General features: G+C 65.8%; 56 protein-coding genes and 1 pseudogene (1 of these 57 only partly in view). 16 read left to right on the forward strand and 41 right to left on the reverse strand.

Features of this window, described 5'->3' with window-relative positions:
- From K2W61_RS00005 to K2W61_RS00075, 15 genes and pseudogenes are all read right to left on the reverse strand, one after another.
- Positions 1-731 (reverse strand): annotated as a pseudogene (locus K2W61_RS00005) (hypothetical protein); the annotation flags it as partial.
- Positions 732-745: 14 nt separating this feature from the next.
- Complete coding sequence (locus K2W61_RS00010) at positions 746-1,411, reverse strand: DUF2612 domain-containing protein (protein ID WP_236754904.1); 666 nt, start codon at positions 1,409-1,411, stop codon at positions 746-748.
- A gap of 1 nt (position 1,412) precedes the next feature.
- The gene (locus K2W61_RS00015) at positions 1,413-2,594 is read right to left on the reverse strand and encodes a baseplate J/gp47 family protein (RefSeq protein ID WP_236754905.1); all 1,182 of its coding nucleotides are present in this window, start codon (positions 2,592-2,594) and stop codon (positions 1,413-1,415) included.
- Complete coding sequence (locus tag K2W61_RS00020; protein ID WP_175132583.1) at positions 2,591-2,944, reverse strand: contractile injection system sheath initiator; 354 nt, start codon at positions 2,942-2,944, stop codon at positions 2,591-2,593. The genes K2W61_RS00015 and K2W61_RS00020 overlap by 4 nt, the downstream gene beginning before the upstream one ends.
- 8 nt (positions 2,945-2,952) lie before the next feature.
- A complete protein-coding gene (locus tag K2W61_RS00025; RefSeq protein ID WP_175132582.1) occupies positions 2,953-3,696 on the reverse strand; it encodes a Gp138 family membrane-puncturing spike protein in 744 nt (247 codons plus the stop codon).
- Positions 3,697-3,730: 34 nt separating this feature from the next.
- Positions 3,731-4,741, reverse strand: a complete 1,011-nt coding sequence (locus tag K2W61_RS00030) for a phage protein (protein ID WP_236754906.1) — start codon at positions 4,739-4,741, stop codon at positions 3,731-3,733.
- A gap of 19 nt (positions 4,742-4,760) precedes the next feature.
- Positions 4,761-5,060, reverse strand: a complete 300-nt coding sequence (locus K2W61_RS00035) for a phage baseplate plug family protein (protein ID WP_175132580.1) — start codon at positions 5,058-5,060, stop codon at positions 4,761-4,763.
- 9 nt (positions 5,061-5,069) lie between these two features.
- A complete protein-coding gene (locus K2W61_RS00040; RefSeq protein WP_175132579.1) occupies positions 5,070-5,669 on the reverse strand; it encodes a phage baseplate protein in 600 nt (199 codons plus the stop codon).
- Complete coding sequence (locus tag K2W61_RS00045) at positions 5,662-7,338, reverse strand: phage tail tape measure protein (protein WP_236754907.1); 1,677 nt, start codon at positions 7,336-7,338, stop codon at positions 5,662-5,664. The genes K2W61_RS00040 and K2W61_RS00045 overlap by 8 nt, the downstream gene beginning before the upstream one ends.
- Positions 7,331-7,489, reverse strand: a complete 159-nt coding sequence (locus K2W61_RS00050; RefSeq protein ID WP_236754908.1) for a DUF6889 family protein — start codon at positions 7,487-7,489, stop codon at positions 7,331-7,333. Before K2W61_RS00050 ends, K2W61_RS00045 begins: the two co-directional genes overlap by 8 nt.
- A 26-nt stretch (positions 7,490-7,515) precedes the next feature.
- Complete coding sequence (locus K2W61_RS00055; protein WP_175132577.1) at positions 7,516-7,965, reverse strand: phage tail assembly chaperone; 450 nt, start codon at positions 7,963-7,965, stop codon at positions 7,516-7,518.
- 3 nt (positions 7,966-7,968) lie between these two features.
- On the reverse strand, positions 7,969-8,409 hold the full coding sequence (locus K2W61_RS00060; RefSeq protein WP_169537352.1) for a tail tube family protein: 441 nt from the start codon (positions 8,407-8,409) through the stop codon (positions 7,969-7,971).
- A gap of 13 nt (positions 8,410-8,422) precedes the next feature.
- The gene (locus K2W61_RS00065; RefSeq protein WP_236754909.1) at positions 8,423-9,898 is read right to left on the reverse strand and encodes a DUF3383 domain-containing protein; all 1,476 of its coding nucleotides are present in this window, start codon (positions 9,896-9,898) and stop codon (positions 8,423-8,425) included.
- A 10-nt stretch (positions 9,899-9,908) separates the two neighbouring features.
- Positions 9,909-10,502 (reverse strand): phage neck terminator protein, encoded by a 594-nt coding sequence (locus K2W61_RS00070; RefSeq protein WP_175132575.1) that lies wholly within the window; start codon positions 10,500-10,502, stop codon positions 9,909-9,911.
- A gap of 817 nt (positions 10,503-11,319) precedes the next feature.
- Positions 11,320-11,658 (reverse strand): hypothetical protein, encoded by a 339-nt coding sequence (locus tag K2W61_RS00075; RefSeq protein WP_236754910.1) that lies wholly within the window; start codon positions 11,656-11,658, stop codon positions 11,320-11,322.
- A 298-nt stretch (positions 11,659-11,956) separates the two neighbouring features.
- On the opposite strand from K2W61_RS00075, the gene K2W61_RS00080 reads away from it, so the two are divergent.
- Positions 11,957-12,718: a S24 family peptidase gene (locus K2W61_RS00080; RefSeq protein ID WP_175132574.1), complete on the forward strand. Its 762-nt coding sequence runs from the start codon at positions 11,957-11,959 to the stop codon at positions 12,716-12,718.
- 83 nt (positions 12,719-12,801) lie between these two features.
- Here the strand turns inward: K2W61_RS00080 and K2W61_RS00085 are convergent, their stop codons facing one another.
- The 4 genes from K2W61_RS00085 to K2W61_RS00100 all read right to left on the reverse strand — a co-directional run bounded on the left by K2W61_RS00085 (position 12,802) and on the right by K2W61_RS00100 (position 15,790).
- Entirely contained in the window at positions 12,802-13,023 is a 222-nt protein-coding gene (locus K2W61_RS00085; protein ID WP_236754911.1) for a hypothetical protein, read from the reverse strand.
- Between the two features lie 167 nt (positions 13,024-13,190).
- Positions 13,191-14,318: an AI-2E family transporter gene (locus K2W61_RS00090; RefSeq protein WP_236754912.1), complete on the reverse strand. Its 1,128-nt coding sequence runs from the start codon at positions 14,316-14,318 to the stop codon at positions 13,191-13,193.
- Positions 14,319-14,419: 101 nt separating this feature from the next.
- Positions 14,420-15,124, reverse strand: a complete 705-nt coding sequence (locus K2W61_RS00095; protein ID WP_236754913.1) for a DUF3053 family protein — start codon at positions 15,122-15,124, stop codon at positions 14,420-14,422.
- A gap of 153 nt (positions 15,125-15,277) precedes the next feature.
- The gene (locus K2W61_RS00100) at positions 15,278-15,790 is read right to left on the reverse strand and encodes a GNAT family N-acetyltransferase (RefSeq protein ID WP_175140854.1); all 513 of its coding nucleotides are present in this window, start codon (positions 15,788-15,790) and stop codon (positions 15,278-15,280) included.
- A gap of 130 nt (positions 15,791-15,920) precedes the next feature.
- Here K2W61_RS00100 and K2W61_RS00105 point away from each other — a divergent pair, with 130 nt between their 5' ends.
- The 3 genes from K2W61_RS00105 to K2W61_RS00115 all read left to right on the forward strand — a co-directional run bounded on the left by K2W61_RS00105 (position 15,921) and on the right by K2W61_RS00115 (position 18,212).
- The gene (locus K2W61_RS00105; protein ID WP_175132570.1) at positions 15,921-16,280 is read left to right on the forward strand and encodes a hypothetical protein; all 360 of its coding nucleotides are present in this window, start codon (positions 15,921-15,923) and stop codon (positions 16,278-16,280) included.
- Between the two features lie 859 nt (positions 16,281-17,139).
- Positions 17,140-17,421 carry a hypothetical protein gene (locus K2W61_RS00110; RefSeq protein ID WP_175132569.1) on the forward strand — a complete coding sequence of 94 codons (282 nt, stop codon included), beginning with the start codon at positions 17,140-17,142 and terminating at the stop codon, positions 17,419-17,421.
- A 98-nt stretch (positions 17,422-17,519) separates the two neighbouring features.
- Positions 17,520-18,212, forward strand: coding sequence for a cytochrome b/b6 domain-containing protein (locus K2W61_RS00115; RefSeq protein WP_236754914.1), 693 nt, complete (start codon positions 17,520-17,522; stop codon positions 18,210-18,212).
- Positions 18,213-18,304: 92 nt separating this feature from the next.
- Here the strand turns inward: K2W61_RS00115 and K2W61_RS00120 are convergent, their stop codons facing one another.
- A complete protein-coding gene (locus tag K2W61_RS00120; RefSeq protein ID WP_175132567.1) occupies positions 18,305-18,763 on the reverse strand; it encodes a c-type cytochrome in 459 nt (152 codons plus the stop codon).
- 56 nt (positions 18,764-18,819) lie between these two features.
- Positions 18,820-20,196 (reverse strand): adenylosuccinate lyase, encoded by a 1,377-nt coding sequence (gene purB / locus K2W61_RS00125; RefSeq protein WP_175132566.1) that lies wholly within the window; start codon positions 20,194-20,196, stop codon positions 18,820-18,822.
- Between the two features lie 161 nt (positions 20,197-20,357).
- Here purB and K2W61_RS00130 point away from each other — a divergent pair, with 161 nt between their 5' ends.
- Positions 20,358-20,969: a glutathione S-transferase gene (locus K2W61_RS00130; protein WP_175132565.1), complete on the forward strand. Its 612-nt coding sequence runs from the start codon at positions 20,358-20,360 to the stop codon at positions 20,967-20,969.
- A 60-nt stretch (positions 20,970-21,029) separates the two neighbouring features.
- Here the strand turns inward: K2W61_RS00130 and K2W61_RS00135 are convergent, their stop codons facing one another.
- The 3 genes from K2W61_RS00135 to gcvA all read right to left on the reverse strand — a co-directional run bounded on the left by K2W61_RS00135 (position 21,030) and on the right by gcvA (position 24,036).
- On the reverse strand, positions 21,030-21,848 hold the full coding sequence (locus K2W61_RS00135) for a sulfite exporter TauE/SafE family protein (protein WP_175132564.1): 819 nt from the start codon (positions 21,846-21,848) through the stop codon (positions 21,030-21,032).
- Positions 21,849-21,984: 136 nt separating this feature from the next.
- Positions 21,985-23,103: a tRNA 2-thiouridine(34) synthase MnmA gene (gene mnmA, locus K2W61_RS00140; RefSeq protein ID WP_236754915.1), complete on the reverse strand. Its 1,119-nt coding sequence runs from the start codon at positions 23,101-23,103 to the stop codon at positions 21,985-21,987.
- Between the two features lie 12 nt (positions 23,104-23,115).
- Entirely contained in the window at positions 23,116-24,036 is a 921-nt protein-coding gene (gene gcvA / locus K2W61_RS00145; RefSeq protein ID WP_175132562.1) for a transcriptional regulator GcvA, read from the reverse strand.
- Between the two features lie 189 nt (positions 24,037-24,225).
- On the opposite strand from gcvA, the gene K2W61_RS00150 reads away from it, so the two are divergent.
- The 5 genes from K2W61_RS00150 (at position 24,226) to K2W61_RS00170 (ending at position 29,220) form a co-directional block, all read left to right on the forward strand.
- A complete protein-coding gene (locus K2W61_RS00150; RefSeq protein ID WP_175132561.1) occupies positions 24,226-25,215 on the forward strand; it encodes a Bug family tripartite tricarboxylate transporter substrate binding protein in 990 nt (329 codons plus the stop codon).
- Positions 25,216-25,285: 70 nt separating this feature from the next.
- The gene (locus tag K2W61_RS00155; RefSeq protein WP_175132560.1) at positions 25,286-26,161 is read left to right on the forward strand and encodes an N-formylglutamate amidohydrolase; all 876 of its coding nucleotides are present in this window, start codon (positions 25,286-25,288) and stop codon (positions 26,159-26,161) included.
- Positions 26,162-26,343: 182 nt separating this feature from the next.
- A complete protein-coding gene (locus K2W61_RS00160) occupies positions 26,344-27,462 on the forward strand; it encodes a Re/Si-specific NAD(P)(+) transhydrogenase subunit alpha (RefSeq protein WP_236754916.1) in 1,119 nt (372 codons plus the stop codon).
- Between the two features lie 4 nt (positions 27,463-27,466).
- A complete protein-coding gene (locus tag K2W61_RS00165; protein ID WP_175132558.1) occupies positions 27,467-27,784 on the forward strand; it encodes a proton-translocating transhydrogenase family protein in 318 nt (105 codons plus the stop codon).
- Complete coding sequence (locus tag K2W61_RS00170) at positions 27,781-29,220, forward strand: NAD(P)(+) transhydrogenase (Re/Si-specific) subunit beta (RefSeq protein WP_236754917.1); 1,440 nt, start codon at positions 27,781-27,783, stop codon at positions 29,218-29,220. The genes K2W61_RS00165 and K2W61_RS00170 overlap by 4 nt, the downstream gene beginning before the upstream one ends.
- Before the next feature lie 83 nt (positions 29,221-29,303).
- Here K2W61_RS00170 and glcF read toward each other — a convergent pair whose 3' ends face one another.
- The 6 genes from glcF to tldD all read right to left on the reverse strand — a co-directional run bounded on the left by glcF (position 29,304) and on the right by tldD (position 37,769).
- Positions 29,304-30,533 carry a glycolate oxidase subunit GlcF gene (gene glcF, locus K2W61_RS00175; protein ID WP_236754918.1) on the reverse strand — a complete coding sequence of 410 codons (1,230 nt, stop codon included), beginning with the start codon at positions 30,531-30,533 and terminating at the stop codon, positions 29,304-29,306.
- 5 nt (positions 30,534-30,538) lie between these two features.
- On the reverse strand, positions 30,539-31,642 hold the full coding sequence (glcE, locus tag K2W61_RS00180) for a glycolate oxidase subunit GlcE (protein ID WP_175140851.1): 1,104 nt from the start codon (positions 31,640-31,642) through the stop codon (positions 30,539-30,541).
- A gap of 12 nt (positions 31,643-31,654) precedes the next feature.
- Positions 31,655-33,154, reverse strand: coding sequence for an FAD-linked oxidase C-terminal domain-containing protein (locus K2W61_RS00185; protein WP_175132554.1), 1,500 nt, complete (start codon positions 33,152-33,154; stop codon positions 31,655-31,657).
- Positions 33,155-33,423: 269 nt separating this feature from the next.
- Positions 33,424-34,833: an FAD-binding oxidoreductase gene (locus K2W61_RS00190; protein ID WP_175132553.1), complete on the reverse strand. Its 1,410-nt coding sequence runs from the start codon at positions 34,831-34,833 to the stop codon at positions 33,424-33,426.
- Positions 34,834-34,931: 98 nt separating this feature from the next.
- Positions 34,932-36,005, reverse strand: a complete 1,074-nt coding sequence (gene aroG / locus K2W61_RS00195; protein WP_175132552.1) for a 3-deoxy-7-phosphoheptulonate synthase AroG — start codon at positions 36,003-36,005, stop codon at positions 34,932-34,934.
- A 303-nt stretch (positions 36,006-36,308) separates the two neighbouring features.
- Positions 36,309-37,769 carry a metalloprotease TldD gene (gene tldD / locus K2W61_RS00200; RefSeq protein WP_175132551.1) on the reverse strand — a complete coding sequence of 487 codons (1,461 nt, stop codon included), beginning with the start codon at positions 37,767-37,769 and terminating at the stop codon, positions 36,309-36,311.
- 792 nt (positions 37,770-38,561) lie between these two features.
- On the opposite strand from tldD, the gene K2W61_RS00205 reads away from it, so the two are divergent.
- Entirely contained in the window at positions 38,562-38,942 is a 381-nt protein-coding gene (locus K2W61_RS00205; RefSeq protein ID WP_175132550.1) for an H-NS histone family protein, read from the forward strand.
- Between the two features lie 86 nt (positions 38,943-39,028).
- Here the strand turns inward: K2W61_RS00205 and K2W61_RS00210 are convergent, their stop codons facing one another.
- Entirely contained in the window at positions 39,029-39,667 is a 639-nt protein-coding gene (locus tag K2W61_RS00210) for a DUF4136 domain-containing protein (protein ID WP_175132549.1), read from the reverse strand.
- A 150-nt stretch (positions 39,668-39,817) separates the two neighbouring features.
- Between K2W61_RS00210 and pepN the strand changes: the two genes are divergently transcribed.
- Complete coding sequence (gene pepN / locus K2W61_RS00215; protein WP_175132548.1) at positions 39,818-42,523, forward strand: aminopeptidase N; 2,706 nt, start codon at positions 39,818-39,820, stop codon at positions 42,521-42,523.
- Positions 42,524-42,533: 10 nt separating this feature from the next.
- Positions 42,534-43,553 carry a class 1 fructose-bisphosphatase gene (locus K2W61_RS00220; RefSeq protein ID WP_236754919.1) on the forward strand — a complete coding sequence of 340 codons (1,020 nt, stop codon included), beginning with the start codon at positions 42,534-42,536 and terminating at the stop codon, positions 43,551-43,553.
- 63 nt (positions 43,554-43,616) lie between these two features.
- On the opposite strand, the gene K2W61_RS00225 is transcribed toward K2W61_RS00220, so the two are convergent.
- The 4 genes from K2W61_RS00225 to alaC form a co-directional block, all read right to left on the reverse strand.
- The gene (locus K2W61_RS00225) at positions 43,617-43,838 is read right to left on the reverse strand and encodes a YgdI/YgdR family lipoprotein (RefSeq protein ID WP_175132546.1); all 222 of its coding nucleotides are present in this window, start codon (positions 43,836-43,838) and stop codon (positions 43,617-43,619) included.
- 154 nt (positions 43,839-43,992) lie between these two features.
- Positions 43,993-45,402 carry a threonine synthase gene (thrC, locus tag K2W61_RS00230; protein WP_236754920.1) on the reverse strand — a complete coding sequence of 470 codons (1,410 nt, stop codon included), beginning with the start codon at positions 45,400-45,402 and terminating at the stop codon, positions 43,993-43,995.
- 105 nt (positions 45,403-45,507) lie between these two features.
- Complete coding sequence (locus K2W61_RS00235) at positions 45,508-46,812, reverse strand: homoserine dehydrogenase (RefSeq protein ID WP_175132592.1); 1,305 nt, start codon at positions 46,810-46,812, stop codon at positions 45,508-45,510.
- A gap of 179 nt (positions 46,813-46,991) precedes the next feature.
- Positions 46,992-48,176: an alanine transaminase gene (gene alaC / locus K2W61_RS00240; RefSeq protein WP_175132544.1), complete on the reverse strand. Its 1,185-nt coding sequence runs from the start codon at positions 48,174-48,176 to the stop codon at positions 46,992-46,994.
- A 234-nt stretch (positions 48,177-48,410) separates the two neighbouring features.
- On the opposite strand from alaC, the gene K2W61_RS00245 reads away from it, so the two are divergent.
- Genes K2W61_RS00245 through K2W61_RS00255 form a run of 3 tightly spaced genes read left to right on the forward strand, consistent with a single transcriptional unit; the run spans position 48,411 to position 51,092 of the window.
- Positions 48,411-48,872 carry an Mth938-like domain-containing protein gene (locus tag K2W61_RS00245; protein WP_175132543.1) on the forward strand — a complete coding sequence of 154 codons (462 nt, stop codon included), beginning with the start codon at positions 48,411-48,413 and terminating at the stop codon, positions 48,870-48,872.
- Complete coding sequence (locus K2W61_RS00250; protein WP_006388430.1) at positions 48,872-49,336, forward strand: peroxiredoxin; 465 nt, start codon at positions 48,872-48,874, stop codon at positions 49,334-49,336. Before K2W61_RS00245 ends, K2W61_RS00250 begins: the two co-directional genes overlap by 1 nt.
- A 58-nt stretch (positions 49,337-49,394) precedes the next feature.
- Positions 49,395-51,092: a PhoH family protein gene (locus tag K2W61_RS00255; RefSeq protein ID WP_236754921.1), complete on the forward strand. Its 1,698-nt coding sequence runs from the start codon at positions 49,395-49,397 to the stop codon at positions 51,090-51,092.
- Between the two features lie 124 nt (positions 51,093-51,216).
- Here the strand turns inward: K2W61_RS00255 and K2W61_RS00260 are convergent, their stop codons facing one another.
- The 6 genes from K2W61_RS00260 to K2W61_RS00285 form a co-directional block, all read right to left on the reverse strand.
- Positions 51,217-51,348 carry an entericidin A/B family lipoprotein gene (locus tag K2W61_RS00260; protein ID WP_006388428.1) on the reverse strand — a complete coding sequence of 44 codons (132 nt, stop codon included), beginning with the start codon at positions 51,346-51,348 and terminating at the stop codon, positions 51,217-51,219.
- Positions 51,349-51,389: 41 nt separating this feature from the next.
- Complete coding sequence (locus K2W61_RS00265) at positions 51,390-52,085, reverse strand: fumarylacetoacetate hydrolase family protein (RefSeq protein ID WP_175132541.1); 696 nt, start codon at positions 52,083-52,085, stop codon at positions 51,390-51,392.
- Positions 52,086-52,167: 82 nt separating this feature from the next.
- Positions 52,168-52,470, reverse strand: coding sequence for a Dabb family protein (locus K2W61_RS00270; protein ID WP_236754922.1), 303 nt, complete (start codon positions 52,468-52,470; stop codon positions 52,168-52,170).
- On the reverse strand, positions 52,470-54,347 hold the full coding sequence (locus K2W61_RS00275) for an ABC transporter permease (RefSeq protein ID WP_236754923.1): 1,878 nt from the start codon (positions 54,345-54,347) through the stop codon (positions 52,470-52,472). Before K2W61_RS00275 ends, K2W61_RS00270 begins: the two co-directional genes overlap by 1 nt.
- A gap of 13 nt (positions 54,348-54,360) precedes the next feature.
- Positions 54,361-55,053, reverse strand: coding sequence for an ABC transporter ATP-binding protein (locus K2W61_RS00280; RefSeq protein ID WP_175132538.1), 693 nt, complete (start codon positions 55,051-55,053; stop codon positions 54,361-54,363).
- On the reverse strand, positions 55,053-55,404 hold the end of the coding sequence (locus tag K2W61_RS00285; protein WP_175132537.1) for an ABC transporter ATP-binding protein. Its footprint extends 410 nt past the window's final position; only the last 352 of its 762 coding nucleotides appear in the window; its start codon lies off the right edge, out of view; it ends in the stop codon at positions 55,053-55,055. Before K2W61_RS00285 ends, K2W61_RS00280 begins: the two co-directional genes overlap by 1 nt.

A 55,404-nucleotide genomic window follows, 5' to 3' on the forward strand; every position in this document is an offset into this window, starting at 1 on the left:
TCAGCGTCAGTTCCGGTAAATCGACGGAACATATCGCGCAGATCCGGCACCCGGAACTGCGTGGCCGAATAGTCCGAGAACCAGTGACTGCCGCGGTTCGCCGACCACAGGGCCTCTGTCTTTACCAGCCCCTGCTCCTGCGCATAGCCCCACAGCGCGGCGTAATCGGCCTTCGACAACAGCCCGCCGGTGGCATCGACTTCACTGGCCAGCGGCAGATTGGTATGGCCATCCAAGGGGCGGCCGCATAACGGCGAACGGTAGCCAGTGAAATACTGTCCGGAAACCCAGTTCCACACTTCCGCGCACTCCGCCACGATGATGGGCCCCACATCCTGCGTCGGCAGCGCGCTGATCGAATAGATGCGGGGAAAGTTGCCCGCCACGAATGCGGTCGTCGCAATGCGGGTGCTTTGGTCGCTGGCTGCCGGCGTCGGCGCCGTCGGAGTACCCGTCAGCGCAGGCGATGCCGCCAGCGCCGCCACGAATTGCTCCTGCAGCGCCGCCAGGTCGCCGTTGTCCAGCACGTCCTGGCCGGCCTTGTCGGCGATGTACTGGCCGATCATGGCGGCCACGAAGGACGCCTGGCGCCAGACGGTGTTGAGTTCCCTGGATTTGGCCGTGCCGGCCGAGAAACCGGCCAGCCGGGCGGCCAGGGCCTGATAGTCGGCGGGAGCGAGCACGTTGGCGCCGGGCACGGTGCCGAAAGGAAGAATTTGATTGATAGCCACGGATTTGTCCTTATTCAACCGGCAAAAAGCGAACCCCAGAGTCCGCAGTCGAACCCCGAGATGTATTGGTTTTGAACGTCAAAACCGAACAGAGGCCCCTCTTGCGAGGGGATGACGTAATAACTGATGCGTACGCCCTGCGGTTTGAGCGGGATGTACCCGCCCGTCAGCAGTGCCAGGAACAACGCAGACGGCGGCGTGCCGGCGACACCGATGTCAACCGACATGTCGCCGTTGTCCTGAATGAACACGTGGGTGCCGCCGCCGAAGATGCGGTCCAGGATGGCGGCCGAGGCCTCCAGCGTGCCGTCCCAGTGGTTGGCGCCGATCTTGGCGCGCAACAACAGCCGGTAGGTATCGTCGTCCAGCTCGGTCAGGCCGCTGTCCGGATCGAAGGGGCCTTGCCACACGCCCTGGTCGAAGCCCAGGCCGTCGATGTCGTGCGAGAAATAGACATTGGCGATCGGTGTACTGACCTTGCGGTCGAGTCCCACCCAATGCCCCACGGCGTCCAACTGCGCGCCAATGGCGCGGTCCAGGTCAAAAGCCGCCGGCATGCCGCCGTACAGTTCGCGCACGCCCGCCGCCGCGCCGCACAGGGCGGCAACGGTGGCGCTGAAACGGGGCTTGGCGCGGTGGTACGCGGATAGCCGCGCGATGTAGTCGTCAGAGTTGGCCATGTCAGGTCACCGTGAGCGTCACGTCGTCCGCCATCGCCGCGGCGGCTTCGTTGAAGGCCAGCGCCACATCCGGCGCGCCGTTGCCGGCCGGACCGCGCAGGGTCAGGCCGGTGATCTTGAACGTGCCATTGCCCGGCACGCCGTTTGCCGCCGAGATGGCGTCGGCCCATTCCACCGAGGCGCTGGCGCCGCCGCCGATGGCCACAGCATTGATGTAGTCGGCGATCGCCTGCCGCACCGCCTGCCCGATAGCCGTGGTGTAGCCCGGCAACGCACGCATCTGCACCGCCACCGAGAGCGGCACAAGGGTGGGCCGGAAAAAGCGGATCTGATGCGCAATGCCGTAGATGTCCGTCACCACCACCGTGGTGGTACCGTGCGTGCCGGTTCCGGGCGTCTTCTTGGCGGCGATCGCCTGTGCGATCCGCGCCGCGTCGCCGCCATCGACTACCAGGGCGATGCTGTGAGGCGGCAGGCCATGAGCATCGGCCACCGGCGTATCGTTCTCGAAGGCAGCGTGGCGCAACACGCCCGGCACCGATGCCACCGCGCCGATGGTGCCTTCCAGCACGCTGCGCGATGGCAGAGCCACCGATATGGCCTGCCGCACCCGCAGGGCAGCATCGCTCTCGACCGGTGCGCCCGGCGTCGCGGCGGCCGGATTCTCGACGGACTGCCAGCCCAGCGTCGGCGTGCCGATCTGGTTGATACTGCCGGCCGCCGCCGTCACCGCGCCCAGCGTCTGGCTCAGCGCCGTGACAGTGATCTCGCCACCCGGCGGGATGGTCACGCTGGGCGGCAATTGCCAGCGTCCGCGGTTGGCATCGGTGGCCACGCCATCGACGATGGTGACGCCGCCCTGCCCCACGATACGCAGGTCCACCGACGAGCGTGTCGCCACGCCGCGAGCCAGGCCGTTGATCTTGACGTTGTTCGACAGCGCCGCATCGGCGGCGGTGGCGGGCGAGAACGCGTTGTACACCTTGATCGCCGCCGTGTTGGCCTCATGGATGGCCAGGGCGAACACGGCCAGCAATTGACCGTCCTGGCTGTCCGCCTCCAGATACGTATCCGCGCCGTAGATGCCACGGTACTGCTGCTTGAAATACTCCAGCACCTCGCCGTAGCTCGGTGCGCGTATGCCCGCGGCGTCGATGACCGGGGCCGTGGAAAGAATCGTCATAATGCCGCCTGCACAAGGGCCGTGCCGTAAAGGGTTGAAATGGAAGCCGTCACGCTCAAGCCACGGGTATCCGGGTCAAGCCGGCTCGAATACTCGGCCAGGCCGGTCACACCGGCCGTGCCCAGAATGCGCTGGCGTATGGCCCAGTCGTAGCCGGCCCTGGGCTGCTTGCCCAGCACCTCGCCGTTCCAGGGCGTGCCTTCGGTCACGTCCAGGAACCATTCGCCGCGCGCCAGCATCAGCCGCGTCTTGACGGCCTGCGCCACGGTCTCGGCCGTGTCGCGGTGGAAGTCGGCCCGTGACGAGCCAAATGCATAGTCGCCAGCGGCGTCCAGTTTTCGGTAACGCATAGGAATCCTCAGTTGGGCGGCGTGGTCACCGCGTTGGCGCCCTGGGCGATATGGGTGTGGGTATCGTCCACCCGCTTGCCGTTGGCCAGGATCTGGCCGATCACATTCAATACCCCGCTGATCTGGGCGGTGTCGCCCTGGCCGCCGCTGCCGACCAGGCCGGCCAGGTAGCGCAACAGGCCGTTGACCAGCACCTGTCCGGAAAACTCGGACACCGGCGCCACCACCTCGAAGCCGCCCGGCGCCACGATCTTCACCTTGCCGGCGGCCGGATCCAGTTCCAGAAAGGTCGAGCCATCGTCGCTGCGCAGTTGGGTCGTGGTCGTGCTGACCGCGGGCAGTACCCGCGGCTGCGATCGCACCCCTACATAGACAAAGCCGTCGGACAGGTCATGCATCCGCACCTCGGCCTGGTCCTGGACCTTCCCCGATTGCCACCAGGCATCGATGCAGCGCGATGCAAACACCACCAGGCATTCGTCGCCCGGCGCCACCGGAAACGTCAGCGTGCAATTGCCGCCCGACGGAAAATACACGGGGCAGTCCACCAGCAGCGGCAACGCCTTGCTGTACTGCTGCCCATCGGGTGCGGTGACGCGCGCCCGGATGGCCGGTTGCGCGGTGCATGTCATTGCCACCGGATCGAACTCACCGATGATGGCCGGCATGGCGGTCCAGGTCTGTGCCAACGCGCCACGCAGCGCGGCGCCGATCGCGGTTCCCGGATCGTTCAAGTTCTCTAGTCGGTTCATGAATCATCCTGCTGAAATGAAGCCGGACGGCCCGCTACTTGACGACACTGGCCGGCTTGGCCGCATCGTCCTGCGTGCCCGCCCGTCCCAGGTCGCCCGGATACAGCGTGGCATCGGTGGCCAGGCAGAGGGCCTCCGTGTACCATTCGTTGTCGCGGGTATGGCCGCGATGCTCGACTTCCATCACGTAGTAGTAGCCGTCGCTGCTGATACGGCGCTGTTCGCTGCGGTCGATCTCGGCCGCGTCCTTGCTCTGGGTCCGATCCTCGAAGCCGTATTCGGCGATGCGGCTGTTGTCCAGATTGATCAGGCCGCCCACGCGGATGCTGGGGTTCAGCAACATGCGGATCTTGATGCCCTTCTCGACCTGCTCGGGCATGCCGACCAGGCCTGTGTCGTGGGACACAACTGGCACCGAACCCGGCACGTAGGCGGTTTCGGGCACGACCACCACCTTGCCGTCCTGGATGCTCCACAGCGTGTTGGCGCTGCCGCAGACATCCTGCAGGTAGTCGCGCACCATGCCGGACATCACCGCCCCGCGGATCGCTTTCTTGCCGCCCAGGTCGGGGGCGTAGCCCTGCCTGACGCCATAGGGATTCATGGCCGAGCACAGCAACCGAACTTTGTCGGCGCGGCTGCTGCCCTTGGGCAGGGTGGCGTTGACCACCGCGAAGTTGTAGGCCTTGTCACCGTCCGCCGCCGTGATTTCCAGCGCCGTCTCGGTATCGCCCGAGCCGCCCCATTTGGCGCGCACCACGTTGCCATGGAAGATCACGCCGTAATTGCCCTCATAGCCGGCCTGCAGCACCACACGGGTGAACTCGCGCTGGACCATGCTGGCGGTTTCGCGGCTGGCATTCGTCACCTTGATGGTGGCGGTATTGGGCGACTTGGCGTCGTTGCGCTTGATGGAAAAGCTGAAGCTCAGCGCCGACAGGTCGATGGCCTCTTCGTCGCCAACGATCAGAGACACCTTCCTGCCCCACTGGCGCACGCCTTCGTCGTCGTCCACCGGATCGCCATACACGGCGATCGGTTCCATTGTCGTGGTCCCGGCCATGTCAGTCCGCCACCCAGTAGAGCTTGGCGCCACGGCCCAGGTCGGTGAACGTCGGCGCATCGTCGGGCGATTCCGCCCCCGTCACCCGCAGCCCCCCGGTGAATCCGAGGTGTCGATACTGTCCCAGCAGGTTCAGGCCCGTCACCAGCGGGATGCCGGATACCAGCGCCTGGCCGAGATCATCGGCCACGTCCAGGATCCAGCCGTCGCGATACTGCAAGGTCAACCGATAGTCGTCGCCGCCCAGCGATATCGCGAACACCTGCGGAATCGGTGACACGGGTATCTCGAAGTAGTTCATGCGTATCTCCTATGTCCAATACAGCGACCCGCCGCCGAAAGGCGTCGCGGGCCGGGGGGTTTTTGCGCCCAGGCTCTGCTTGTCCGCGGTCTTCTCTTTCTCTTTCTGGTCCGCGTACGGCGGCAGCGATGTGCTGCGGGTCTGCACCACGACCACTTCGCGCAACATCACCGTCGCGAACACGGCGCCCAAGGAGTTCCTGCTGGTCTCGACCGAGATCTTCTCGATCAACATGTCGCTGTAGCGCCGGCGGCTGGTGACCACGGTCACCGGCTCGCGCGATTCCTGCAGGCTGAGCAACTGGGAATAGATGGCGGTCGCGTAGTCGTCGGCCGCGGCCTTGCCATTGGCGACATCCTTGGCCTGCGCGCCCGCCAACGCCTCGTACGAGGCGTTGCTCCAGGCGCACTTCAGGGTCAGCGACAGCGGTTGCTTGAACGCATGATCGCTGATCGCCGATTTGCCATACGGGCCCGACTCCACCGGGTGGCTGGTGATCTTGAGCGCGTCGTCATGAGACTCGCTCAGGGTCGCTTCCACCACGATGTCGCCGATTTTCTTGGACAGCAGGCCGATCATGTCGGCGCCCGCGATTTTCAAGTCAGCCATAAGATCCCTGCAGGTTGCGCGTCAGGTCTGCGTTGACCCGGCTTTGTTGATTGGCCACGGCTTCTCCGGTCGCTCTCGGATCGGTCGATCCATTGACGTGGATAGTCGTGGTGGCATTGATGGAAACCGGCGCGGCCGCGGGCGGCACCAATGCGGCGCCCGCGGCCGCGTCGGTGGCGAAGCCGGAGGGGTAATAGCGCCACGGCTCGACCTGGACGCCATCCAAGTGCTCGGGCCGGATACCGGTGTCGGGCGGGTTCAACCGCGGTACGGGTTGTTCGGCCGGAAAGCCCGGCGTGCCCTCCCGCCCTTTCAACGTGCCATCGCCCAACGACCTGGGGTATAAGAGCAGCCCCGCGCCCACGGCCGTCGGCGAACTCGCCACGCTACGGATCACGGACTTGGCGCCATCGGCGATACGGCCGATCCACGAGCCTGCGCTCTCCCACAAGGACTTGCCCCACTGCAGCGCGGTCTGCCCCGCCGCCTTGACCCCGTCAACCACCAGGGCGCCGCCGCGCGCCGCCATGTTGCCCAGCCAGGACCAGGCCGCGCCCGCCATGCCGCCGAGCTGCGTCACGGCCGCGCGGCCAAATGCCGTCATCCTGCCGAATACCCCGCGCACAAAGCCGCTGGTCGCCGACCAGGCGTTTCGCACGTGGCCGCCGATGGTGCTGGCCATGGAACCCAGGCTGGGGCCCAGCCTACGCACGAGCGACCGCAGGCCATCGAACTTCGACACCAGCCCCACCAGGGCGCTCACCACGCCGCCGCCGCCCAGCATCAGGAATCCGCCCACCAGCAACATGACCTGGGAACTCAACCCGCCGGTGACGTCATCCAGCCAGGTCATCACGCTGACCACCGGTCCCAGCAGCGACATCAGCGACAGGACGAAATTGCCGACCTCGCCCAGCCGCGTGCCCGCCGTCTCGCCGTTCTCCTTGAACCAGGCCGCGATGCCATCGAGCGTCTGCTGCAGCTTCGGCCCCATGGTCAATAGCGCCTGCGCGAACATCGCGTCGACGGAGCCACTCAACTGACGCACGGTCGTCATCAACTGGTGGGCGCGCTCGCCAGCGGCCTCGATCCTGCTGTTTTCCTCGGCATCGCGCTGCACGGAAAGGCGTTGACCGAATTCGGGATTGCGCAGCGCCTCCATGACGTCGGCTTCCAGCCCCAGACCCTTGCCCGTCTCGCGGGCCTGGTTCGGGTCCATGCCCGTGAGCACGTCGCTCAACGCCAGCATCAGGTCGGCGCTGTTACGCTGGCCGCCGGCGCCATCGTTCGACGTGATGTGCAGCTTTTCCAGCAGGGCTGCCGTGGCGGGATCGTCGCGCGCGTTGCGGTGCAGCGCCTGGACGCCGTCGCGCATCGCCCCGACGGAAAGGCCGAAGTCCTGCGCCACCGCTTCCAGCGCCCGCATGTCGCGGCCCGTGGTGCCGCCCAGCTTGGCGGCGAAATAGCCCTGCTCGAACTGAGCGATCTTGTTCTCGGCAAAGTCGACCACACTCTTCGCCCGTCCGGCGAACACCGCCAGCGCATCGGACAGGCTCTGTTTGCGCGAGTCGCCGATGGTCTTCTTGAGGTCATTCAGATCGTCTTTGTCGATCTTGAATGGGCCCATCAACCCCGACAGGTCGATGGGCATGATTGTTGTATTAGCCATTTTTTTCTGCCATGTGGCGGCGGTACGCTTCCGCCTTGTTGTCTGCCCGGACCGACAGCGCGTCGTTCAGGAGCGCGATGTCGGCCAGGTCCAGGGAGCCGTCCTTGAGGGACTCGTACTTGCAGAGCCCCTCGAGGACGGGCGCCAGCAACCAATCCTCGCCACCGGGCAGGCTCTTCAGCCAGCCTGTGTCGCCTCTGGGCTGCCGCTCTGGCTGGTAAGCAGCCCTTGTATAAAAGGCCCGAGACTTCCGACGATGACGCGCAGAGCCAGTGGCAACATGACCGACAGGTCGATGTCCTGGAACATCGGCACGTGCTGGCTGGCCGACCAGATGGCCGTCCAGCCATGCTCCTGCCGGCGTTGCACCGCCTGCATGCAGGTGTCCAGCACGTAGTCGGCGTCCTCGTCCTTCATCGCCGCCAGGCCATCGGCCAGCGGCTGCAGGACATCGGCCATGCCGCCCGGATCCTCGGTGATCCCGCGCCCGCCCGCCGCGAGGCGGACGAACACGGGGATCAGCGTAGGAACGATCGGAGCGATGCGGCGCGACACGTGGAACTGTTGCTTGGCGCTCAGTTTCCCGATGGAGTACCGGTGGCCGTTCAGATCAAGTTCCTGTGCCATGGCTTAGTAGATTCCCAGGATCGTGTCGATCTTCGCGGCGTCGAACGTCCACTTCACCACGTCGCCGTCCTTCTTGTAGGTCAGATCGGGCTTTTTGCTGAACGCGCACGAACGGCAGGCCGTCACGTCGCCGGTAGCCGGGTTGGTGATGGTGATGAGGTTCTTGCCCCAGAGACGGCTGTCCAGCGACTGGGCGTCGTACAGGGCCTGCAGCTGGGCGTTGACCGGCGAAGTCTTCAGGTAGCTCAGCGTCACGGTGCCGCTCTTGTCGGCCCGCAGCGTGTGCATGACTTCACCATCGGCGCCGACCGTCATGGCGCTTTTTTCACCCTTGGCGGCGATGGCGATGCCTTCATCGGCCACGCCCGAGCCGGAGCCCAGGGAAATCGCCCCGCCCGGGCCCACGAGACTGGCGCTGATATCAGCGAACGAATAGGTAGACATCTGCTACTCCTGTTTAGCGATTGACCGTGACCAGAACGTCGACGGTATGGATGGCGCCGGCTTCCTTGGCGGCGACCTGGAACGGCACGGCCTTGCGCGCCTCGCGGTCGGCCTGCGACTGCGTGGCGATGGCCGGCGCGTAGACGTAGTAGCCCTTGGCCAGCGTGTCGCCCTGCTTGAGGGCGCCGAAGCCGGCCGAATTCCACACGCCCGGGGCCAGGTAGCCGTTGTTGACGGCGGCCTCGCACGCGGCCTCGATCACCGAAGCGATCAACTGGTTGCCGGCGTCGGTCTGCGGCACCTTGGTGGGGCTGGTGTACAGCAGGTTGTAGACGTCGGTCTGGACCCGGTTGCGGAACCAGATCGCGTTGTAGACCGAGTCGATGAAGATGCCGCTGGGCGTCACGCCGTACTGGATGATGGCCGTGTCGTTGTCGTAGTTGACGAACACATTGCAGTTCTTGGCCGCCAGCGTGTCGGCCTGGCTGCTGGTCAGGGTCTCGGCGACGATGCCGGGCTCCTGCTTGTACATCAGCGTGATGGTGGTGTTGTTGGCGTTGAAGTTCACCGTCAGCATGCGGCCCAGCAGCGAGGCCACCGCGTACGGATTGGCGCTGGAGAACTGCACGATCGAGTACTTGTACTTCAACGCCTTCAACTGGCTGGCGATGTCGTCCTGGTTGGTCGGGTCCAGCACCTGCGGCGCCTGGGTCGACACGCCATACAGGTGGCGCTGATCGGCTTCGATCAGGCCGGCCACGGCCAGGTGCTGCGCGTCGGTGACGTCGGCATCGGCGAAGGCCAGGCCCAGGAACTTGTTGGCGAAGCGGTCCAGGAACAGCGACACGGCGTCCTCCGGCGTTTCGGCCGCCATGCCGGCGACCGGCGCCGAGGCCTTGTCCGCGGTCAGGCCCAGCATCGACGAAATGTCGGTGCCGGCGCCAGCGGCCGAGGCGTAGCCCAGCGTCGACGTGGCGCCCGAGGTGTTGGAGGTGACCACGAACTGCGCCCCGTTCCACTGCACCGACGCCGAAACCAGGGCCGTCGAGATGATCGTGGCGACGCCGTTCAGGTTGGTGGCGCCGGAGAAGTCCAGGCCGTTGACCGTCTTGGCGGTACCGTCGACCGACAGCGTGAAGGCGCCCGCGGTCACCGCGGTCCAGGCCGCCATCTGCTTCTCGGCGGCCGACAGCACGGCGCCGCGCAGCGTGGCCGAGGTGGCGCCCTTGGCCCAGCGGCCGATGTACAGCTGCGAAGGCTGGGGCGTCTGCTGGAAGTAGAGCAAGGCCGCGCGGTACTCCGGCGCGGCGGTGCCGAAATCGGCGGCGACGGCATCGATGCCGCCATAGGAGCGCATGCGCTCGCCGGTGTCGATGATCGCGGACGATCCCAACAGCAGCGCCGTGTTCAGGCTCGCGCCCTGCGCCGCGAGCGGCGACATATTGATCGTGACGTTGATCAGGCGTGATACCGGCAATCCATTAGCCATGGTAAATCCCTTAATCTGCAAGGTGGTTGGTGTTGTCCGTCGGGGCCAGCGACGCGGCATGCGTCGTGACTTGCGCCGACAGAAGATTCAGGACCGGATAGCTGCGCATGATCCGGCGCTTGAAACGCAGGGTCATGTCGAACTGCCGTATCCACTGCTGATTCACGAGTTCGTGCATGGCCATGATCGGCCCGATGCCGCTGACCGCCATGCCTTGCGCCAGCAAGGCTTCGCGGTTCTGCGGCACGGCGGCGCCATCGCGCAGCTGCGCCGCATGGCGCAGCGCCCGGGGGCCGAACATCGAGCAAAGCACCTCGGTGTCTTCGTGCCGAACGTATGAATCAGATCCTTCTCCGGCCGGGTCATGCGTGATGACCGGACCGGCGTCCGCGGTTTGCGACCGGATGTCCATCAGGCACCAGGTCTCGGTCTGCGCGGGCGGTTCCACGCCGGCGGCAAGCCAGCGCGTACGAACCAGGTCCAGGGGCAGGCCGGACACGCCGGCGATGAACCCTTGGAACAGCGCCTCGAGTTCGGCATCCTCCAGGGGCGGAGAAATAGCGATCGGCGCCAGGTAGCCGCCAGTGGCCGAACTGTTCGCCATGCGTAGCTCCTTTGTCGTGTTGAGATGCCCGAAGGCGGTTTTGGGGGAATCCAGCTGCCTGGAGGCGGATCGCCGACTTTGGTGCGCACAGGGCGCCATGCCGCGTTGCGTGTTGCGTGCGGCCGATATGCGGCGGGTTCCGGCTGTCGCCCACCGGGCTGCCGCCTCAAGCCCTTGCTGGTCACCGCGGACGGGAGACAGGCCCGTTCATGCAGGCAAAGGCGAGGCGGCAGGCCGCTGGGCCCCGCCTCGCGGGCGGCGCCAAATGAAACGCCCCGCGCTCTCGAAGAGAACGCGGGGCGCGCAAACAAAAAAGGCCCGCCTGTGGCGAGCCTGTCCGGGAAACATCAAAGAACACGAAAGATATGTGCATCAGGCGATTCATCCGCCATCCGGCCTGTCCGCCGGGCACACGTACCCTCTCATAAAAAAGGCCCGCTTTCGGCGGGCCTGGTTTGCTTGTTGATGCGTGCGGGTTATTGCGTGCTCGTTGGCGGCGGCTTCCAGTCCGTTCCCCGGTGCCTGGGAAGGTCATCGGAGTGAACCGCGACGGCATGAGTGAATTGTTGCGCAAGATCCACCGCCGAAGCAATCCCGACATGTCGCACCGGGCGCGCCGTGCTGGCGCGTGAGCCGAGTGCACTCATGAAAAGCGCCTTCTCATGAAGCGCACCTTCTAACGAAAAGTACCTCCTCACGAAAAGTACCTCCTCACGAAAAGCACCTTCTCACGAAAAGCACCTTCTAACGAAACGTACCCTCTCATAAAAAAGGCCCGCGCTGGGCGGGCCTTCATGTTCCATGATGTTCTGCTGCTTCAGCGCAGCAGTGCTGCAATGCTTTGGCAATTTGGCGGGTCGGCGGCGGGCGCGACGACATGGATGCATTGTCTCGCGGCATCAGGCGCGCAGGCAATCCCACCGTGTCGCACGTCGCTCCAGACATAGCTGAGCGAATTGCGCGCATGCTCGATGCGCGCCACCTGGCCGCCTTCGTGCAGGGTTTCGAGCACCCGCAGGATCGCCTGTCGCATCGCGTTGCGTTCACGCCGCGTCAGGTCGCGCGCACCGGATGCGCCGCGCACCAACTCGGCCATGCGCCAGGGACGTCCTGGCGCAGCCGCCATCAGATCCAATACCTCGGTTGCATATTTCATCGGGATGCCCCCCGGACAAGATGCTTATCCATGCTTTTTCCTTGTTCCAAGCCTGCGGTTCGTCGTCATCCCGCTTGCCGGCCGTGGCGAATCGCTACTGCGGTAGCGAACTAGGGACTGGTTGCCGGAGGCCCTGGCCACGACCGGCGGGATGAGCCCCCGGTGCCACCCCGACCGGTGAGGGCTGCGGTTGGCACGACTATCTTGGGGACAAGAATCATGGTAGCGAGTCGCTACCAAAAAATCAACAGCGAATCGCTACTGTACTTCCGGGTAGCGGATTGCTACGATCGCTACCATGGACATCCGCTCGATACGACTGAACAACCTCAGGTACGCCGTGTACGACGCCGGCGGCGTGGAACGCCTGGCCGAACGCGCCGGCGTCAGCCGCAAGTACCTCGACCAGATACTCCAGGGTTTCCAAGGCAAGCGGGACAAGAACCCGCGCCGCGTCGGCGACGCGCTGGCCGCCAGGCTTTCCGTGGCCCTGGGCCAGGCCGCCCACTGGATGGACCTGCCCCACCCCGAGTTGTGGCGCGAATGCTCTGCGGACCTCATGGCCGACACCCCGCAGGGGGGACTCGTTTCCGTTCCGCCCGCGCGGCTCGGCGGCGCCACTCACGGCAATGTGCGCATTGCCCAGTTCGATACCGGAGGCGCGATGGGCAACGGGCTGGAACTGCGCGACCAGCCCGGCGTCATCCAGAGCTGGAGCGTCAGTCCCGAATGGCTGCAGAAGAACGTCCGGGGCTTTTCGTCCTCGAAGAACCTGTGCATCGTCACGGGATTCGGCGACTCCATGCGCCCCATGTTCAATCCCGGCGATCCCCTGATCGTGGACCGTGGCGTGCAGGCGGTTGAATACGACGCCATCTATTTCTTTCGCGTCGGCAGCGAAGGCTTCATCAAGCGGCTGCAGCGCATTCCCACCGCATCCGGGCTGGTGGTGCGGGCCAAGTCCGAAAACACCAAATACGATGCCTGGGACATCACCGAAGGCATGGATTTCGAGGTCTTCGGCCGGGTACTGAAGGTCTGGCGCAGCGAGGACTTCTAACCCCCTGGCCCCTTCGTTCCGCCCGCCACGGCGGTGCCGGGTCTGGCAACGGATGAACTGGCCGGGGGGAACCAGCGTTCACGCTATTGGCGTTCCAGGTCCGGCGTGCCGGCGAACTGGCTCTTGAGCAGCGTCAGCGCACCCTTCTCGGCCAGCGCCTCGTTCGGAAACACGTGCTTGGTGTCCTCCAGCACGGGAAAACCGAAAACGCGCACCCGCGCATGGTAGCCCCCTGGCGTTTCCGCGAATTCGATGTCGAAGTTGCGCTCTTCGATCCAGCCCGACTTGTGCAGTTTCCAGTCCATTCCGACGTGCTCCTCATAAGGAAATTGAGCGGCGCGGCCGGCACAGGCCGGCAACGCCGCGGACCCAGGACGCCGGCCCTCGCGAGCCGATGCCCTTCCACCTTACACCCGCCGCGCTGACGCCGCCTTGACCGAGAACAGGCCGCGCCGGTCCCGTGGCCGCCGCCTCAATCGGCCTTGGAGGATGACGCCTCGGACGACGGCTCGACCGGCGTGACGGCCGCCGGGCCCGGCGGCGCCACGGGAATTTCATCGGGCGGCGAAAACAGATCCCAGCAGGCCATGAACAGTGCCGCAATCAACGGGCCGATGACGAAACCGTTCAGGCCGAACAGCGCCATGCCGCCCAGGGTCGAGATCAGCACCACATAGTCGGGCATCTTGGTGTCCTTGCCCACCAGGATCGGCCGCAACACGTTGTCGACCATGCCGATCACCAACACGCCGAACGCGATCAGCACCACGCCCTTGATGGTCGCGCCGGTCAGCAGGAAATAGATCGCCACGGGCGCCCAGATCAAGCCCGCGCCAACCGCGGGCAAGAGCGACAGGAAACCCATGATGACGCCCCACAGCAGCGCGCCCTGGATACCCAGGATGGAAAAAATGATGCCGCCCAGCGCTCCTTGCGACGCCGCCACCGCGATGTTGCCCTTGACCGTGGCGCGCACCACCGTCGTGAACTTACGGAACAGGTGATGCTTGTGCGTGTCGCTCAGCGGCATGGCGCGCTTGATGCGCAGGCCCAGCTGCGGTCCATCGCGCAGCAGGAAGAACAGCAGGTACAGCATGATGCCGAAGCTGATCACGAACTGGAAAGTGTCCTGACCAATGCTCAGCGCCTGCGTTGCCAGAAACTGGCTCGCCTGCATCGCGCCGGCGCTGAGCTTTTCCTGCAAGCTCGGGATATCGGCCAGATCGAACCGTGCCAGCAGATCGTGCACCGACGGCGGCAGCGCCTCCATGGCCTGCTGGAAATAGGCGCCGAAGTTGACCTGCCCGGACTTGATGTTCTGGTACAGATTGGCGCCTTCGCGCACCAGCGAGCCGCTGATGACCACCAGCGGCAGGATCACCAGCAGCAATACCAGCGTCAGCGTGATCAATGCCGCGAGATTGCGCCGGCCGCCGATGCGCCGCACCAGGCGGCGCTGCAGCGGCGCGAACAGGATGGCGAGAATCGCGCCCCAGAACACCGCGCCATAGAAGGGCCATAGCAGCCAGCCGAAAGCCACGGAAGCGGCGATCAGGAGAAGCAGAAAGGTACGGTAGTGCAAGCTGGAAGATTGGCTCATGTTCCGTCCAAGGCGCGGCGTGCGCCGCGAGACCTGCATTGTACAAAGCGGCGCTGCGCCCCGTGGCGCGACCGCCCGGTCGGCGCCGCGCCCAGGCACACTCAGCGCGCGGCCGCCGCCAGGCGCGACACGACCGCGCGCGCCTGTTCCAGCGCCTCCGACTGCGCATTCAACTGCTGCAGCAGCGCATTGAGCCGCTGCTGCAGCGAAGGGGTGGCGACCTTGGCCTGCCCTTGCTCGAGCGTGATGCCGGCCGGGTTGGCGGCCATGAGGTCGGCGACGTCCAGCGCGTCACGCGCGATCGCATCCAGGCGCGCGGCGGCGTCCATCAATTCGGCCGCCGGCGCCGTGACCGCCTCGTCATATACGCCGTCGTAGATCGGGGCAAGATCCGGCGCCAGTTCCAGCGCGCCGCGCGCCTCGTCGGCGCGGGCCTTGGCCTCCTGCAACATGCCGGCACTATGGGCCAGCGTCTTGCGCGCCGCCGCCAGCGCCTCGCGCCGCTGCATGATGTCCTGCGCCGATTGAATGCGCTCGGCCGCCAGGATCGGCAGCAGCGGGGTTGCCGCCTGGGCCAGGGCGGCCTGGAAATCGGCGATCACCGCGTAGGCATCATCGTAACGGCCCACCGCGCCTTTCTCGGCCTCGCTGAGCGCGCCAATCGGCACCAGCCCGCCCGCCGCGATACGGTGTTGCAACAGAGCGATGAACGCGGCCCGCTCCTGGGGTTCGCGATTGCCGCAAGCCGCCAGTGCCAACACCGAAGCCGCCGCCAGGCCGGCCAGGCAGATCCGCAGCAGAGCCATGCCCTTTCCCCTTCGCGTGAAACATTGCGCCAGGCACCCCGACCGATGGCCGGCGCCTTCCCTGAAGATTATCCCGGAGCCGGCGCAAGCCGCCGCCAACCGCCGGATTTTGTTGCCATCGAATCGATATGACACAGGCGCCAGCGCCACGGCTCACGCCGGCAGCGCCAGGCGCATGGCACAGCGCCGCGCGGGGTCGAACCCGGCGGCGGCCTCGGCCTGGAGACGGGCCCGCAAGCCCGGCGCCAGTTGCGGCGCAGGCACCTCGGCAAAGCCCTGCCGCCGATAGAAAGGCGCATTCCACGGCAATTCGCGATCCGTGGTCAACACCACGCCTCGATAAATGCCTGCGCCACGCGCGTGCGCGATCACTGTCCGCAGCAAGTCGCGCCCCAGGCCGCGCCCCTGCATGGCCAGGGTGACCGACATTTCCGCCAGGTACAGATCATCGTCCATTGGCCGCGCCAGGGCGAACCCCGCCGGCCGATCGTCGTCCCCAGCCGCCACCCACAGCTGGCGGGCAGCGGCCGCGCGCGCCAGTTCGGCCTGCGGCACAGGTTCGCCCGCGGCGACCCAGGCCATGGGCGTCCCCAGGAAGCGCGCGGCGGCGGAACGTTCGATATCGGGCAGGAAGGCCAGGTCGGCCGGGCGTGCGAGTCTTATCATGGGGGCCCAGTATGCCCCAAGCGGAACGGCAACAGGCGGCGCCCGCAGCCCCCCCCCGGGCCCATAGCCCCTAAAATGCCGGGATGCCGGCCGGCAGCGGCCCCTGTCAACTTTCCCAGCTTGCCAACGAATGACCCAAGACGCTTCTTCCGACACCTGGGGCTTTGCCCATCCCGATTGCCGCGGCGCGGCCGCCCTGTTGTTTTTCATGGACGACTTGGCGCGCGTGGCCAACCAGTATCTGCGCCCCGGCCATCTGGGCGATGAAGCCCTGGCCGACGCGCAGAAGGCTGTCGACGCGTTGCTGCAACGCTATGTCGACATCCAGGCCGCGCCGGAAGCCTTCGACGGCGAGCGCATCGAACTGGCGCTGGAAACCGACACCCGCCCCGACGGCTCGACCGCCGCGCAAGTGGCCCTGCGCATGTCGCCGCGACTGGAAGCGCTGATCATCGAAGCCCAGCGCCAGGCCCGCCCGGCCACCCATTGAACCTGCCGTCGCAGGCGTCCATCGCGGGGCCCCCCCCCCCCCCGCGCGATGGGGATCCACCGCAAGGCAAGCGTGCCGGCCGTATGCGGATTTAAGATCGGGACAAACAAAACCCTTGCAGGATCGCCATCCTGGCCGTATAATTTTTGGTTAAGCCTGCCATACCAGACTACGCACCCAATAAGAACGCGTGGGAAAACCGGGTAGGCAAACCGCAAAGGCAGCGATACACGACAGCAATACTCCCCTGCCGTGGCCTCAGGCGGTCAAACATCAATCAAATATCAATCAAATGGCAGCCAGCAAATCAACGGCTGCCAGGCGCCAGCCAGATGCGTGATGAAACACGCGGTGGCATGAAAAGCAAAAAAGCAAGCGCCGAGACAACGACATGCTCCCCGCCGGGGTTCAAGGTTCAGACCTTGCCCGGACAGACAGGATTAGCTTCCCACGCTCGCGGTATCGCACAGGCGCGGGATTTCCTTGAATAGCCTTTACGGGCCGGGTTTTCGTACGGTTCTGCGACAGACAACCCCAAGAACGCAGACCCGGCGACGATTCACCGCCCTGAATCCGCGATGGCATTGCCACGCCATCGCCCGCCAGGCCGCCGCCAGACACTGATGGCCGGCGGTCCCGGCAGCGAACCCCAGGTCCAGACCCGGGGGCCGCACCCCGCACCCCGTCCGGCGCGACCGCAAACCATGAGAATGCGCAAAGGACTGGTGGCGGATATGCGTTAGTGTCATGCATGACCCGGCGCGAGGACGCGGCGCGAGGAGCGGCAACGCCCCCGCCCCGAATTCGCGGCAAGCACGACACGGCAATTCCATAACAAGAACTTGAAAGAGAACACATCATGAATACTCGTTTCACCACCTCGGACCTGATCCGACGCCCTGCCCACACCAAGCTGGACGACATGCCGATTCACATCGGCGACATCGTTTACCTGCAACCGGCGCATGGCCCGGCCATCCGCGCGACCGTCATCTTCAATGCGCCGATCGATGGCACGACCACCTACACCACGGAAGTCGTGCCCTGCGGAAACGCCGCGCAGAAGGTCCCCGGCCAGCGTATCCGCTTCCGTCACGAGCACGTGCATCGCATCGAGCCGGTGCGTCGCGCCGCTCGCTGAGCCCCGGCTCCTTGCCACCCCACCGCCACGGCCCGCGCCGTGGCGGCTTCATTTGTGCGTGATAAAGTCGCGGGCAACGCAGTCACGCCGCCCTCACCATGCAAAACAATCGCCTAGCCATCCGCATCTGGGACCTTCCTACCCGCCTGTTTCATTGGGCGCTGGTGGTCTGCATCGTCGGCGCCTTTGTCAGCGTGAAACTCGGCGGCCTGTACATGGACTGGCACGTGCGCTTTGGCTGTGCCGCGCTCGGCCTGATCATTTTCCGCGTGCTGTGGGGCCTCATCGGTCCGCGCTACGCGCGCTTCACCCAATTCGTGCGCGGCCCGCTCGCGGTGGCCCGTTACCTCAAAGGCGCGGCCGCGCCCGCCGGGCATAATCCGCTGGGCGCGCTATCGGTGCTGGCGCTGCTGCTGGCGATCGGTTTCCAAGCCGTCAGCGGCCTGTTCACCACCGACGACATCATGACGCAGGGGCCGTTGTTCGGACATGTGAGTGAATCCACCGCCAGCCTGCTGACCTCATGGCACAAGCTCAATGAATGGGTCATCATCGGCCTGGTAGCCCTGCACCTGCTGGCCGTGGCCTGGTACGCCCTGGTGCGCCGCAAGCGCCTGGTGCGCGCCATCATCACCGGCAACGTCGATCCGAAGGACGTGCCGCCGGGCACCGTGCCAACACAGGACGGACTGGCGGTGTGGCTGCGCGCGCTGCTGCTGGGCGCCTGTGTCACCGGGCTGGTGCTTTGGATCCGCTCGCTCGAGATCGCGGCCGACATGTCATTCTCATAGCCCGGCAGCGACCGCAGCCGCGCGGGCGCCCAATGAAAAAGCCCCTCAGCGATCCTGAAGGGCTTTTTTGCATGTCCCGCGCGTGGGCCGGCTTACTTCTTCTTGCGATAGCTGTCGTGGCAGGCCTTGCAGCTCGCGCCCACGTCGCCGAAAGCGGCGCGCAGCTTGTCGAGGTCGCCGGCATCCGCGGCGGCCGACAGCTTGACGATATTGTCCTGGAACGCCTGCTGCTTCTGCTTGAAGCCGGCCGCATCGCTCCAGATTTCCGGACGCGCGTCACCGCCTTCGGTCCCCGCGCCAAAAGCCGTCCACGGTAGCGCCGACAAGGTCTTGAGCACCTCGACGTTGGCCTTGATCTGGGCCGCGTCGTAGGGCGCCTGGCCCTTGACCACCGGCACCATGCGGCCGAAGTGCGATGCCATCAGCGTCAGTGCCGACTGGCGGTACTTGATGGCATCTTCGGGCTTGGCGAACTGCGCCTGGGCCGAGGTCGCCAGCAGCGACCCGACGGTCATACAGGCCAGCGCGGCGAGCGTGGACAACTTCTTCATTGCAATCTCCCGTAAGTACGACAAGAATGCCGCGCGCAGCGCGCGCGGCAAGGCGACTATACCGCCCGGGCCAGATCCGCCGCCAGGCCGATGTACGAGCGCGGGGTCATCGCCAGCAGGCGCGCCTTGGGCTCATCCGGCAGGGCCAGGCCCTGGATGAACTCGCGCAGGGCTTCCTCGGTGATGCCCTTGCCGCGCGTCAAGGCCTTGAGCTGCTCGTAGGGCTGCGGCAGACCATAGCGGCGCATGACGGTCTGCACCGGCTCGGCCAGCACTTCCCAGCAGGCGTCGATGTCGGCGTCGATCGCGGCGGTGTTGACTTCCAGCTTGCCCAGGCCGCGCATGCAGGCATCCCACGCCACCAGGCAGTAGCCCAGGCCCACGCCCAGGTTGCGCAGCACGGTCGAGTCGGTCAGGTCGCGCTGCCAGCGGGAGATCGGCAGCTTGTCGGACAGGTGGCGCAACACGGCGTTGGCCAGGCCCAGGTTGCCTTCGGAGTTCTCGAAGTCGATCGGATTGACCTTGTGCGGCATGGTCGACGAGCCGACCTCGCCTTCCTTCAGGCGCTGCTTGAAGTAGCCCAGGGCCACGTAGCCCCAGATGTCGCGATCCAGGTCGAGCACGATGATGTTGGCGCGCACGATGGCGTCGAACAGCGCCGACATCCAGTCGTGCGGTTCAATCTGGATGGTGTGGCGGTTCTGCGTCAGGCCCAGGCCGGCCAGCACGCGCTGGCTGAAGGCGGGCCAGTCGATTTCCGGGTAGGCCGACAGGTGGGCGTTGTAGTTGCCGGTGGCGCCATTGAGCTTGGCCAGCGGCTCGACCGCCTCGACCGCGGCGATGGCGCGGTTCAGGCGCGCCGCGACGTTGGCGAATTCCTTGCCCAGCGTGGTCGGGCTGGCCGGCTGGCCGTGCGTGCGCGACAGCATCGGCTGGTCGGCCTGGGCCACGGCCATGTCGTTGAGCTTGGCCGCGATTTCGCGCAGTCGCGGCAATACCACCTCGTTGCGGGCGCGCGACAGCATCAGCGCGTGCGAGGTGTTGTTGATGTCTTCGGAGGTGCAGGCGAAATGGATGAATTCGGCGGCGGTCGCCAGTTCGGCGTGGTCGGCGACCTTTTCCTTGAGCCAATACTCGACCGCCTTGACGTCGTGGTTGGTGACGCGCTCGATGTCCTTGATGCGGGCGGCGTCTGCTTCCGAGAAATCGCGCACCAACTGCTGCAGGCGGGCGCGCGCTTCCTGGGAAAAGGCGGGCAGTTCCGGCAGGCCGGCATCGGACAGGGCCACCAGCCAGGCCACCTCGACTTCGACGCGGTGGGCCATGAAACCGGCCTCGGAGAGCAGCCCGCGCAACGCGTCGCCGCGGGAGGCGTATCGGCCATCCAGTGGCGAAAGGGCATTAAGTTGGCTAAGCTGGTCGGCGATTTGCATGGTCTGGGAAAGAAAAAGCTGCGGAGGGGAAAACCCGGCGATTTTATCATTCAGGGCCACGCAACATTGTGGCAAACTGGGCGAGATTCCGTCCCGCGGACGGTTTGGCCGTCATGCGGCCTGCTATACTTCGGCCGCTTTCCGACTCCGCTTGTGAATCCATGAAACTGATCGGCTCGCTTACCAGTCCATACGTGCGCAAGGTGCGTATCGTCATGGCCGAGAAAAAGCTGGATTATCGGCTTGAACTCGAAAACGTCTGGTCCGCCGACACGCAGATCCAAACGTACAACCCGCTGGGCAAAGTGCCCTGCCTGGTCATGGAAGATGGCGGCGCCCTGTTCGACTCGCGCGTTATCGTCGAATACCTGGACACCTTGTCGCCCGTCGCCCGCCTGATTCCGCAGCCGGGCCGCGACCGCGCGGCCGTCAAGTGCTGGGAAGCCATCGCCGATGGCGTGCTGGACGCCTGCGTCACCATCGTCAAGGAAAAGCAGCGCCCGGAGGCGCAGCGCAGTCCGGAATGGATCGAGCGCCAATACGGCAAGATCCACGCCAGCCTGGATGCCATGAACAAGAGCCTGGGAGAGAACGCCCATTGCATGGGCATCAACTACAGCCTGGCCGACATTGCCGTGGGCTGTGCCCTGGGCTACCTCGACCTGCGCTTCGCCGAACTGGACTGGCGCGCCGACCACGCCAATCTGGCGCGCCTGTACGACAAGCTGTCGCAGCGCCAATCGTTCCTGGACACCGTTCCCAAGACGGCCTGAGGCGTTCCGGCACCCCGGATCCCGCTCCGGCCGCCTCGCGCGGCCGGTTTCGCTTCCGGCTCAGGCCAGCACTGCCTGCGCCGCCTTGAAGAGCATGTAAGCCGACAGCGCGAACAACAGGCAGGCAAACACGCGCTTGAGCGTCTGCACCGGCAGCCGGTGCGCCATGCGCGCGCCCAGCGGCGCGGTCAGGACGCTGACGCACACCAATGCCAGCAGGGCCGGCCAATAGATGTAGCCCAACATGCCGGGCCGCGTGGCGCCTTCGTTCAACCCCGAGACCACGTAGCCGATGCTGTTGGCCAGCGCGATGGGAAAGCCGAGCGCCGCCGAGGTCGACACCGCGTTGTGCAGCGCGACGTTGCACCAGACCATGAACGGCACCGACAGGAAGCCTCCGCCCGCCCCCACCAACCCCGACAGGAACCCAATGCCGGCCCCGGCCGCGCTGGTGCCCAGGACGCCCGGCATCTGGCGGCTGGGCTTGGGCTTTTTGTTGCGCAGCATGTTCCAGCCGGAATAGCCGACGAACAGCGCGAAGAACAGCGACAGCCACAAAGTGCTCAGCGCCGCGAACACCGCGCCCCCGGACAACAGGCCGCCGAGGATGATGCCGGGCGCCATGGCCCAGACAATGCGCCACTTGATCGTGCCCTTCTGCTGGTGCGCGCGCACGCTGGAAATCGAGGTGAACAGGATCGAGGTCATTGACGTGGCGATGGCGGCGTGCACCACCAGGTCGGCCGGCATGCCCTGCCAGGTGAACAGCATCGTCAGGAACGGCACCAGCAGCATGCCACCGCCGATCCCCAGCAAGCCCGCCGCGAAGCCTGCCAGCGCACCCAGCGCCAGCAGGCAAACCACCATCGTTACGTCCACTTCCCTCTCCTCGTTGCCGGCTTTTGTGCCGCTTTTTCATGAATCAGGCCCCGCGGACGCGATGCCCGCGGGGCCTGGCTGGCACGGCTATCGGTAGCGCGGCCCGCCCGAAGGCGTCTTGCCGGGCGAACCGCCCCTAGACGATGATGCCGCCGCCCAGGCAGACGTCGCCATCGTAGAGCACCGCCGACTGCCCGGGCGTGACCGCCCATTGCGCCTCGGTGAAGTCGAGCGCGAAGCCCGCGTCGGTGGCATCGCCGAGCCGGCAGGCCGCGTCGGCCTGACGGTAGCGCGTCTTGGCGCCGTACATCCCGGCGGCCGGCGCCTGCCCCGCGACCCAACTGGCGTCCTGCGCCCGCAGCGAGCCGGACAGCAGCCAGGGATGGTCATGCCCCTGCACCACGTAGAGCACGTTGCGTTCGAGGTCCTTGCGCGCCACGTACCAGGCCTCGGCCGTGCCGTCATCGCGCTGGCGGCCTTTCACACCGCCCACGCCCAGGCCCTTGCGCTGGCCCAGCGTGTAGAAAGACAGGCCCTCGTGGCGCCCGACCTGTTGCCCTTCGGGCGTCAGGATCGGGCCCGGCTCGGTCGGCAGGTAGCGATTGAGGAACTCGCGGAACGGCCGCTCGCCAATGAAGCAGATGCCGGTGGAGTCCTTCTTGGCGGCGTTGTGCAGGCCGATCTCATGCGCGATGCGGCGCACCTCGGTCTTGTGGATCTCCCCTAGCGGGAACAGGGTGCGCGACAGTTGCGCCTGGTTCAGGCGATGCAGGAAATAGCTCTGGTCCTTGGAACCGTCCAGCGCTTTGAGCAATTCGAAGCGCGAAGCGCCCCCTTCGGCCGACACTTCGCGCACCCGGGCATAGTGGCCGGTGGCGATGTGCTCGGCGCCCAGCGCCATGGCGTGATCGAGGAACGCCTTGAACTTGATTTCGGCATTGCACAGCACGTCGGGGTTGGGCGTGCGGCCGGCCGAGTACTCGCGCAGGAACTCGGCGAATACGCGGTCCTTGTATTCGGCGGCGAAATTGACATATTCGAATTCGACGCCGACCAGGTCGGCCACGCTGGCCGCGTCCAGCAGGTCCTGCCGGGTGGAGCAGTATTCGGAATCGTCGTCGTCTTCCCAGTTCTTCATGAACAGGCCGACGACCTCATAGCCTTGCTGCTTGAGCAGCCAGGCGGTGACCGAAGAATCGACCCCGCCGGACATGCCGACGACAACGCGGCCCTTCTTGGTGGATTTTTGACTCATGATCGCGCCATTTTACTGCGGGCTGGCCTCTGCCTCGGGTTGCGGCTCGGCCGCCCGCGAGACCTCCATCAACCAGGTCCGGAATGCCTGCAAGGTGGGCAGGTTGGCCTTCTGGTCGGGATAGCACAGGTAATAGCCCATGCGCGCGCGGATCGGCAGCTGGATCGCCACCATCAGCTTGCCGTCGCGCAGTTCGTCCTCGATCAGGCAGCGCGGGATCAGCGCCACGCCGAAACCAGCCGCGGCCGCCTGCGACAGCAGCGCGTACTGGTCGAAACGCGCGCCTTCCAGGCTGCGCCGGGTATCGCAGCCGGCCTGCTCGAACCAGTCGCGCCAGCCTTCCAGGGCCGAAGTGTGGTGCAGCAGGGGGTAGGCCAGCAGGTCCGCCGGCGTGCTACAGCCCCCCGGAATCAGGCGCGGGCTGCAGACCGGCAGGATCTCGCGGCCGACAATGTAATCGGCGCCGCTGCCCGGCCAGATGCCTTCGCCGAAACGGACCGCGGCGTCCAGTTCGGGCGATGAAAAATCGTAGCCCTGGCGGTGCGGCAGGAATTCCACATGGATGTCCGGGCGCAACCGCATGAAGGCGGTCAGGCGCGGGATCAGCCAGCGCGCGCCAAAGGTCGGCATGCAGGTCAGGTTGAGAGTGCCCCCCTGCCCCTGATGCGCGATCAGCTCGACCGTGGCCGCCTCGATCTGGCCCAACCCGGCCTGAATCTTGGTCAGGTAGCCACGGCCGGCCTCGGTCAGGACCAGGCCTTGCCTGATGCGCAGGAATAGTTCGACGCCGACGAACTCCTCCAGGTGTTTCACTTGCTTACTCACCGCGCCCTGCGTCACGCACAGCTCCTGCGCGGCGCGGGTGAAACTGCTGTGCCTGGCGGCCACTTCGAAGGCCTGCAGGTCGGTGAGTGAAGGACAGAAGCGTCTCATGGAAGCGGGCCTCGATGCCGGGTTCGACGGGCCTGAAGTTACATAATGAAACTTCGCCGCAAAAGAGGCATGAAAAAAAGTTATAGCTTAAGGAGAAACTTTCGTTTGTGCAAACTGGCCTTGCAAGAAAGAATCTGCCTGTTTGCGTCTGCCTTTTGCGCATCCGCGTTTCAATTCATAGGGGAATTCATGCAACGCCGTAATGTAGTCCTGGGTCTTTGCGTCGCCGTCGCGACGCTGACCACGCCGCTGACCTCGGGCATCGCCCATGCCGACGACGCCTATCCGAGCAAGCCGATCCGCCTGATCGTGCCGTTCCCGCCGGGAGGCACCACCGACATCGTCGGCCGCCTGTTCGCCGACAAGCTGGGCAAGGAACTGGGCCAGACCGTCGTGGTGGAAAACCGCGGCGGCGCCGGCGGCTCGATCGGCAGCGCCTTCGTCGCCAGCAGCGCGCCGGACGGCTACACCCTGGGCATCGCCACCGTCAGCACGCACGGCATCAACCCGGCCATCTATCCGAACCTGCCGTTCGATGGCGAGAAGGACTTCACGCCGATCTCGAACCTGGCCGCCGTGCCGAACATCATGACCATCAACCCGAAGGTGCAGGCCAAGGACATGGCCGAGTTCATCAAGCTGGCCAAGAGCCAGCCGGGCAAGCTGACGTACGCCTCGGCCGGCAACGGCTCGGTCTCGCACATGATGGGCGAACTGTTCAAGATGGCGTCGGGCACCGACCTGATGCACGTGCCGTACCGCGGCGTGGGCCCGGCGCTGAACGACGCGCTGGCCGGCCAAGTCGATGTCATGTACGACAACCTGCCCTCGACCCTGCCGCACGTACAGTCCGGCCGCCTGATCGCCATGGCCGTGGCCGCTCCCAAGCGCGTGGCCAGCCTGCCGAACGTGCCCACGTTCGCCGAAGTCGGCCTGCCTGCCGTCAACGACGCCTCGTGGTTCGGCCTGGTCGCCCCGGCCAAGCTGCCGGCGCCGATCCTGGCCAAGCTGAACGCCGCCGTGCAGAAGGTCAGCGCCGAAGCCGACGTCAAGTCGCGCCTGCAAGCGCTGGGCGCCGAACCCGCCGCCAACACGCCGGAAGCGTTCGCCAAGCAGATCTCGGCTGAAATCGCCAAGAACAAGCGCATCGCCAAAGAAGCCAACGTGAAGATCGACTAAGCGATCTTCGACCCCCGCCGCGCCCGCGCGGCGCGCGGGGGGCTCCGATTCACGAACGCAACACCCCCATATGCGAATCACCCAACCCCTGTCCTACCGGCTCGACCTTCCGCTGCAATACCCGAACTCGGCGCCTTCGGCCCCGCTCGTGCTGGACTCCCCGCACAGCGGCACCACCTATCCGCCCGACTTCGCGCCCGCGGTGGATTTCGGCGCACTGCGCACGGCCGAGGACACCTGGGTTGACGATCTGTGGGGCGACGCCATCGACATGGGCGTGCCCATGGTCGCCGCGAGCTTTCCGCGCGCCTACATCGATGCCAATCGCGCCCCCGATGAAATCGACGAGTTGCTGCTGGAGCAGTCGTGGCCCGGCGCGGTCAACGCCTCGCCCAAGGTCAAGCTGGGCAAGGGCCTGATCTGGCGCATGCTGGACGACGGCACGCCGCTGTACGACCGCAAGCTGAGCGTCGAAGAAGTGACGCACCGCATCGAGGCCTGCTGGAAGCCGTACCATGCGGCGCTCGGCCAGGTGCTCGACAGCGCCCACCAGAAGTTCGGCAAGGTCTGGCACATCAACTGCCACTCCATGCCCAGCGTCGCCGGCGCCTACGCCACCGACCGCCCCGGCCTGGTCCACCCGGACTTCGTGCTGGGCGACCGCGACGGCAGCACCAGCGATCCGGCATTCCGGGAATTCGTCGCGGCCTGGCTGCGCGAACGCGGCTACGACGTGACGGTGAACGATCCCTACAAGGGTGTCGAACTGGTGCGCGCCTTCGGCCGCCCCGAACAAGGCCGCCACAGCCTGCAGATCGAGATCAACCGCAAGCTCTACATGGACGAGGTCAGCCTGCGTCCATCGGCCAACTACGGCCGCCTCAAAGCCGACCTGCGCGACCTGACCGCCGCGCTGATCGACTGGACTCGCGCGCAGACGGCCTGACGCCGGACGCCTGCGCGCCAGTGCCGGCCAGCAGCCCGTTGTCAGTCTGGCCGGTGTGACCGGGGCGCAAGCCCCAAGCCCCATGGTTAACCCCATGGGGCTTTCTTTTGGGCGGCGTGGAAACTCCTGTCCCGGGCGTATATCCGTTATAACTACGGCGAACCTTCTGAGGAGAGGCGTCGATGCACATCGGGATACCAAAGGAAACCCGAGACGGGGAAACCCGTGTCGCAGCAACACCGGAAACCGTCAAGAAGTACGTAGGCGGCAAACACACCGTTGTCGTGGAGCGTGGCGCAGGCAGCGCGGCACGCTATCTGGATGAAGCCTACGAGGCCGCGGGCGCGACGCTCGGCGGCGCCCAGGAGGCGCTCGGGGCGGAGCTGGTCATGAAGGTTCGCGCCCCCTCCGCGTCCGAACTGCCGCAGATGAAAGCCGGCGCGGTGGTCATCGGTATGCTCGACCCGTTCGACGCCGACGGCCTGGCGCAGATGGCCGCCGCCGGCCTGACCGGCTTCGCGCTGGAAGCCGCGCCCCGCATCACGCGCGCCCAGAGCCTGGACGTGCTGTCGTCGCAGGCCAACCTGGCCGGCTACAAGGCGGTGCTGCTGGCGGCCCACCACTACGGCCGCCTGATCCCCATGATGATGACCGCCGCCGGCACGCTCAAGGCCGCGCGCGCCGTGGTGCTGGGCACCGGCGTCGCCGGCCTGCAGGCCATCGCCACGGCCAAGCGCCTGGGCGCGGTGGTCGAGGCCTCCGACGTGCGGCCCGCCGCGCGCGAGCAGGTCGAATCGCTCGGCGCCAAGTTCATCGACGTGCCGTTCGAGACCGACGAAGAACGCGAGATCGCCCAAGGCGTGGGCGGCTACGCGCGCCCCATGCCGCCGGCCTGGATGGCGCGGCAGGCGGCGCTGGTGTCGGAACGCTGCAAGCAGGCCGACATCGTCATCACCACCGCCCTCATCCCCGGCCGCCCCGCGCCCACGCTGGTGTCGGCCGAGACCGTCGCGGCTATGAAGCCCGGCTCGGTGCTGGTGGACCTGGCGGTCGAGCGCGGCGGCAACTGCCCGCTGTCCGAGAAAGGCAAGGTGGTCGAGAAGCACGGCGTGACCCTGGTGGGGCTGACCAACCTGCCCGGCCTGGTGGCGACCGACGCGTCGGCGCTCTACGCCCGCAACGTCCTCGACTTCCTGAAACTCATCATCAATGCGGACGGCGCGCTGGCAATCCAGCGCGACGATGAAATCGTGGCGGCCTGCCTGGTATGCGAAGGCGGCATTGTGACGCGCGGGAGCTAAAGGCATGGAAGCGATCAACCCTACCCTGATGAATCTCATCATCTTCGTGCTGGCGATCTACGTCGGCTACCACGTGGTCTGGAACGTCACCCCCGCGCTGCACACCCCGCTGATGGCGGTGACCAACGCGATCTCGGCCATCATCATCGTCGGCGCCATGCTGGCGGCGGCTTTGACCGAAGGCGGATTGGCGCGCGGCATGGGCGTGTTTGCCGTGGCGCTGGCCGCGGTCAACGTGTTCGGCGGCTTTCTGGTCACGCGACGCATGCTGGAGATGTTCAAGAAGAAGGAAAAGAAGGCGGCCAAGGAGGATGCGAAATGATCTCGCTGAACCTTGTCACGCTGCTCTACCTGGTTGCCTCGGTCTGCTTCATCCAGGCGCTCAAGGGCCTCTCGCATCCCACCACCTCGCGCCTGGGCAATGCCTTCGGCATGGCCGGCATGGCGATCGCGGTACTGACCACTGGCGCGCTCATCGTCGGCCTGGCGCGCAGCGGCGCCGCCGGCATCGGGTTGGGCTGGGTAGTGCTCGGCCTGCTGTTCGGCGGCTCGATCGGCACGCTGATGGCCAAGCGCGTCGAAATGACCAAGATGCCCGAGCTGGTGGCGTTCATGCACAGCATGATCGGCCTGGCGGCAGTGGCCATCGCGGTGGCTGTGGTGGCCGAGCCGCATGCGTTCGGCATCGTCGCCGCCGGCACACTGATCCCCACCGGCAACCGCTTCGAGCTGTTCATCGGCACCTTCGTCGGCGCCATTACCTTCTCGGGTTCGGTGATCGCCTTCGGCAAGCTGTCGGGCAAGTACAAGTTCCGCCTGTTCCAGGGGGCGCCGGTGGTGTTCGCCGGCCAGCACATGCTGAACCTGGCGCTGGCGCTGCTGATGCTGGCGATGGGCGTGTGGTTCATGCTGACGCAGGCCTGGACGCCCTTCATCATCATGACGCTGATCGCCTTCGTGCTGGGCGTGCTGATCATCATCCCGATCGGCGGCGCCGACATGCCAGTGGTGGTGTCGATGCTGAACAGCTACTCGGGCTGGGCGGCGGCGGGCATCGGCTTCTCGCTCAACAACCCGATGCTGATCATCGCCGGCTCGCTGGTGGGCTCGTCCGGCGCCATCCTCTCGTACATCATGTGCAAGGCGATGAACCGCTCGTTCTTCAACGTCATCCTGGGCGGCTTCGGTGGTCAGGCGGGCGAAGCCGCGGCGGCGGGCGGCGGCCAGCAGCGCAGCGTCAAGTCGGGCAGCCCCGACGACGCGGCGTTCCTGATGACCAATGCCGAAAGCGTCACCATCGTGCCGGGCTACGGCCTGGCGGTGGCACGCGCCCAGCACGCGCTCAAGGAGCTGGCCGAAAAGCTCACCGAACGCGGTGTCACCGTCAAATACGCCATCCACCCGGTCGCCGGCCGCATGCCGGGCCACATGAACGTGCTGCTGGCCGAGGCCGAAGTGCCTTACGACCAGGTCTTCGAGATGGACGACATCAACAGCGAGTTCGGCCAGACCGACGTGGTGCTGGTGCTGGGCGCCAACGACGTGGTCAACCCGGCCGCCAAGAACGATCCCAAGTCGCCGATTGCCGGCATGCCGATCCTGGAAGCCTACAAGGCCCGCACCGTGATCGTGAACAAGCGCTCGATGGCCTCCGGCTACGCCGGCCTGGACAACGAACTGTTCTACATGGACCGCACCATGATGGTCTTCGGCGACGCCAAGAAGGTGCTCGAAGACATGGTCAAGGCCGTGGAGTGAGGCGCCAGCCCCGCGAGGCCCGGGCCTCGCGGGGCATGCCCGCGATGCGCCGGCACGCCCGCCGGGCCTGACGCCGTTGCCCGCTAGGGGGCAGCCAGCCGCTCGTCCACCACTTCGATCCAGTGCCGCACCGGCGTGCTGGTACCGCTCTGCAAATGACCGATGCAGCCGATATTGGCCGACAGGATCACGTCCGGCGCGCCCGGCGCGATGGCGCTCAGCTTGCGGTCGCGCAGCGCCAGCGCGATCTCGGGGTTCAGCACCGAATACGCGCCCGCCGAGCCGCAGCACAGGTGCGGCTCGGCGAACGGCTGCAGCGCGAAGCCCAGATCGACCAGCAATTGCTCGGACAACGGCCGCAGCCCCTGCCAATGTTGCAGCGTGCAGGGCGGATGAAACGCCGCCCGCGTGCCCTTGTCGGCCAACCGGGCGCGCAGTTGTCCCGCATGCGGCGCGACGATCTCCGCCACGTCCTTGACCCGCGCCACGATGTCCGCGGCGCGCTGGGCATAGGCCGGGTCATGGCGCAGGTGATGCGCATATTCCTTGACCATGGCGCCGCAACCCGATGCATTCATGACGATGGCCTCGACCGCGCCATCCTGCACCAATGGCCACCAGGCATCGATATTGGCGCGCATCTGGTCGAGCGCCGCCGCCTGCGCGTCCAGATGGAAACTGGCCGCGCCGCAGCAACCCGCGCCCGGCGCGATGCGCGCGCCGATGCCGATGGCGTCCAATACCCGGATGGTGGCGGCATCGATCGTCGGCATCATCGACGGCTGCACGCAGCCAGCCAGCATCAGCACCTGCCGCGCATGTCCCGCCACCGGCGGCAAGGCGCCGACGGGACGACGCTGCGGCACCTTGCGCCGGAGCGCTTCCGGCAAGGCGCCGCGTACCGCCTGCCCCACCCGCATGGCGGGCCCGAACAGCGGCGACAGCATGGCCCGGCGCAACATCTTGCGCTTGGCCTTCTCGGCCCAGGGGCGCGGCACCCGTTCTTCGACGACCTGACGGCCGATATCCACCAAGTGGCCATATTGCACGCCTGACGGGCAGGTGGTTTCGCAATTGCGGCAAGTCAGGCATCGGTCCAAATGCTGCTGGGTCGAGCGGGTCGGTGCGGCGCCTTCCAGCACCTGCTTGATCAGGTAAATGCGGCCGCGCGGACTGTCGAGTTCATCGCCCAGCACCTGGTATGTGGGACAGGTCGCCGTGCAGAAGCCGCAATGCACGCAGCGCCGCAGGATCGCATCGGCCTCATTGCCCAGATCGGTATCGCGGGCCCAGGCCGCGAGATTGGTTTGCATGATGCCTATAGCTCCAGGACCAACCGGCCCGGGTTGAACAGCCCGGCCGGATCGAGTTCTTGCTTGAGACGGCGCGTGATCAACGCCACGCCCGGCGACAGCGGATGGAACACGCCATCGGCCGGCGGCCTGATGCCGGCCGGACGGAACAGCGTCGCGTGCCCGCCCAACCGCTGCGCCAGTTCGCGCAGTTCGGCCGCATCCTGCGGGCCCGATAGCCAGCGCTGGCCACCGCCCCACTCCACCAGGGCCTGCCCGCTGCCCAGCGCGGCCGCGGTTGGCGGCAAGGCCAGGCGCCACACAGGCTGGCCCGGCGCAAAAAAAGCGTGGGTCTGTTCGCGTAATCCGGCCCACCAGGACTCGGCCGCCTCGGGCGCCAGCGCATCGCCGCCAATCACCTGCCGCGCGCTGGCAATGGCGGGGGGCGCGCCGGACAGACGTACATGCATCAGGCCTTCCTGGCCGGCGGTGCCCGCCCAACTGGTGGCCGAGATCGGCAGGGGTTTGCCGCGCCACAGGGCAAAGCTGGCCAAGGCCTGCGCCTGCGTCGCCGGCAGCGCCAGCGTCAGTTCCTCCTGCGGCCGGGGAACGACCTTCAGCGACACTTCCAGTATGGCGCCGAAGATGCCGTGCGAGCCCGCCAGCAGGCGCGAGACGTCATAGCCGGCCACGTTCTTCATGACCTCGCCGCCGAACGACAGCACTCGCCCATCCGAATCCAGCAGTTGCGCGCCCAGCACGAAATCGCGCAACGCCCCCGCGCTCATGCGGCGCGGCCCCGACAGGCCCGCGGCCACGCAGCCGCCAACGGTGGCGGCGGGAGAGAAATGCGGCGGCTCGAAAGCCAGCATCTGGCCGCGCTCGGCGAGCGCCGCTTCCAGTTCGGCCAAGGGCGTACCGGCCCGCACCGTCACCACCAGTTCCGACGGGTGATAGCTGACAATGCCGCGATACGGCGTCATATCCAGCAGGCAATGGCCATCCTGCGGCGTCACCGGCCGATAGTTGCCATAGAACGCCTTGCTGCCGCCGCCCATGACGAACAGCGGCTTGTGACCGGCGCGGGCCGTCATGACCTGGTCGCACAATTCCGACAGGACGAAGTCCATAGGGGAGACGTCCTAGAAGCGAGCGAGATCCGGGAAGCGCAGCTCGCCCGCGTGTACGTGCATCTTGCCGTATTCCGCGCAACGGGCCAGCGTAGGTATGACCTTTTCGGGATTGAGCAGGCACGGCGGATCGAATGCCCGCTTGACCGCCAGGAACGCGTCGAGTTCTTCGCGAGAGAATTGCACGCACATTTGATTTATTTTCTCCATTCCCACACCGTGCTCTCCAGTCACGGTTCCTCCTACCTGCACGCACAGTTCGAGGATGGCCGCGCCGAATTTCTCGGCGCGTTCCACTTCGTCCGGTTTATTCGAATCGAACAGGATCAGCGGATGCAGGTTGCCGTCGCCCGCATGGAACACGTTGGCGCAACGCAGGCCAAACTCGTCTTCCATTTGCTCGATGGCGCCCAGCACCCGGGCCAGATGACGGCGCGGAATCGTGCCGTCCATGCAGTAGTAATCGGGCGACACGCGCCCGGCGGCGGGAAACGCATTCTTGCGCCCCGCCCAGAATTTGAGCCGTTCGGCTTCCGACGCCGACACCTGGCAGCGGGTGGCGCCGGCCGCGCGGAAGATAGCTTCCATGCGCGCGATCTCGTGCGCCACTTCCTCGGGCGTGCCATCCGACTCGCACAGCAGGATGGCCTGCGCGTCCATGTCGTAGCCGGCGCGCACAAAGGGTTCGACCATGTGCGTCGCGCGCCGGTCCATCATCTCCAGGCCGGCGGGAATGATGCCGTCCGCGATCACCTGCGTCACCGCATTGCCCGCGGCCTCGACGCTGGCAAAGCTCGCCATCACCACCTGCGCGCAGGCCGGCTTGGGAATCAGCTTGACCGTCACTTCGGTCACCACGCCCAGCATGCCTTCGGAACCGATGAACACCGACAGCAGATCCAGCCCCGGCGCGTCCGGCGCCTCGGAGCCGAGCTCCACCACCTCGCCATCGATCGTGATCATCCGCACGCGCAGCACGTTGTGCACCGTCAAGCCGTACTTCAGGCAATGCACGCCCCCCGAGTTCTCGGCGACGTTGCCGCCGATCGAACAGGCGATCTGGCTCGACGGATCGGGCGCGTAATACAGCCCGTAGGGGGCCGCGGCTTCCGAAATGGCCAGATTGCGCACACCCGGCTCGACCACCGCGGTGGCGCTGGCCAGGTCGATATGCTTGATGCGATTGAATTTGGACAGGCCCAGCAGCACGCCTTGGCTGTGCGGCATGGCGCCGCCCGACAGGCCGGTGCCGGCGCCGCGCGCCACCAGCGGCGCGTTGAAGCGCTTGCAGATCCGCATGACCGCCTGTACCTGCTCCTCGGTCTCGGGCAGCACCACCACGGCGGGCAAGGCACGGTACAGCGACAACCCGTCGCACTCGTACGGACGGGTATCCTCTTCACGAAACAGCACGCAATGCGACGGCAGCGCGGCCGCCAACGCCTCGACGAGTTGCTGCAACGAATAAGGCGCCTGCACTTGTGCCAGGCCGGTTTCGACCAGTGAATTCATGAGCGCAACAATAGCGCGACCGCAGGCTGGACGCAGGCCGGGATTTACCCGCATCCTTGCGTACATCCAACGGCCGCGCGGTGCCGCAGACGTAACCAGCCGTAAAGCATCGGGTGAACGGAGGGCACCGGCACGCGCTGGGCCGGGCGGCCAGCCCATTCCCAGCGCTTGAGAATGATTGTCAACCGCGGCCGCGGGCCGCGCGACGCGCCGACGAAAAAGGCCGGTGGGTTGCCCCACCGGCCTCTTCCGTGCGCCCTGACGGCGACTTACCAGGACACGATCTTGCCCGGGTTGAGGATGTTATTGGGATCGAACGCATGCTTGAGGCTGCGCATCAGGTCGAGGGCGTCATCGCCATGCTCTTCGGCCATGAACTGCATCTTGTGCAGGCCAACGCCATGCTCGCCCGTGCAGGTACCATCGGCGGCGATCGCGCGGCGCACCAGGTTGTGGTTGATGGTCTCGGATTCCTGCCATTCGCGCTCGTTGTCGGCATCCAGCAGCATCAGCACGTGGAAGTTGCCGTCGCCCACATGGCCGACGATGGTGTATGGGAAGCTGGCCCGGTCCAGTTCCTCGACAGTCTCGCGCACGCAGTCAGCCAGGCGCGAGATCGGCACGCAGACGTCGGTGGTGCTGGCGCGGCAGCCCGGGCGCAGTTGCAGGCCGGCAAAATAGGCATTGTGACGCGCGGTCCACAGGCGGCTGCGGTCCTCGGGACGCTCGGCCCATTCGAAGTCCATACCACCGTGCTCGGCGGTGATGGCCTGAACGGTCTCGGCCTGCTCCTGCACGCCCGCCGGGCTGCCGTGGAATTCGAACACCAGCAGCGGCGTCTCGCGCAGCGTCAGCTTGCTATGCAGGTTGACGGCGCGCACGCTGGCCGCGTCCATGAACTCGACGCGGGCGACCGGCACGCCCATCTGGATGATTTCGATCACGCTCTGCACTGCGGCGTCCAGCGTGGGGAAGTTGCAGACCGCCGCCGACACGGCCTCGGGCTGCGGGTACAGGCGCACGGTGACTTCGGTGATGATGCCGAGCGTGCCTTCGCTGCCGACGAAGATGCGGGTCAGGTCGTAGCCGGCCGACGACTTGCGGGCGCGGCCGGCAGTGCGCACGATGCGGCCGTCGGCGGTGACCACGGTCAGCGACATGACGTTCTCGCGCATGGTGCCGTAGCGCACGGCGTTGGTGCCGGAGGCGCGCGTGGCGGCCATGCCGCCGAGGCTGGCATCGGCGCCCGGATCGATCGGGAAGAACAGGCCGGTGCTGCGGATCTCTTCATTGAGCTGCTTGCGCAGCACGCCAGCCTGCACGGTGGCGGTCAGGTCTTCGGCGTTGACCGCCAGCACCTTGTTCATCTGCGACAGATCCAGGCTGATGCCGCCCTGGATCGCCAGGATGTGACCTTCCAGCGATGACCCCGCGCCATAGGGAATCAGCGGCACGCGGTGTTCGTTGCACAGCCTGGCGACTTCGGCGACCTCTTCGGTGCTCTGGGCGAAGACCACGGCGTCGGGCAGCATCGCCGGATATGGCGATTCGTCGCGGCCATGGTGCTCGCGCACCGCGGAGGATTCGGAGAAACGATCGCCAAAGCGGGCGCGCAAGGCCTCGAGACAGGCGGCCGGCACCGCGCGGCGCAGCGATTCAGCGTGCAAGGGAGCGTTCATGATCAGCGGATTCTCGGATTGGGTAATCCGATTATTCTACGCCGCCCGCCATGCTGCACCGCAAACCGCCCGTGCGGACGGCTTGCGGCCCGTCCGGCTCACTTGCCGGAGGTCAGCGCGACGCGGCGGCGCTCCCGCACGGCGTGCGCCAGGCGTTCGAGCACGGCCACCGAAGCATCCCAGTCGATGCAGCCATCGGTGATGCTCTGGCCGTACACCAGGGGCGTGCCCGGCACCATGTCCTGGCGGCCGCCCAGCAAGTGGCTTTCGACCATCACACCGACCAGCCGCGCGTCGCCGGCTTCCATCTGGCGCGCCACGTCCTCGATCACCAGCGGCTGGTTCTCGGGCTTCTTGCTGCTGTTGGCGTGGCTGGCATCGATCATGATGCGCTGCGCCAGGCCAGCCTTGGCCATGTCCTGGCAGGCGGCATCGACACTGGCGGCGTCGTAGTTCGGCGTCTTGCCGCCGCGCAGGATGACGTGACAGTCCTCGTTGCCGGCCGTCGAGACGATGGCCGAATGTCCGCCCTTGGTCACCGACAGGAAATGGTGCGGCTGCGAGGCCGCCTTGATCGCGTCGACCGCGATCTTCACATTGCCATCCGTGCCATTCTTGAAACCCACCGGACACGACAAGCCGGACGCCAGTTCGCGATGCACTTGGCTTTCCGTCGTGCGCGCCCCGATCGCCCCCCAGGACACCAGGTCCGCAATGTACTGCGGCGTAATCATGTCGAGGAACTCGCACCCTGCCGGCAGGCCCAGGCTGTTGATGTCCAACAGCAGTTCGCGCGCCACGCGCACCCCCTTGTTGATGTCGAAGCTGCCGTCCAGGTCCGGGTCGTTGATCAGCCCCTTCCAGCCGACCGTGGTGCGCGGTTTCTCGAAATACACGCGCATGACGATTTCCAGGTCCGCGCTCAGGCGGTCGCGCACCGGCTTGAGCCGCTTCGCATATTCGATCGCCGCGCGGGTATCGTGAATCGAACACGGGCCGATCACGACGATCATGCGGTCGTCCATGCCATGCAGGATGCGGTGCATCGACTGCCGGGCAGCGAACACGGTGTCGGAGGCCTGCTGGGTGCAGGCGAATTCGCGCATCACGTGCGCGGGCGGATTCAGCTCTTTGATTTCTCGGATGCGAAGGTCGTCGGTATTGTGTGACACGGTACTGCTCCTGGGTTTCCCGCCACCGGGATCGGTCCCGGGGTGTTCCTCAAGCTGACGGCACAAAAAAAGCCGCCAGTTCGCTGGCGGCTTTTTTGGGGGGATTCTTTCCAAACTTCAGATTGAGCGCGTCCCTTCCTCCGCCAGCGGCTTCAGAAAACCATAAAAGTAAAAGTAAAAGGCGGGGGACGCAAATTTCATGGGAAAAGACTCTAGCACAATTTTTTCGGACCGTCACGCCGGTTTTCAATGCGGCGTAGCGCTCCCCCGCCGACCGGTCGCGGGGCAGTCGTGGCGGGTGCGTCAGGCGGTGCCGCCCACGGTCAGGCCTTCCATGCGGACCGTGGGCATGCCCACGCCAACCGGCACGCTCTGGCCATCCTTGCCACACGTGCCCACGCCCGAATCCAGCTTCAGGTCGTCGCCGATCATGGTGACGCGGGTCATGGCGTCTGGGCCGTTGCCGATCAGCGTGGCCCCCTTGACCGGATACGTCACCTTGCCGTCCTCGATCATGTAGGCCTCGGAGGCTGAGAACACGAACTTGCCATTGGTGATGTCGACCTGGCCGCCGCCGAAGTTGGCCGCGTACAGGCCGCGCTTGACGGATGCGATGATCTCCTCGGGCGCCTTGTCGCCAGCCAGCATGTAGGTGTTGGTCATGCGCGGCATCGGCAGGTGCGCGAACGATTCGCGGCGGCCGTTGCCGGTGGCCGCCGTCTTCATCAGGCGGGCATTCAGGGTGTCCTGCATGTAGCCGCGCAGGATGCCATCTTCGATCAGCACGTTGCGCTGGGTGGCGTTGCCTTCGTCGTCGATATTGAGCGAGCCGCGGCGGTCCGGAATGGTGCCATCGTCAACCACGGTCACGCCCTTGGAGGCGACGCGCTCGCCGATGCGGCCCGAGAACACGCTCGATCCCTTGCGGTTGAAATCGCCCTCCAGACCGTGGCCCACCGCTTCATGCAGCAGGATGCCGGGCCAACCCGACCCGAGCACCACGGTCATTTCGCCAGCCGGCGCCGGACGGGCCTCGAGATTGACCATGGCTTCGTGCACCGCGCGCTCGACGTAGCCCTGCAGCATTTCGTCGGTGAAATACGCCAGCCCCAGGCGGCCGCCGCCGCCGGCATGGCCCATCTCGCGCCGGCCATTGCGCTCGGCGATCACGGTCAGCGACAGGCGCACCAAGGGCCGCACGTCAGCGGCCAGGCGGCCATCGCTGCCGGCCACCAGCACCACGTCGTACTCTGCGCCCAGGCCGGCCATGACCTGGATCACATGCGGGTCGCGGGCCCGCGCCATGCGCTCGATGCGCTCGAGCAGCGCGACCTTCTCGGGGGCGGTCAGTGTCGCCACCGGATCGATGTCGGCATACAGGCTGCGGCCGATTTCGGCCTCGACCTGCGCTGCCACCTTGACCTTGCCGGCACCGCGGCGGGCGATGCCGCGCACCGCGTGGGCCGAGGACAGCAGGGCCTCGGGCGACAGGGAATCGGAATAGGCAAACGCGGTTTTCTCGCCGCTCACGGCCCGCACACCGACTCCCTGGCTGATGGAAAAGCTGCCCGTCTTGACGATGCCCTCTTCCAGGCTCCAGCCTTCGCTGCGGGTGTACTGGAAATACAGATCGGCGTAGTCGACCTTGTGGGTGAAGATTTCGCCGAGCGCGCGCGCCATGTCGGCCTCGGTCAGCCCCCAGGGGTCGAGCAACAGCGATTTGGCGGTGGCCAGGGATGCAATAGCGGGATCGATGATTTTCATAGGACTCTGTTGGGGCGCGCCGGCGGGGTCACGCGGCTGTCATGACGCTCAAGGCTATATCGTACCGCCGACACGGGCACGACGTCGCGCGCCGCCCATATTTACTAGCAAGTTAACCAATTGGGGACTGGTCCCAAACTAAAAGCGGCGCGCGCGACAAAATACGGCTGTTCCGCCGCGCATATCCATCCACCCCCGCTGTCTTACTTCGCCCCCCGGCCGCAAACTTGTCATACAACTCGACAACAAAAATAGCGAAGCCTGCAATAACGAAGCCTGCAACAAGGCCCCGAGCCGGTCCTCACATGTGGGAAAGCAAGCCGGCATAACATTCTCGAAGGGTGGGAATGAAAATACGCATAGCCAGGCAAACCGCTGCAATACGCGCCCGACCCAGGTCATCCGACCTCTTGGCGCGAGTTTCGATAAATCCCGCCATGCGTTGCCGCCTTGCTGGAAAATGTCCTGACTTAGGGCTGAAAATTCTCGATCTGCCCGCCATCCGCTCACTTCATGAAACAAAGACCTATAAATCAGACAAACATTCCCGGCATTCGTCCGTTCTATGAACCAAAGCAAGCCTTGTTTCAATTAGTCCCAAATTTGGGAATATCCTTCCCAAAACTTGTTCATGGCGCGAACCCGCGTGCCTAAAGACTCTCCGGCGGTTTTGATACAAAGTAATTAGTCCCGAACCGCGGCAAGCGGGCGGTAATTTCTGTATTATGCGAGGCACAACAAATAAACATAACTCCGCCGGCGATTAAAGCAGTTCCATAATCAGGAATAACCATGGCCCGAGAAACCTACGCAGCTCTGCAAGCAAAGATCGAAAAGGAAATCAACAAGCTCCAAAAGAAGGCTGAAGTCCTACAGACCAAGCGCCGTAAGCCGGTGATCGCTTCGATCATCACTTCCATGCGCGAATACGACATCACCCCAGAAGAGATTGCCGCCGCCTATGGCGCCGGCAAACCCGTCCGCGCCGCAGGTGGCCGCCGCAAGGCCGGTGCCGCCGCCCGCCCCGCCAACGCCGTCAAGCGCGCTGTGGCGCCCAAGTACCGCCACCCCCAAACCGGCGAAACCTGGAGCGGTCGCGGCAAGGCGCCGCGCTGGCTCGCCGCGGAAGAAGCCGCTGGCGCCACGCGCGACAGTTTTCTGATCAAGGAATAAAAGCTATTTTTCAGTAAGAAAGATAAAAAGCGCACCAATATGGTGCGCTTTTTTTATTTTAGGATTGCAGCGCAAGGCTGCGAAATTCACTGCAACGGAAACTGGATTTCACGTTCAGCGCCATTATTTCCCGGGAAATTGTCAAATATTGCCCGCACCAGGAAGGGCATCATGCGCATGAAATTGTCCTGCTCGCTGAGAATGTAGGCGCTGGAACGATAGACCTCCGCCCCGCCGCGCTGATTGTCGTGGATCTGCAGGGTGAGCGTATTGCGCTGGGCCACGACCGGAACGTCAACCCATTCCGGCCCCCAATAACCGTAGTATCCGCCCCAGGGCCGCGGACCATAGAAGCCGCCATAACCGTAGCCACCGTTGAAATACGGGTCATAGGGCCGCCGCACCATCACCTGGGTCTGGGTCGTGCCATAGCGAAAGGAAACATCGAAACGGGCCTTGGTGCCGGCGCGCGCTTCCACCAGCCCGGTCGCGCCGATACCCGCGCGGACCATATCCTGGTAGGACTGGTATTCGAGATTATTGGCCTGCGAAGGATCGGCCGGCACGAATTGGTAGGTCTGGCCTTCGACGCCGGTGGGCCATTGCTGGAACGAGGTGACACGCGCCGAGACCGAGGGCGTGGCGCATCCGCTCAGCACAAGCGCCCCCAAAACGGCCAGCACGGCGGCCCAGCGGCCGGCATTGAGCGGGGAAGAACGAAACATATGCAACTCCTCATTGCGCGACGGCGCCCATCATACTGAGCTTTGACCACATGGGCCGCCGAAAGTTTACGCCCGCCGCGTCCGGCCGCGTCGGCGTGGCACGGCCCAACCACTACAATAGGACTCTCGTTCATACAGGACTGCAATCCCATGCGCACAGACACGCCCGTTACCGTATATCGCAAGGATTACCAGCCCTACCCCTACGACATTCCACACGTCTGCCTGACCTTCGACCTGGCGCCGGACAGCACCGAGGTGCGTTGCGTCATGCAGGTGCGGCGCAAGACCGACGCCAGCGCCGACGCCGCCCTGGTGCTGGACGGCGAAGAACTGGAACTCGTCTCGGTAGGCGTGGACGGCCAGGCCCTGCCGGCCGACCGCTACCACCTGTCCGAACAGAGCCTGGCGCTGTACGGCCTGCCCGCCGAAGCCTCCGTGGAGATCGTCAGCCGCTGCAAACCGGCCGCCAATTCGACCCTGATGGGCCTGTATGTATCGGGCGGCAATTTCTTCACCCAATGCGAGGCCGAGGGCTTTCGCCGCATCACCTGGTTCGCCGATCGCCCGGATGTCATGTCGCGCTATCGCGTGACCCTGCGCGCCGAACCGGCCTACCCGGTGCTGCTGTCCAACGGCAACCTGGTCGCCTCGCGCCAGTTGCCCGACGGCCGCAACGAAGTCGAATGGGAAGACCCGTTCCCCAAGCCCTGCTACCTGTTCGCCCTGGTGGGCGGCAACCTGACCCACCGCGAAACCACCGTCAAGACAGCCAGCGGCCGCGACGTGCTGTTGCAGGTGTATAGCGACCCGGGCGCCGAGACCAAGACCGAATGGGCGCTGGACTCCCTGGTGCGCGCGCTGCGCTGGGACGAGACCCGCTTCGGCCTGGAACTCGACCTGGACCGCTTCATGGTGGTGGCCGTCCATGACTTCAACATGGGCGCAATGGAGAACAAGGGCCTGAACATCTTCAATGCCGCCTATGTGCTGGCCGACGCGGATACCGCCACGGACGCCAATTACGAGGGCATCGAATCGGTCATCGGCCACGAATATTTCCACAACTGGACCGGCAACCGCGTCACCTGCCGCGACTGGTTCCAGTTGAGCCTGAAGGAAGGCCTGACGGTGTTCCGCGACCAGGAATTCAGCGCCGACATGATGGCGCAGGGTATGGACGATACCGCCGCGGCCAGCGCCCGCGCGGTCAAGCGCATCGACGACGTGGTGACGCTGCGCGCGGCGCAGTTCCCCGAGGACGCGGGCCCGATGGCCCACCCGATCCGCCCCGACAGCTACCAGGAAATCGGCAACTTCTACACCGCCACGGTGTACGAGAAGGGCGCCGAGGTCATCCGCATGCAGCACACGCTGCTGGGCGAAGCCGGTTTCCGCGCCGGCATGGACGAGTATTTCCGCCGCCACGACGGCCAGGCCGTGACTTGCGACGACTTCGTCGCCGCCATGGAATCGGTCTATACGCGCCAGCACCCGGGCCGCGACCTGTCCGTGTTCCGCAACTGGTACCGTCAGGCCGGCACGCCGCGCGTGACGGTCAAGCTGACGCACGACGCCGCCGCGCGCCGCTGCACCGTGACCCTGTCGCAGGAATGCTTGCCGGTCGGCGTCGAGAAGAAGGCCCCCGCCGGCTTCGTCAAGGCGCCGTACCACATTCCCTTCGCCATCGGCCTGCTCGACCGCCAAGGCCGCGCCCTGCCTCTGCGCCACGACGGCGCGGTCCAGGACACCGCGCTGCTGGAACTGACGACCCAGAGCCAGCAATGGCATTTCGACGACATCGACGAGATGCCAGTGCCGTCGCTGTTGCGCGATTTTTCCGCGCCCGTGATCGTCGATTACGACTGGACCGACGCAGAACTGGCGCTGCTGTCGGCGCACGACGGCAACCCGTTCGCGCGCTGGGAAGCCGGCCAGGAACTGGCCACCCGCCAGATCCTGGCGCTGGCCGAGGCCCGCCAGGCAGGCCGCACGCTGCACGCCGACCCGGCCTTCATCGCCGCCTGGCGCGCGCTGCTGACCGACCCGGCGCTGGATGCCGCCTACCGCGCGCGCGCCCTGGCGCTGCCGTCGGAAAAGACCCTGGCCGAACGCATGCTGGCCATCGATCCGCCGGCGCTGGCGGTTGCGCGCGACTTCCTGCGCGCCGAACTGGGCCGCCAACTCGCGGTGGAATTCCGCCAGGCCTTCGATGACAACCAGACGCCGGGCGCGTACAGCCCCGCGCCGGTACCGGCCGGCAAGCGCGCCCTGAAGAACCTGGCGCTCAGCCACCTTATGGCCGCCGGCGAGCACGAGGCGCAGCGTCTGGCCGAGCAGCAGTACGAGCACGCCGGCAACATGACCGACAGCATGGCGGCGCTGTCGGCCCTGATCAACTACGGCCAGGGCGAGTTCCCGCAGCAGGCGCTGGCGGCGTTCTACGACAAATGGCGCGACAACGCGCTGGTGGTGGACAAGTGGTTCGCGCTGCAGGCGGCGGCGCGCTACACGACGGTGCAGACGGCGCGCGAACTGATGACGCACCCGGCGTTCACGCTGCGCAATCCGAACCGGGCGCGGGCATTGATTTTCCAGTTCTGTCTGAACAACGCCCGCGGCATGCACCATCCGGACGGATCCGGCTACGCCTTCTGGGCCGACCAGGTATTGGCGCTGGACGCGCTCAATCCGGAAATCGCCGCGCGCCTGGCGCGCGCGCTGGACAACTGGTCACGCTACGTGCCGGCCTTGCGCGGCCCCATGCAGCAAGCCCTGCAGCAGGTGCGCGCCCACGAAGGGCTGTCGCGCAACGTGCAGGAAATCGTGTCCAAAGCATTAGAATTCGCAGCATAGGGAGAACCTTTTGAAACGTAAAACACTTACCCAATACCTGGTGGAGCAGCAGCGCTCCGCGCAGGCCCTGGCCCCCGAAGTGCGGCTGCTCATCGAAGTCGTGGCGCGCGCCTGCAAGGCGATCAGCCACGCGGTTAGCAAGGGCGCGCTCGGCGGCGTGCTGGGCAGCCTCGAAAGCGAGAACGTGCAGGGCGAAGTGCAGAAGAAGCTGGACGTGCTGTCCAACGAGATCCTGCTGGAAGCCAACGAATGGGGCGGCCACCTGGCGGCCATGGCGTCGGAAGAGATGGAGACCATCCACCTGATTCCGAACCGCTATCCCAAGGGCGAATACCTGCTGCTGTTCGATCCGCTGGACGGCTCGTCGAACATCGACGTGAACGTGTCGATCGGCACCATCTTCTCGGTGCTGCATGCGCCCCACAATGTGTCGGGCGCGCCCGTCTGCGAGGCCGATTTCCTGCAGCCGGGCAACAAGCAGGTGGTGGCCGGCTACGCCGTCTACGGCCCGCAGACCATGCTGGTGCTGACCATCGGCAACGGCGTGGTGGGCTTCACGCTGGACCGTGAAATGGGTTCGTGGGTGCTGACCCACGAGAACATCCGCGTGCCCGAGGACACCAAGGAATTCGCCATCAACATGTCGAACATGCGCCACTGGGCCGCCCCGGTCAAGCGCTACATCGACGACTGCCTGGCCGGCGCCACCGGTCCCCTGGGCAAGGACTACAACATGCGTTGGATCGCCTCGATGGTGGCCGACGTGCATCGTATCCTGACCCGCGGCGGCATCTTCATGTACCCGTGGGACGCGCGCGAGCCGGGCAAGGCCGGCAAGCTGCGCCTGATGTACGAAGCCAACCCCATGAGCTTGCTCATCGAGCAGGCCGGCGGCGCGGCGATCAACGGCACCCAGCGCATCCTGGACATCCAGCCGGAAAAGCTGCACCAGCGCGTCAGCGTGATCCTGGGCTCGAAGAACGAAGTCGAGCGCGTGGGCCGCTACCACGCCGAGGATGCGGACAAGTAAGCCGCGTGCCCAGCAAAAAACCCCGGCCTCGGCCGGGGTTTTTCATGGTGGTCTGGCGAAGGGTTACTTGACCTCTTCGATTGACTTCACATCGTCCTTGTTGATCTGGACCTTCTTGCCGTCCTTGTCATACTCGTACATGCCGGACTGCTTGTCGTAGGTAGGCTCGTCGGGCGTCACCGTCGAGGTTCCGTCGCGTTGCTGAATAACCGAGGGCGACGAGCATCCGGCCAGCACCCCTACTCCGGTCACCACCAGGGCCAACGTCATGGTCTTCAGATTCATGGGCGTGTTCTCCGAGTGTGAATGGTGAATTCACTGTATCGGATGCCAGCCCGGAAGAAGTGACCGCATGTGGCCAAAATGCGTAAGAACGTAAAAAACCCCTCGCGGTTCACACCGGCGAGGGGTTGCAACCCCATACAACCGCAAGCTGCCTTTACACCTTGGCGTGGGCCTCGATGTAGCGGCGCACCGCGGCGGCATCGCAATCCATGACTTCGACGCGTTGCGGCAGCGATTCCAGGTTGGCCAGGTTGCCCGGCGGCGTGGCCGGGCGGCCCAACGCGGCCTCGATGGTTTCCGAGAACTTGGCCGGCAAGGCGGTTTCCAGCACGAGCATGGGCACGCCGGGCTCGACATGCTCGCGCGCGACCTTGACGCCGTCGGCGGTGTGCGGATCGACCAGCACGCCGGTCTGGTCATAGAGCGAGCGGATCGTGGCCAGGCGGTCCTCGTGCGAACTGGCGCCCGAGACGAAGCCATACTGCGCCTCGAATTGCGGCTTGAGCACCGACAGATCGAAGAAACCGTCGCGCGCCATGTCGGCCCACAGCGCCTTGACGCGGTCGGCGTCGCGACCCACCAGGTCGAACACGAAGCGCTCGAAGTTCGAGGCGCGCGAGATGTCCATCGACGGGCTGGAGGTGGCGTAGGTCTGCTCGGCCGGACGCGGACGGTAGATGCCGGTGCGGAAGAATTCCTCCAGCACGTTGTTCTCGTTGGTGGCCAGCACCAGACGGCGCACTGGCAGACCCATGCCGCGGGCGATGTGGCCCGACAGGATATTGCCGAAGTTGCCCGAGGGCACCGTGAACGAAACCTGCTGGCCCGGCTTGTCGGTGGCGCGCAGCCAGCCGTGGAAGTAGTACACCACCTGGGCGGCGATGCGCGCCCAGTTGATCGAATTGACCGCGCCCAGGCGGTACTTGGCCTTGAAGGCCAGGTCGCCGGCCAGCGCCTTGACGATGTCCTGCGCCTCGTCGAACACGCCGCGCACGGCGATGTTGTGGATGTTCTCGTCCTGCAGCGAATACATCTGGGCGCGCTGGAACGCGCTCATGCGGCCGTGCGGCGACAACATGAACACGGCCACGCCACGCTTGCCGCGCAGCGCATACTCCGCCGCCGAGCCGGTATCGCCCGAGGTAGCGCCAACGATGTTGAGCGTGGTGCCGCGCTTGGCCAGCACGTACTCGAACACCTGCCCGAGGAACTGCATCGCCATGTCTTTGAAAGCCAGCGTCGGGCCTTCGGACAGGCCCAGCAGCGACAGGCCGTCGTTCAGCGAACGCAGCGGGACGATGTCTTCGCTGTTGAAGATCTGCGAGGTGTAGGCGGCGCGGGTCAGGCGGCGCAGGTCCTCGGCCGGGATGTCGGTGGCAAAGCGCGACAGCACTTCGAACGCCAGGTCGGCATACGGCAGGCCGCGCCACGATTCGAGCGTCTCGGCCGAGATCTGCGGCAGCTGTTCCGGCACGGCCAGGCCGCCGTCCGGCGCCAGCCCTTCGAGCAGGATGTCCGAAAACGGCTGGGGCGCCATGCCCCCCCGTGTAGAAATGTATTTCATGTCATTGACTCCACAATGCACTGCGCCCGCACAGCCAGGCCGCCGCGAGCGCCCCCTTGAGGGGAAGCGCCGCAGGCGCTTCGGGGAAGGGCTCACCCTGGGGCTTCATAGCAAGTGCTCCACGCGCAGGCGCGTGACTTTGGAGCGCACGAACGGCAAGGTCTCGATGTGCTCGATGGCCTGGTTGACGTTGCCTTCCACCGCCTCGTGCGTCAGGAAGATAATGTCGGCGCCGCCGATATGCGAAGGCTGCTGGATCATCGAGCCGATCGAGATCGAGCGATCGGCCAGCAGGCGCGCGATGTCGGCCAGCACGCCCGGCTGGTCGTCCACGCGCAGGCGCAGGTAATAGGAGGTGCTGACCTGCTCGATCGGCAGGATCGGCGTGTCGGCCATGGCGTCCGGCTGGAACGCCAGGTGCGGCACGCGGTTGCCAGGATCCGCGGTATGCAGGCGGGTCACGTCGACCAGATCCGCCACCACCGCCGAAGCGGTCGGCTCTTCGCCGGCGCCCTGGCCGTAATAGAGTGTCGGGCCGACCGCGTCGCCCTTGACCAGCACCGCGTTCATCGCGCCCTCGACATTGGCCAGCAGGCGCTCGGCCGGCACCAGCGCCGGGTGCACGCGCAGCTCGATGCCATCGGCACGGCGCTTGGTGATGCCCAGCAGCTTGATGCGGTAGCCCAGGCGCTCGGCATGCTCGATGTCCTCGGCCGCCAGTTGCGAAATGCCTTCGATGTAGGCGCGGTCGAACTGCACCGGCACACCGAAGGCCAGCGAAGCCAGCAGCGTCAGCTTGTGCGCGGCGTCGACGCCTTCCACGTCGAAGGTGGGATCGGCTTCGGCGTAGCCCAGGCGCTGGGCTTCGGCCAACACGTCGGCGAATGGCAGGCCGCGCGAGCGCATCTCGGACAAGATGAAATTGGTGGTGCCGTTGATGATGCCGGCGACCCACTGGATGCGGTTGGCGGTCAGGCCTTCACGGATCGCCTTGATGATGGGAATGCCACCGGCGACGGCGGCCTCGAACGCCACCATCACGCCGCGCTCGGATGCCGCGGCGAAGATCTCGTTGCCATGCTTGGCCAGCAGCGCCTTGTTGGCGGTGACCACGTGCTTGCCGTTGGCGATGGCTTCCAGCACCAACTCGCGCGCCAGGGTGTCGCCGCCGATCAACTCGACCACGATGTCGATCTCGGGATCGCGCACCAGCGCGTGCACGTCGGTATCCACCGGCAGCGTGTCGCCGACGCGGGCGCGCGCCTTGGGCACGTCGCGCACGGCGGCGCGGGTCACTTCGATGCGGCGACCGGCGCGGCGCGCGATCTCTTCCGCATTGCGCGACAGCACCGTCCAGGTGCCGCCACCGACCACGCCCAGGCCGAGCAAGCCCACTTTCATGGGATTCATCGCGGCGCCCTCGGCGGGCGGGCGTTGAGGGGAATTCATTTCATTTCTCCAAACACTCACGCAATAACGGCTACATACAGTCCACGGGCGCCCTCCCCGAGCGGGATGCCGCGGATCCGGCTCCGCCGGTCCGCAGGCATGCCCCTCTGAGGGGGAAGCGCGCAGCGCTTCGGGGGGACTTACAGCAAGCCGTCCTTGCGGAACATATCCTTGATGCCGCGCACCGCCTGGCGGGTGCGCTGCTCGTTTTCGATAAGAGCGAAGCGCACATATTCGTCGCCATACTCGCCGAAGCCGATCCCGGGGGACACGGCCACTTTCGCATCCGACAGGACACGCTTGGCAAACTCCAAAGAGCCCATCGCCCGGTAGGGTTCGGGGATCTGCGCCCAGATGTACATGGACGCCTTGGGAATTTCCACATTCCAACCTGCTTCATGCAGGCCGCGCGCGAGCACGTCGCGGCGGCTTTGGTACTGCGCCACGATCTCGCTCACGCAATCCTGCGGGCCGTCCAGGGCGGCGATGGAAGCCACCTGGATCGGCGTGAACGTACCGTAGTCGTGATAACTCTTGATGCGCGCCAGCGCGCCGACCAGCTCGCGGTTGCCGACCATGTAGCCGATGCGCCAGCCCGCCATGTTGTAGCTCTTGCTCATGGTGAAGAACTCGACCGCGACATCGCGCGCGCCGGGCACCTGCATGATCGAGGGCGCCACATAGCCGTCGAAGGTGATGTCGGCGTAGGCCAGGTCGTGCACCACCAGGATGTCGTGTTCCTTGGCCAGGGCCACCACACGCTCGAAGAACGACAGGTCGACGCACTGGGCCGTCGGGTTGCTGGGGAAGCCCAGCACCATCATCTTGGGCTTCGGGATCGACTCGCGCACGGCGCGCTCGAGTTCCTCGAAGAAGTCCACTCCCGGCGTCATGCGCACCGAACGGATGTTGGCGCCGGCGATGACTGCGCCATAGATGTGGATCGGATAGCTGGGGTTGGGCACCAGCACGGTGTCGCCGCGGTCCAGGGTGGCCAGCATCAGGTGCGCCAGGCCTTCCTTGGAACCGATGGTGACGATGGCTTCGGAATCCGGGTCGAACTCGACCGCATAGCGGCGCTGGTACCAGTCGCAGATGGCCTTGCGCAGGCGCGGAATTCCCTTGGACACCGAATAGCCATGGGTGGTCGGGCGGATGGTGGCCTCGACCATCTTGTCGACGATGTGCTTGGGCGTGGGGCCGTCGGGATTGCCCATGGACATGTCGATGATGTCTTCGCCGCGCCGACGGGCTGCCATCTTGAGCTCGCCGGTAATGTTGAAAACGTACGGGGGCAAACGCTCAATGCGAGAGAACTTCCTCATGATGGGAATCCTTAGGGGCGAAGGGGCAAAAATCCAGGGCGCGACAGCGCGAAGGGGAAACGGGCTCAACAGCCGCGCCGGCACACGTTTGCGGCGCAGCAAAACCCTGTAATCTAGCGCAAGGACGCCTGGGCGGCAAATTGGACGGAAAAGCCCCCATTTTCGCAGTGGAAACCGTGCAACATGCCGCCATCCTGATGCGCTATTATCGGAACCATAAAGCCGGAGTATTTATTGAAGCTGCATACCGATCCTGCGACGGCCGCCCTGAACACCGTCACCGCTTATGGTGATGGCTATATCGAGGTCAACCAGGTACGTTTTTCCTCCTCGGTCGCTTTTGGCCCCGAAGGCGAAGTGACCCATTGGCCCGTTCAGTCGCCGGCCGACATCACCCCCACCCTCTTGCGCCAGGCGGCCGGCTTGTCCGAACCCGTGCGCGATCCGCTGGCTTTCCTGGACGAACCCGAAGCCACCCCCAGCCGCCCGGCCAATGCGCCCGAAGTGCTGCTGGTGGGCACGGGCGCCCGCCAGCAATTCCTGCGTCCCGATGTGCTGCGTCCCCTGTTGGCGGCGGGCATCGGCGTGGAAATCATGGACACCCACGCCGCCTCCCGCACCTACAACATCCTGATGGCGGAGGGCCGGCGCGTCGTCGTCGCCCTCATCCCCCCCAACGGAGAACCCCAGACATGATGATGCCCATCATCGGCAAGCCCGCCCCGCTGTTCACCGCTGAAAGCACGATCGGGCCGATCAGCCTGGAGCAATGCCAGGGTCGCGCCGTGATCCTGTATTTCTACCCCAAGGACAATACCCCTGGCTGCACCACCGAAAGCCAGGATTTCCGCGACCTGCATGCCGACTTCCTGTCGGCCAGCGCCGTGGTGGTCGGGATCTCGCGCGATTCGCTGAAGTCGCACGAGAATTTCAAGGCCAAGTACGAGCTTCCTTTCCCTCTCATCTCCGACGCCGACGAAACCGTGTGCAATCTGTACGGCGTCATCAAGCAGAAGAACATGTACGGCAAGCAGGTGCGCGGCATCGAGCGCAGCACCTTTCTGATCGACGCTTATGGCGTGCTGGTGCAGGAGTGGCGCGGGGTGAAGGTCCCGGGCCACGCCAAGGAAGTCCTGCAGGCCGCCAAGAGCATCGGTTAGCCGTGCACAGAAATACCCGTCAGGTGCCATAGCCGGCCCATACTGGAGAGTGACGCATATGCCGCTTCCGAAGTTGCCCACCCGCCCCGCAGCCATCCTGACCTTCCCCTCGGGCGATAGCGCCCGGGCGCAGGCCCGCACGACCAAGACCGCCGCTGCGCGGTCGAACACCCAGGCCGCCCTGGCCGAAGACGACGAGAACGAACTGCTGGTGCAGCCCGAACTCGACGGCATGGCCGCCCCCGGCCGCAAGGCGCAGATCCCGGCCCGCCAGGTTCCGCCGCCGCCCGCCGCGCCGGCGCCGCGCGCCCAGGCTCGCCCGGCCAAGACCGCCGCGGCCCCGGCCAGGCGTGCCAAGCCGCGCGCCCAGAACGAGCCGCGCAAGCTGTTCGTGCTGGACACCAACGTGCTGCTGCACGACCCCAGTTCGCTGTTCCGCTTCGAAGAGCACGACATCTTCCTGCCGATGATGACGCTCGAAGAACTGGACCACCAGAAAAAGGGCATGTCGGAAGTGGCGCGCAACGCCCGCCAGGTCAGCCGCTCGCTCGACGCGCTGGTACAGGACGCGACCCAGCTCGACGAAGGCCTGGAACTGGCCAAGCTGGGCAACAAGGACGCCACCGGGCGCCTGATGTTCCAGACCACCGCCATCCACAGCACCCTGCCCTCGGACCTGCCCATGGGCAAGGCCGACAACCAGATCCTGGGCGTGGTGCGGGCCCTGCAGGAAAAATACCCGCAGCGCGAGGTGGTGCTGGTGTCCAAGGACATCAACATGCGCCTGAAGGCGCGCGCCCTGGGCATGGCCGCCGAAGACTACTTCAACGACCACGTCCTGGAAGACTCGGACCTGATGTACTCGGGCGTGATGCAGTTGCCCGAGGACTTCTGGAACAAGCACGGCAAGGACGTCGAATCCTGGCAACAGGGCGGCACCACCTTCTACCGCATCCATGGGCCGCTGTGTTCGCAGTTCGTCGTCAACCAGTTCGTCTATTTCGAAGGCCAGATGCCCCTGTATGCCCAGGTGCGCGAGGTCAGCGGCAAGATGGCGGTGCTGGCGACGCTGCGTGACTACACCCACGGCAAGAACAACGTCTGGGGCATCACCGCGCGCAACCGCGAGCAGAACTTCGCCATGAACCTGCTGATGAATCCGGAATGCGACTTCGTGTCGCTGCTGGGCCAGGCGGGCACGGGCAAAACGCTGCTGGCGCTGGCGGCCGGCATCACCCAGGTGCTGGAAACCAAGCGCTACACCGAGATCATCATGACCCGCGTCACGGTGCCGGTCGGTGAAGACATCGGCTTTCTGCCTGGCACCGAGGAAGAAAAGATGCTGCCCTGGATGGGAGCGCTGGAAGACAACCTCGACGTGCTCAACATGGGCGAAGGCGAAGGCAATGGCGATTGGGGGCGCGCCGCCACCATGGACCTGATTCGCTCGCGCATCAAGGTCAAGTCATTGAACTTCATGCGCGGCCGCACCTTCCTGAACAAGTACCTGATCATCGACGAGGCCCAGAACCTGACACCCAAGCAGATGAAGACGCTGGTGACGCGCGCCGGTCCCGGCACCAAGGTGATCTGCCTGGGCAATATCGCCCAGATCGACACCCCTTACCTGACCGAGGGCAGCTCGGGCCTGACCTATGTGGTCGACCGGTTCAAGGGTTGGCCACATTCGGGCCACGTGACCCTGCAACGCGGCGAACGCTCGCGCCTGGCCGATTACGCGGGGGATGTACTGTGAGCCCCCACGCCGCGCCCACAGCCGCGGACTAGCTGCCCCAAAAGGGGAAACGCTGTAACGCCGGGCCCGCCAAAGAAAAACCCCTTGAGCGATCAAGGGGTTTTTTATTGCCTCGGCCGGACGATTACTTGTCGGCGGCGTTGGTGATGGCGTTGCCGGCCCGCGACATGTCCTTGCCCATGCCCGCCACGGTATTGCAACCGGCGAGCACGAAGCCGAACACGACGAAGGCGGTCAGCACGATCTTGCTGCGCATGCTGGCGCTCCTGAAGTGAAGAAACAGTTCCCGGGCGTACTTTAAACGATCTGGACGCGAAGTTCGCCCAGGCCTTCCACCCCACCGGTGATGACATCGCCCTGCACCACGGCGCCCACGCCTTCGGGCGTGCCGGTGAAGATGATGTCGCCGGGTTGCAACTCGAACAGACCCGACAGGTAGGCAATGCTCTCGGGCACATTCCAGATCATCTGCGAGATATCGCTGGCCTGCTTGCGCTGGCCGTTGACGTCGAGCCAGATGGCGCCCTTGTCGAGCGTGCCGACCACGCTGCGCGGATGGATCGGGCCCAGCGGCGCCGACAGGTCGAAGGCCTTGCCCACTTCCCAGGGACGGCCCTGCTTCTTCATTTCGCCCTGCAGGTCGCGGCGGGTCATGTCCAGGCCCAGGGCGTAGCCCCAGACGCAGTCGTTGGCCTGTTCCACCGGGATATCGCGGCCGCCCTTGCCCAGCACCACCACCAGCTCCATTTCGTAGTGCAGGTTGGAGGTCTTGGGCGGGTAAGGCATCTTGCCGGTCTCGCCGTCGGCCACGCTGAGCACCGCGTCGGCGGGCTTGCAGAAGAAAAACGGATCTTCACGGCCGGTGAAACCCATTTCCTTGGCGTGCTCGGCATAGTTGCGGCCGACGCAGTAGACGCGGCGCACCGGGAACAATGCGGCGCTGCCGGCAACGGGAACCGCGGTCTGCGGCTGGGGAGGCAATACGTAGTCCATGATCTATCAACCTATGACGGGTGGAACGGTCCGGTGGCAAAAAATCATTCGCGAGTGTAGCCCTTTCCGGAAACGGGAATATTCAGGGATTTGTAGGGATTTCCCCGTCGTACACCACGATGCGCTCGATGAAGCCGGCCATATAGGCTTTCATGTCCTGGTGCGCGGGCGATACCTGGTAGCGCTCGTGCGCGGCGGCGTCAAGAAAGCCCGCCACCACGGCATGGGTCAGGCCATCCGAACGGCTGGCCGCATTGGGCCGGAAAGCGTAGATCGCCACCCCGTCGCACTCCCCCAGGATGCGGGCGCAGTAGCCCTGCACCCGCTCATGGAAGCGCGCATCGGCGGCGCCGGAGAGTTGCAACATCACCACATGCAGGAACATCACGACTCCTTTTTCGCGCCGGCCATGGCCAGCCAGGCGCGCGACACCAGACCCATGATGCCGTCGCGGAACAACAAGACGCAGAGGATGAAGATGGCGCCCTGCACGATCAGCACCCAGGAGCCGAGCGGCGCCAGGAAATTCTGCAGCGACACGAAGGTGAACGCGCCGGCCAGCGGCCCGAACACCGTGCCGATGCCGCCCAGCAGCGCCATCAGCACCACCTCGCCGTTGGCGTGCCAGTGCACGTCGGTCAGCGACGCCACGCCGAATACCAGGACCTTCAAGCCGCCGGCCAGGCCCGCCACCGCAGCCGATAACGTGAAGGCCAGCAGCTTGTAGCGCGAGGTCGAATACCCCAGCGACCGGGCGCGCTGCTCGTTGTCGCGCACCGAGCGGATCACCTCGCCGAACGGCGAATTCAGTACCCGCAACACGAAGGCGTAGCCCAACGCGAACACCGCCAGCGTGAAGTAGTACATCGGCATCACGCTGTCCAGGTCGAACAGGCCGAACAGCTTGCCGCGCGGCACGCTCTGCAGACCGTCCTCGCCCCCGGTGAAGCCGGCCTGTACCGCGATGAAGTACACCAGCTGCGACAGGGCCAGCGTGATCATGGCGAAGTAGATGCCCTGGCGGCGGATGGCGATGGCGCCGAACGCCAGCCCCAGCAGGCCGCCGGTCAGCACCCCGGCCAGCAGGCCCAGCTCCGGCGTGGCGCCCAGCAGCTTCATGACGATGCCGGTGGCGTACGCCGCCGCGCCGAAGAAGGCCGCGTGACCGAACGACAGCAGGCCGACATAGCCCACCAGCAGATTGAACGCGGCGGCGAACAGCGCGAAGCACAGCACCTTCATCAGGAACGTGGGGTAGACGAACCAGGGCGCGGCCAGCGCCACCACGGCCAGGCCCGCCATGCACCTGCGCATGGCGCGTCGGCCCAATTGCACCGGCTCGCGCGTGGCCTCGGCCGCCAGTACGTTCTGCACCTGCAGCGGCTTGCCGAACAGGCCGGCTGGCTTGCACAGCAGCACCAGCACCATGATGAGGAAGATCGCCAGATTGGCGGCCTCCGGATAGAACACCTTGGTCAGCCCCTCGATGATGCCGAGCCCGAAACCGCTGACGATGGCCCCCATGATCGATCCCATGCCGCCGATCACCACCACCGCGAACACCACCACCACCAGGTTCGAGCCCATCATCGGACTGACCTGGTAGATGGGCGCGGCGATCACCCCGGCCACCGAGGCCAGCGCCACGCCCAGCGCATAGGTCAGCGTGATCAACAGCGGCACGTTGATGCCGAAGGAACGCACGATGGTCGGGTTCTCGGTGGCGGCGCGCAGCATCGCGCCGACCCGGGTCTTTTCGATCAGCACCCAAACCGCCAGGCACAGCACCAGCGACACCACCACCGCCCAGCCGCGGTACCAGGGCAGGAACATGAAACCCAGGTTGATGCCGCCCGACAATGCCTTGGGAATGGTGTAAGGCAGCCCCGACACGCCGTAGGCCTGGCGCAACCCCCCCTCGATCAGCAAGGCGATGCCGAAGGTCAGCAGCAGACCGTAGAGGTGGTCCATGCGGTAGGTGCGCGAGATCAGCGCGCGCTCGACCACGATGGCGAAGGCCGCCATGATGAGCGGCACCAGCACCAACGCGGCCCAATAGTTCACGCCCAGGTAGTTCAACAGCATCCAGGCCAGGAAGGCGCCCGCCGTGTACTGCGCGCCGTGGGCGAAGTTGATGATGTTCAACAGGCCGAAAATCACCGCCAGCCCGATCGAGAGCAAGGCATAGAACGAACCGTTGATCAGGCCGAGCAGGAGCTGGCCGAACAGTGCCGAAGATGGCACGCCAAAAATTTCGAACACAGGATTCTCCCCTTCAGACACCCAGGTGGCGCGCGATCCGCTCGGGATCGATGCGCGCCTCCTGCGCCGACAACTGGTCGACCACGCGGCCATGCTCCATCACGTAGTGGCGGTCGGCCACCTTGGTGGCGAAGCGGAAATTCTGCTCGACCAGCACAATGGTGAAGCCGCGCTCCTTGAGCGTGCGGATGGCCTGCCCGATCTGCTGCACGATCACCGGCGCCAGGCCCTCGGTGGGCTCATCCAGCAAGATCAGCTGGGCGCCGGTGCGCAGGATGCGGGCGATGGCCAGCATCTGCTGCTCGCCGCCCGACAGGTTGCCGCCGGAGCTGCCGCTGCGCTCGCGCAGGTTGGGAAACAGGGCGTAGATCTCGTCCAGCGACATGCCGCCGTCGGCCAGGCGCGGCGGCAGCAGCAGGTTCTCGGTCACGTCCAGGCTGCGGAACACCGCCCGCTCTTCCGGGCAATACACCACGCCCAGGCGTGGGATGCGGTGCGGCGCCATACCCACGGTTTCCTGGCCGTTCAGCCGGATCGAGCCACGGCGCTTGTCCAGAATGCCCATGACGGCGCGCAGCGTGGTGGTCTTGCCCGCGCCATTGCGGCCCAGGATGGTGACCAGTTCGCCGCGCCGCACCTCGATGTCGACGCCATGCAGCACATGCGATTCGCCATACCAGGCGTTGAGGTCCTTGATCGACAACATCAGTCATCCCCCTCGTCGGCGCCCATGTAGGCGGTGATGACGCGCTCGTCGCGCGACACGGTGGCGTAATCACCCTGCGCCAGCACCGCGCCGCGCGCCAGCACCGTGATGGAATCGGACAGGTCCGCCACCACCGACAGATTGTGTTCCACCATCAGGATGCTGCGGTTGGCCGAGACCCGGCGGATCAACGCCGCGATGCGCGCCACGTCCTCCTGGCCCAGGCCGGCCATGGGCTCGTCCAGCAGCATCACATCGGGCTCCAGGGCCAGCGTCATGGCAATCTCCAGCGCGCGCTTGCGGCCATAGGGCAGCAAGGCCGCCGTGGTGTCGGCCAGGTCAGCCAGGCCG

The organism is Achromobacter pulmonis (assembly GCF_021733725.1).
Lineage (GTDB): Bacteria > Pseudomonadota > Gammaproteobacteria > Burkholderiales > Burkholderiaceae_B > Achromobacter > Achromobacter pulmonis.

What these genes read in the sequence shown, in the direction of transcription:
- K2W61_RS00085 (WP_236754911.1), bottom strand. Translation starts at nt 13,023, where the DNA reads ATGGACTGGAAACTGCACAAGTCGGGCTGGATCGAAGAGCGCAACTTC.
- mnmA (WP_236754915.1), bottom strand. Translation starts at nt 23,103, where the DNA reads ATGAGTCAAAAATCCACCAAGAAGGGCCGCGTTGTCGTCGGCATGTCC.
- K2W61_RS00210 (WP_175132549.1), bottom strand. Translation starts at nt 39,667, where the DNA reads ATGTTTCGTTCTTCCCCGCTCAATGCCGGCCGCTGGGCCGCCGTGCTG.
- K2W61_RS00270 (WP_236754922.1), bottom strand. Translation starts at nt 52,470, where the DNA reads ATGTTCCTGCATGTGGTGATGTTGCAACTCTCCGGCGCCGCCGATGCG.
- K2W61_RS00035 (WP_175132580.1), bottom strand. Translation starts at nt 5,060, where the DNA reads ATGAACTACTTCGAGATACCCGTGTCACCGATTCCGCAGGTGTTCGCG.
- K2W61_RS00095 (WP_236754913.1), bottom strand. Translation starts at nt 15,124, where the DNA reads ATGGCTCTGCTGCGGATCTGCCTGGCCGGCCTGGCGGCGGCTTCGGTG.
- tldD (WP_175132551.1), bottom strand. Translation starts at nt 37,769, where the DNA reads ATGAAAATCATCGATCCCGCTATTGCATCCCTGGCCACCGCCAAATCG.
- K2W61_RS00205 (WP_175132550.1), top strand. Translation starts at nt 38,562, where the DNA reads ATGGCCCGAGAAACCTACGCAGCTCTGCAAGCAAAGATCGAAAAGGAA.
- glcE (WP_175140851.1), bottom strand. Translation starts at nt 31,642, where the DNA reads ATGGACTTCGTCCTGTCGGAATTGTGCGACCAGGTCATGACGGCCCGC.
- K2W61_RS00100 (WP_175140854.1), bottom strand. Translation starts at nt 15,790, where the DNA reads ATGATAAGACTCGCACGCCCGGCCGACCTGGCCTTCCTGCCCGATATC.
- K2W61_RS00150 (WP_175132561.1), top strand. Translation starts at nt 24,226, where the DNA reads ATGCAACGCCGTAATGTAGTCCTGGGTCTTTGCGTCGCCGTCGCGACG.
- K2W61_RS00045 (WP_236754907.1), bottom strand. Translation starts at nt 7,338, where the DNA reads ATGGCTAATACAACAATCATGCCCATCGACCTGTCGGGGTTGATGGGC.
- K2W61_RS00160 (WP_236754916.1), top strand. Translation starts at nt 26,344, where the DNA reads ATGCACATCGGGATACCAAAGGAAACCCGAGACGGGGAAACCCGTGTC.
- K2W61_RS00235 (WP_175132592.1), bottom strand. Translation starts at nt 46,812, where the DNA reads ATGAATCCCATGAAAGTGGGCTTGCTCGGCCTGGGCGTGGTCGGTGGC.
- K2W61_RS00155 (WP_175132560.1), top strand. Translation starts at nt 25,286, where the DNA reads ATGCGAATCACCCAACCCCTGTCCTACCGGCTCGACCTTCCGCTGCAA.
- purB (WP_175132566.1), bottom strand. Translation starts at nt 20,196, where the DNA reads ATGCAAATCGCCGACCAGCTTAGCCAACTTAATGCCCTTTCGCCACTG.
- K2W61_RS00185 (WP_175132554.1), bottom strand. Translation starts at nt 33,154, where the DNA reads ATGAATTCACTGGTCGAAACCGGCCTGGCACAAGTGCAGGCGCCTTAT.
- K2W61_RS00170 (WP_236754917.1), top strand. Translation starts at nt 27,781, where the DNA reads ATGATCTCGCTGAACCTTGTCACGCTGCTCTACCTGGTTGCCTCGGTC.
- glcF (WP_236754918.1), bottom strand. Translation starts at nt 30,533, where the DNA reads ATGCAAACCAATCTCGCGGCCTGGGCCCGCGATACCGATCTGGGCAAT.
- K2W61_RS00090 (WP_236754912.1), bottom strand. Translation starts at nt 14,318, where the DNA reads ATGAGCCAATCTTCCAGCTTGCACTACCGTACCTTTCTGCTTCTCCTG.
- K2W61_RS00120 (WP_175132567.1), bottom strand. Translation starts at nt 18,763, where the DNA reads ATGAAGAAGTTGTCCACGCTCGCCGCGCTGGCCTGTATGACCGTCGGG.
- K2W61_RS00040 (WP_175132579.1), bottom strand. Translation starts at nt 5,669, where the DNA reads ATGGCTGACTTGAAAATCGCGGGCGCCGACATGATCGGCCTGCTGTCC.
- K2W61_RS00025 (WP_175132582.1), bottom strand. Translation starts at nt 3,696, where the DNA reads ATGAACCGACTAGAGAACTTGAACGATCCGGGAACCGCGATCGGCGCC.
- K2W61_RS00030 (WP_236754906.1), bottom strand. Translation starts at nt 4,741, where the DNA reads ATGGAACCGATCGCCGTGTATGGCGATCCGGTGGACGACGACGAAGGC.
- K2W61_RS00020 (WP_175132583.1), bottom strand. Translation starts at nt 2,944, where the DNA reads ATGCGTTACCGAAAACTGGACGCCGCTGGCGACTATGCATTTGGCTCG.
- K2W61_RS00060 (WP_169537352.1), bottom strand. Translation starts at nt 8,409, where the DNA reads ATGTCTACCTATTCGTTCGCTGATATCAGCGCCAGTCTCGTGGGCCCG.
- K2W61_RS00075 (WP_236754910.1), bottom strand. Translation starts at nt 11,658, where the DNA reads ATGAAATATGCAACCGAGGTATTGGATCTGATGGCGGCTGCGCCAGGA.
- K2W61_RS00265 (WP_175132541.1), bottom strand. Translation starts at nt 52,085, where the DNA reads ATGGACTACGTATTGCCTCCCCAGCCGCAGACCGCGGTTCCCGTTGCC.
- thrC (WP_236754920.1), bottom strand. Translation starts at nt 45,402, where the DNA reads ATGAAATACATTTCTACACGGGGGGGCATGGCGCCCCAGCCGTTTTCG.
- K2W61_RS00255 (WP_236754921.1), top strand. Translation starts at nt 49,395, where the DNA reads ATGCCGCTTCCGAAGTTGCCCACCCGCCCCGCAGCCATCCTGACCTTC.
- K2W61_RS00080 (WP_175132574.1), top strand. Translation starts at nt 11,957, where the DNA reads ATGGACATCCGCTCGATACGACTGAACAACCTCAGGTACGCCGTGTAC.
- K2W61_RS00070 (WP_175132575.1), bottom strand. Translation starts at nt 10,502, where the DNA reads ATGGCGAACAGTTCGGCCACTGGCGGCTACCTGGCGCCGATCGCTATT.
- K2W61_RS00225 (WP_175132546.1), bottom strand. Translation starts at nt 43,838, where the DNA reads ATGAATCTGAAGACCATGACGTTGGCCCTGGTGGTGACCGGAGTAGGG.
- K2W61_RS00165 (WP_175132558.1), top strand. Translation starts at nt 27,467, where the DNA reads ATGGAAGCGATCAACCCTACCCTGATGAATCTCATCATCTTCGTGCTG.
- K2W61_RS00015 (WP_236754905.1), bottom strand. Translation starts at nt 2,594, where the DNA reads ATGACGATTCTTTCCACGGCCCCGGTCATCGACGCCGCGGGCATACGC.
- K2W61_RS00260 (WP_006388428.1), bottom strand. Translation starts at nt 51,348, where the DNA reads ATGCGCAGCAAGATCGTGCTGACCGCCTTCGTCGTGTTCGGCTTCGTG.
- K2W61_RS00130 (WP_175132565.1), top strand. Translation starts at nt 20,358, where the DNA reads ATGAAACTGATCGGCTCGCTTACCAGTCCATACGTGCGCAAGGTGCGT.
- K2W61_RS00190 (WP_175132553.1), bottom strand. Translation starts at nt 34,833, where the DNA reads ATGAACGCTCCCTTGCACGCTGAATCGCTGCGCCGCGCGGTGCCGGCC.
- pepN (WP_175132548.1), top strand. Translation starts at nt 39,818, where the DNA reads ATGCGCACAGACACGCCCGTTACCGTATATCGCAAGGATTACCAGCCC.
- K2W61_RS00280 (WP_175132538.1), bottom strand. Translation starts at nt 55,053, where the DNA reads ATGTTGTCGATCAAGGACCTCAACGCCTGGTATGGCGAATCGCATGTG.
- K2W61_RS00055 (WP_175132577.1), bottom strand. Translation starts at nt 7,965, where the DNA reads ATGGCACAGGAACTTGATCTGAACGGCCACCGGTACTCCATCGGGAAA.
- K2W61_RS00010 (WP_236754904.1), bottom strand. Translation starts at nt 1,411, where the DNA reads ATGGCCAACTCTGACGACTACATCGCGCGGCTATCCGCGTACCACCGC.
- K2W61_RS00105 (WP_175132570.1), top strand. Translation starts at nt 15,921, where the DNA reads ATGACCCAAGACGCTTCTTCCGACACCTGGGGCTTTGCCCATCCCGAT.
- K2W61_RS00115 (WP_236754914.1), top strand. Translation starts at nt 17,520, where the DNA reads ATGCAAAACAATCGCCTAGCCATCCGCATCTGGGACCTTCCTACCCGC.
- K2W61_RS00250 (WP_006388430.1), top strand. Translation starts at nt 48,872, where the DNA reads ATGATGCCCATCATCGGCAAGCCCGCCCCGCTGTTCACCGCTGAAAGC.
- alaC (WP_175132544.1), bottom strand. Translation starts at nt 48,176, where the DNA reads ATGAGGAAGTTCTCTCGCATTGAGCGTTTGCCCCCGTACGTTTTCAAC.
- K2W61_RS00065 (WP_236754909.1), bottom strand. Translation starts at nt 9,898, where the DNA reads ATGGCTAATGGATTGCCGGTATCACGCCTGATCAACGTCACGATCAAT.
- gcvA (WP_175132562.1), bottom strand. Translation starts at nt 24,036, where the DNA reads ATGAGACGCTTCTGTCCTTCACTCACCGACCTGCAGGCCTTCGAAGTG.
- K2W61_RS00110 (WP_175132569.1), top strand. Translation starts at nt 17,140, where the DNA reads ATGAATACTCGTTTCACCACCTCGGACCTGATCCGACGCCCTGCCCAC.